The following is a 54,498-nucleotide window of genomic DNA, read 5'->3' as shown; positions in this document are numbered from 1 at the left end:
AACGTGCGCTGCCTGGGTGAGGAAACCGCGGCTGGCGAGCGTCTGATCGACGCCGGCAAGCGTCTGCGCCCGCAGGAGCTCGGCCTGCTGGCGACCTTCGGCGTGGCGCGGGTGAAGGTGTACCGGCGTCTGCGTGTGGCGCTGCTGTCCAGCGGCAACGAACTGCGCGAGCCGGGCGAGCCGCTGGACGCCGGGCAGATCTACAACTCCAACCGCTACAGCCTGCTCGGCGTGTTGCAGAGCCTCGGCTGCGAGGTGCACGACTACCCGATCCTGATCGACGATCTGGGCGCCAGCCGTGACGCGCTGGCCGATGCGGCGAGCCGCTTCGACCTGATCATCACCTCGGGCGGTGTTTCGGTGGGTGAGGAGGATCACCTCAAGCAGGCGATTCGCGAATTGGGCGAGCTGCACCTGTGGCGTCTGGCGATCCAGCCGGGCAAGCCGCTGGCCTTCGGCGAAGTCAACGGCACGCCGTGGATCGGCCTGCCCGGCAACCCGGCGGCGGCGCTGGTCACCTCGCTGGTGGTGGCTCGGCCGTTCCTGCTGCGCGCCCAGGGCTGCACGCAGGTGCAGGTCACGCCGCTGCGCCTGCCTGCCGGCTTCGCCTGGCGCAAGGCCAACGTGCGCCAGCAGTTCCTGCGCGCGCGGCTCGAAGCGGTCGATGGCCGGCTCGAGGTGCGTCTGTTCCCGCGCCAGGGCTCGGCCATGCTGACCTCGGCGACCTGGGCGGATGGCCTGGCCGTCGTCGAGTGCCAGCGCACCTTCGCCGAAGGCGAGCTGGTGCAGTACCTGCCGTTCAGCGAACTGCTCGGCTGAAACGCCACGACGCCCGGCCGATGCGAATCGGCCGGGCGTTGTCGCGTCTGAGCCTCAGGCCTGGTGGCGCTGCGGCAGCATGCGCAACAGGGTGCCGTCGCGGCGCACGTACTGGTGGAACAGCGCGGCTGCGGCATGCAGGCCGATCAGCCAGTAGCCGGCCACCGCCAGCGTTTCATGCAGCTCCTTGAAATCGCCGGCCAGCGCCTTGTCCGCGCCGACCAGCGCCGGCAGCTCGAGGCCGAAGAAGGGGATCGGCTTGCCCGCCGCGCTCAGGGTCAGCCAGCCGAGCAGCGGCAGACCGATCATCAGCGCGTACAGCGCCAGGTGCATCAGCTTGGCCAGCGCCTGTTCCCATCCCGCGCCGGCAAGCGAGCGCGGCGCCGGGTGCAACCAGCGGGCGATCAGTCGCAGCCAGACCAGCGCGAACACTGTTATGCCCAGCATGAAATGCCAGTGCTTGAGCAGCTCGCGTGGCTCGCTGCCCTTGGCGAAGTTGCCCTTGAGTTCGATGGTGGCGTAGACGGCGGCAATCAGCAGCAGCATCAGCCAGTGCAGGGCGATGCTCAGCCGGCCGTAACGCGGCAGGGGGGTGGTCACAGACATTTCACGCACTCCGTGTGGGGGAATGGCGGCAGTCTAGGGCGCCAGGCTTAAGCGAACCTTAGCGAATGCCCGTTGCGCCTGTGGCGTGCGGTCGCGGCTGCGCGCCGGTGGTCGTGCTGAGAGGCTGGCGGGGCAGGTGCACGGCGACCTGCAGCCCGCCGAGCGGCGAGTCGGCCAGCTCGATGCTGGCGCCGTGCAGCTCGGCAATGCGCGCGACGATGGCCAGGCCGAGGCCCGCACCCTGGCCGTCACCCTGTCGATAGAAGCGCTCGAACAGCTTGTCACGTTGCGTCGCCGGCACCCCGGGGCCGCTGTCGTCCACCTGTAGCGTGATCGCGGCAGCGGTGGCCTGCAGGCCGACCTGGATCTGGCCGCCGTCGGGGGTGTACTGCAGGGCGTTGCCGACCAGATTCTGCAGCAGCGTGGCGAGGCTCGCCGCATCGCCGCTGAGGTGGAAATCGGCCAGCTCGTCGACATCCAGCGTCAGCTCCTGGCCGCGGGCCAGCGCCAGGGGCGTCAGCTCGGCGAGGGTTTCACGACACAGCGGCAGCAGATCGAGGTCGGTCAGGCCCAGGCGCTGGGCACTCGGTTCCAGGCGCGCCAGGGTCAGCAGCTGGGTGACCACGCGGGTGGTGCGGTCGACGCCGGCGATCAGCTGTTCGAGAGCCCGTTCGCGCTCCTCCTCGCTGGCGGCCTGTAGCGCGTTCTGTGCATGGATGCGCAGCACCGCCAGCGGTGTGCGCAGTTCGTGGGCAGCGTCGGCGATGAAGCGCTTCTCCCGTTCGATCAGCTGATTGACCTGTTGCAGCAGGCGATTGAGCGAGGCCGCCACCGGTTCCAGCTCTTGCGGCAGCGGTGCCAGCAACAGCGGCGCGAGGTTGTCCGGGTCGCGGCTCTTGAGCAACTGAGCCATGCGTGCCAGCGGGCGCAGGCCCCAGCCCACCGCCAGCCAGATCAGCAACGCCAGCAGTGGCAGGCCGACGAGGTCGGGCAACAGGCTGCGCCGGGCGATCTTGCCCACCAGCTCGCCCCGCACATCGCCGCGCTCGCTGAGCAGAATCCACAGATCGTCCTCGCGGTCGTGCAGCAGGAACAGCCGCCAGGCATGGCCGTCGAGCAGCACCTCGTGATAGCCGCCGGCCAGGTGGCTGAACGGCGACGCCGAACCCGCGGCCAGCTGCTGCAGGGCGCCGTTCGGTGCGCCGGCCGACTGCAGCACGCTGCTGCCGTCCTCGGCGTAGACCTGAAAACCCAGCTTGGTCTCGTAGTCGTGCCCCGGCACGCCCTGATCGCGGCGAGCGTTCACCGCCGCATCCAGCGCGGTTTGCAGGGCCTGACGGGCCTGCGGCTCCATCTCGCGCATCACCAGGCCCTGCACCAGCCGCGCGCTTTGCGCCAGCTGGGCGTCGAACAGTTCCTCGATCTCGTGGCGCGCGTCGCGGTAGCTGCGCCAGGAGATCAGGCTCAGCGAGACCAGCAGGGTGCCGAGCAGCAGCGCCAGGGTGCGCTGGCGGATCGAGCGCTTCAGCATTTGTCCACCAGATAGCCGACGCCGCGCACGGTGCGGATCAGCTCGGGAAAGAACTTCTTGCGCAGGTGGTGGATGTGCACCTCCAGCGCATTGCTCTCTACGTCCTCGTCCCAGCCGTAGAGCACCTGCTGCAGCCGATCGCGGGTCAGCACGCGACCGGGCTGGGCGAGCAGCTCGTGGAGCAGGACGAACTCCTTGCGCGGCAGGTTGATCGGCGTGCCCTGGTAACTGACCTGCTGGTTGACCGGGTCGAGCAGGATGCCGCGGTATTCCAGCACCGGTTCCGGTCGATTGAAGCTGCGCCGGAGCAGGGCACGCAGGCGGGCCTTGAGTTCGGCGACGTCGAACGGCTTGACCAGGTAGTCGTCGGCGCCGGCGTCCAGCCCGGCGATGCGGTCGCTGGTGGCATCGCGCGCGGTGAGTACCAGCACCGGCACCGGATTGCCGGCAGCGCGCAGGCGCTTGAGAAGCTCCAGCCCGTCCAGGCGCGGCAGGCCGAGGTCGAGGATGACCAGCTCGAAGCTTTCATGGTTCAGCGCATGCAGCGCACTGGCGCCGTCCTGCAGCCAGTCCACCGTATAACCCTCCGGCTTGAGCGCGGTGCGGATGCCCTCGCCAAGGGCGCGATCGTCTTCCACCAGCAGAATGCGCATGTCGTTCCTGTCGTTCTCGGCCGCTGGGCGTTGCTGTGCATTCAACGCCGCCGTCTCGGTTTATTCCAGCTTTTCCTGGACCCTGGCCAGCAGCGCGCGGGCTTCCTCGCGGCGGCCGGCATCGGCCACTTCACGGCCGGGGCGATCGGGTGCGGCGAGGGCCTTCTGCAGCGCGGCCTGCGCCTCGCCATAGCGCTTCTGGCGCAGCAGAAAGTCACCGTGGAAGTAGTTGGGGTCGATGCCGTCCGGGTTCAGCGCCAGCGCCTGTTTGAACAGCGCCTCGGCCTTGTCTTCGTCGCCGAAGCCGATTGGCCAGCCGGGCACCTGGTAGTAGAGACTGGCGAGGCTGGTGTAGGCCGAACCGTTGAGTGCCGCGGGGTCGAGTTCGATGGCCTTTTCCAGTTCGGCCTTGGCCTGCTTGACCAGCCCCAGCGCGCCGAGTCCGCCCTTGGCGCCAGCCCAGGTGCTGAGCACGATGCCGTGCCAGATATGCAGTTCGGCGGCCTGCGGTTCGCCGATCACAGCGCTTTCGACCTCCGAAGCGAGCCTGGCGAAGGCGGTTTCGCGCTGAGCCTCGGGCGTCTGGTAGTTGATCTCGGCCCAGCGCGTCTGGATCTGACGCAGCGACGACTCGCCGGCCGGGCTGAGAGCGAAGGAGGGCAGGCTGACCAGGGCCAGCATCAGGGCGCAAAGGCCTAACAGAGGCTTCATGGGTGTTCTCCGGGAGAGGTGGGTTGCGGTGCGGGTGGCTGTTCGGCACGGGCAAAGCGCTTGATCACCGGCAATTGCTTGCGCAGCGCCTGGTCGACCAGCCGCGGCAGCACGCCGTTGAGGCGCACGAAGAGTTTTTCCGGCCAGCCGAGATAGAACTCCTCTCGCTCGGCGCTGATGGCATGGACGATCTGCCGGGCGACCTCTTGCGGATCATCCATCTCCACCTTCAGCTCGTCGTTCATCGCTACCACGTCGGCGCTGTTCATCGCCGTACGGGTGGCGCGCGGCGCGATATAGAGCACCTTGATCTGGCTGTCGGCCAGCTCGCGGCGCAGCGCCTCGGAGAAGCCGCGCAAGGCGAACTTGCTGGCGCAGTAGGCGGTGAAGCCGGGGTAGCCGATGGAGCCGAAAGTCGAGCCGAGATTGACCAGCAGCGCTCGCGGCTGCTGGCGCAGCAAGGGCAGCAGCAGGTGGGTCAACTGCAGGGTGGCGGTGACGTTGACGCCGATCAGCCGGGCGATGGCGTCCTCGTCCTGCTGTTCGAGCAGGCTGAACTGATTGACCCCGGCGGCGTTGATCACACCGTTGAGCCCGCCAAAGCGGCGCGCGGCCTCCAGCACCAGCTGTCGCCCGCTGCGTTGGGTGAGGTCTGCCACAACCAGACTGATCTGCCCAGGGTAACGGCGGGCCAGGCTTTCCAGCGCAATGCTGTCGCGCCCCACCAGCAGCAGCCGGGCACCGCCGGCGCAGAGCCGTTCCACCAGCAGCTGGCCGATACCGCCGCTGGCACCGGTGAGCAGGAGGCGCGCGTCAGGCAAGTGCATGGTCGTGCTCCGCCGCGGGAAGGCTGCGGAAAATGTCGCCATAGAGGCGGTAGACCACCCGCGCGGTGTGCACCACGGCGGCCTTGTCGTCCTCGTTATCGAGGCGGTTCATCAGGCGCTTGAAGAACTCGATGTGCTCCAGGTCCAGGCTGCCGTGGGAGGTCAGGTAGCTGAACGCCTTGGCCGGCAGGTCGAGCTTGTCCTGCAGCACGCCGGCGGCCTGGGTGGCCAGGGCGATGCTGGTACCTTCGAGCACGTTGACCATGCCGAAAAAGCTCGCCGGGTTGTGCCGGGCGATGCGGTCGTAGACGTAGGCGACCATCAGCTCGGTGGGCAGCGCCGGCTGGCCATGGCGCACCGCCTCGGCATCGCCGCCGCAAGCGCGGATGTCGTTGAGGATCCATTCCTGGTGGCCGATCTCTTCCTCGATGTATTCGGCGATGGCCTCGCGCAGCCATTCCAGCCGCTCCGGCAGGCGCGCACCGCAGGCCATCAGCAGCGGCACGGTGTGTTTGACGTGGTGGTAGGCCTGGGTAAGGAAGGCGATGTATTGCGCGCGGGTCGCGGTGCCGGCGAGCGCCGAATGGATGATCGGCGCGGCCAACAGGTAGTCGCGCTCGGCGCTGGTCTGCTGTTGCAGCTGGTCGAAGAATTCCATGGTGAACCTCGAAAGTCAGGGCTGAATGGCGTTGATCGCCGATTGGTAATGGTTGAACAGCGCATTGCGGCGCAGCCGGCCGTTGGCAGTGGCCAGGCCGTTGCTGGCGCCGAACGGCGCGTCGGCACGCAGCCAGCGGTGTACGCGGGCGTAGTCCGGCAGGCCGGCGTTGACCCGGTCGATTGCCGCCTGCAGTCCGGCATCGCTGAGCTCGGGATACCGCGGCACCAGCACCGCGACGTTCTGCGCCAGCGCCTCGCCATGCAGCCAGGCCTGGGCGATCGGCGCCTGCTGGACCAGCTCGGCCTCCACCCATTCCGGGTTGACGTTGCGCCCGTAGGCGGTGACGAACTGGTGCTTCTTGCGCCCGTGCAGGACCAGAAAACCGTCCTCGAAATGGCCGAGGTCGCCGGTGGCTAGCCACTCGCGGGCCGGCGGCGGCTCGCCGACGTAGCCGAGCATGTGCGGGCCCCGGACCAGAACCTCGCCGTCGTCGGCCAGGCGCAGTTCGACATGCGGCAGCGCCCGGCCGACCGTGCCGATGCGCCGCGCTTCGGGTGTGTTCAGACAGACCACCGAGGCGCATTCGGACAGCCCGTAGCCTTCGAACACCGGCAGGCCGAGTCGCTCGGCGCGTTCAAGCAGTTGCGGCGCCACGCGGCCGCCACCCACGGCGATAAAGCGCAGCGACGCGGGCAGCGGTACGCCCTGTTCCGCGGCGCTGACCAGCGCCAGCAACAGCTGCGGCAGCAGGATCAGGCTTTGCGGCCGGCTTTCGTTCAGCGTGGCGAGAAAGCGCGGCAGGTCGAAGCCGGCACTGCCGGAGAAGCCGATCTGCGTCAGCGGCCGCAACTCGATCCGGGCACCGGCCAGCAGCGGCGCATAGAGCCCGGCGATGTTTTCCAGCAGGGTGGCCAGCGGCAGCACGCACAGGTGCTGCCGGACATCACACGGCAGGCTGACCTGCCACAGGCTCCCGGCCACCGCCAGCTGCGCCTCGGCATCCAGGCAGACGCCCTTGGGCTGGCCGGTGGTGCCGGAGGTGTAGGTGATCTTGCTGGTGCCGGCCGGCACCGGCGTGACTGTCTGCGGCTGGAGCAGCAGCAGGCCGGCTTCAGCGGATTGGAAGTCGCAGCGCTCGGCGAGCGCGCCTGGCGTGCCGATCAGGCAGTCAATGCCGGCGTGATTCAGCACATGCTCCTGCTGTGCCGGGGAAAAAAAGCCCGGCAGCGGCACGCAGATCAGCCCGGCGCGCAGCAGGGCGAGATCCCACAGCGCCCACTCCAGGCCGTTGTCCAGCGCCAGGGCGACGCGCTGCACGCCGAGCTGTTGCAGCTGACTGGCGCGTGCGGCCACCTCGTGGCGCAATTCTGCGTAGCTCAGTTGGCGCGGCCCTTCGCCCAGGGCGATGCCGCTGTGCTGTTCCAGGACTGTCCAGAAGCGTTCAGCTGCAGGCTGCATGCGGCACCTCCGAGGCGTCGAACAACGGTTGGTAGCCAAGTCGGGCGTAGATGCCCAGCTGCAGCAGGCGCTGGTGGCCGGGCAGGATCTCGCCGGCCATCAGCTGCGGGCGGCTGGCGTAGTAGCTGCCCCAGTCGGCCAGGTCCTCGCCCATGCGCGCCGGGTCGGCCGGGGCCAGCGCCAGTGGCTCCAGGGCCAGGCGCTGGAAGCTGTTGAGCAGGGCCGGCGTGCCGGTGAACACCACCCAGCGAAAGCCCTGGGCGACCAGCAGATCGGTCAGCGCGACGATCAGGAGCCGCGCTGAGGCGCTGCCGAAGGCCGCCAGGTTGCCGACCTCGACGATCTCCTCGCGCGGCACCGGGCGGCCGCTGCGGCGGGCAACGGCCAGCTCGATGGGTTCGTCCAGGTACCGTTCGAGAAACAGCGGGCGACGCTGCGCGCTGCGCAGGCCGACCGCGCCCTGCACCTGGCCGTTGTCGCCATGCAGGCCGAGCAGGCAGGGCATGAAGTGACGCACCCGCGCGCCGTAATGCTCGGCGAAGCGCTGGCGAATGAAGTCTTCAAGGGCCACGCGCCGCGGGTCCTCGCCGGCCTGTGTCAGTTGCAGGCAGAGCGAGGGCTCGCGGCCGATGCGGGCCAGTATGTCGGTGTGATCAACCCAGGGCAGTTCCATTGGGGAACCTCGGTTAGAAACCTGGGCCGATTGTTGGTGGGCAAACTTAAGGCAGTCTTAAGTCGCCTAAGCCGTCAGAACGCTGACATTTTCTTCACATTCGCTGGGCTATGGTCGCCGCGCTCGGGGTCGAGCCACCGGTGCTCCAGCTGCGCCAGAGGCCCATCGAACGCTGGCCGGCCGACCACCGAAGCAGCTATCGCAAGCAGAGCGAGCCGCGAAGAGGAAGGCCAGCAGATGCAGATTCATCCATACCCCGTGCCACGCCCGGCCACAGGCTCGGGCCGCCAGTACCGGCTGTTCGGCCTGCTCGCATTGCTGCTGATCGGCCTGGGCGCGAGCATCGCGCTGCATTGGAACGAGCGGCTGTATTTCCACCTGACCCATCAGTGGAACGTCAGCGCGCACGATCCGGCGCTGCGTTGGCTGCCGGGCTATCGGGTAGCCATCGACGCCCGACCGATCGAGGGCATCAGCCGCAACCTCTCGGCGATCACCTACGACAGCGATCTCGACCGGCTGCTTGGCGTGATCAATGGCGGGCCGACGGAAATCGTCGCGTTGAGCAAGCGCGGCGAGCTGCTCGAGCGCTACCCGCTGGAAGGCTTCGGCGATATCGAGGGGCTGACCTATATGGGTGGCGGCCGGGTTGCGGTGTCCGACGAGCGTGCCCAGCGGATCAGCATCTTCCAGCTGCCGACACTGGCGCGCAGCATCAATGTGTCCGAGGCCAGGTTCTTCTCCCTGGGCATCGGCCTCAACGGCAACAAGGGCTTCGAGGGGGTGACCTACGATGCCGTGGGCGACCGCCTGTTCATCGTCAAGGAGCGCGACCCGCGCCAGCTCTACGAGGTCCGGGGCGTCGCCGCCAGCCTCGACGGCCAGCTGCAACTGGCCGTTCACGATCGCAGTGACTGGATCGCCAGTCAGGTGTTCGCCACCGACCTCTCCGACATCCACTTCGATGCCGAGACCGGCCACCTGATTCTGCTCAGCGACGAGTCGCGGCTGGTGATGGAGCTCGGCGCCGACGGCCGCATGCTCAGCTACCGCAGCCTCAACGGCCTGTTCAGCGACCTCGGCCGCTCGGCACCGCAGCCTGAAGGCGTGACCCTGGACAATGACGGCACGCTGTACGTGGTCAGCGAGCCGAACCTGTTCTACAGCTTCCGCCGCGAGGAGGGTCAACCGGAATACCACGAGCCAGAGGAGCAGCAGGACGAGATAACGAAGCTGAGCATGACGGAGAAAAGGCATCGTATGATCCACGGCTGAGGACGAACGCGGCGCAGTCTGCGTTGACGTCCCTGAGCCCTTCGTCAAGAAGCCGTGAAAAGATCGTCATAGCCGCGAACCGATATGCGCATCCTGGTCATTGAAGACAACCGTGACATCCTGGCCAACGTGCTCGACTACCTCGAGCTCAAGGGCTACCTGGTGGACTGTGCGCAGGACGGGCTGAGTGGCCTGCATCTGGCCGCGACCCAGGAATACGACCTCATCGTGCTGGACATCATGCTGCCCGGCATCGATGGCTATCAGGTGTGCAAGCGCCTGCGCGAAGACGCACGGCGCGACACGCCGATCATCATGCTCACCGCGCGCGACGCCCTGCCGGATCGCATCAAGGGATTGGAAGCCGGCGCCGACGACTATCTGATCAAGCCCTTCGCGCTGTCCGAACTGGTCGCCCGTATCGAGGCGGTGTTGCGTCGCAGCCAGGGTTCGCGGCGTCGCCAGCTGCAGGTCGGTGACCTGGTCTATGACCTCGATACCCTGGCCGTCAGCCGCGGCGGCGTGCCGATACGGCTCAACCCCATCGGCCACAAGCTGCTGGCCATCCTCATGCAGCGCAGCCCGGCGGTGGTGCGCCGCGAGGCGCTGGAGGAAGCGCTGTGGGGCGACAACGTACCGGACAGCGACAGCCTGCGCAGCCACATCCACCAGCTGCGCCAGGCACTGGACAAGCCCTTCGACCGGCCGCTGCTGCACACCGTGCACGGTGTGGGTTTCCGTCTGGCGGAGGACGGCGATGCTCACTAAGCAACCCTTCGCCCGCCGCATCGTCATCGCCTTCACGCTGATGACCCTGGTGGTCAGCGGCGTGTTCTCGCTGGGGATCGTCGCGGTGGTCTACTTCGTCGAGTCACAGCTGGTGACCGGGGAGCTGAGTCGCGAGCTGGATATCGTGCTGCACGAGGACCTGCCCAGCGGACGTCCACCGCGCCTCGACGCCCAGACACGCTTCTTCAGCACCGCGCTGCCGGACTATCCGCTGCCCGAAGGCTTCGCCACGCTGCCCGAGGGCTTCACCGAGGTGGTCCGCGGCGACGAGGCCTACTACGTCTACGTACGCGATCTGGACGGCGAGCGCTACGTGCTGATGGAAGACCAGAACGAGTTCGAGGAGCGCGAGAACGCTCTGTTCAAGACAGTGCTCGCCGGCTTCCTGCTGAGCGTGCTGGGCGCCTGGCTGCTCGGCCGGCTGATGGCGCACAAGGTGATGGCCCCGGTCAGCCGGCTGGCCAATCAGGTACGCCACCGCGACCAGCTGCATCCGCTGGCACCGCCGCTGGCGCTGCAGTATGTGGATGACGAGGTGGGCCATCTGGCGGCTGCGTTCGACAGCACCCTCGGCCAGCTGCGCCAGACGCTGGAGCGCGAGCGGCTGTTCACCGCCGACGTCAGCCACGAGCTGCGCACGCCGCTGATGGTGGTGCTCGGCGTCTGCGAGCTGCTGCTCGCCGGCGACCTGCCCGAGCGCTCGCGGCGCCAGGCCGAGCGCATCCAGCGCGCGGCCGAGGAGATGCAGGCGCTGGTCGACACCTTCCTGTTGCTGGCGCGGGCCAGACCCGATCAGCAGGAGGTCTTCGGTGGTAGCGCCGGCCTGGCTGACGTGGCCCGCGAGCAGAGCGATCGCTGGGGGCCACCGATGCGGGAAAAGGGACTGGCGTTCGAGGTGGTGCGCGAAGGCGATGACCAGCAGACCTATAACCACACGCTGCTCGGCACGGTGATGTCCAACCTGCTGCGCAACGCCTTGCACTACACCGAGCACGGGCAGGTGCGGCTGGTGCTCGAGCACGGCGGCTTCCGCGTCGAAGACACCGGCGTGGGGATTCCGGTAGATCAGCAGGAGCGCATGTTCCAGCCCTTCGTGCGGGGTGCCGAGGGGCGCGGCGAAGGGCTCGGCCTGGGGCTGTCGCTGGTGCGGCGAATCTGTGCGCACCAGGGCTGGGCGGTCGAAGTGCATGGCCGCGAACCCTGCGGCAGCTGCTTTGCCGTCCGCCTGGCGTCTTGACGTTTTTTTCACATCTCTTTGACAACCCGTTGATGTCCGGCCGGTTAGTTTGGCGCTCCGTCTTCCCCCGGAGTGCCCGACATGCCGACATCGAGCCCCATCGAACTTGAGTTCTCGCGCAAGTACGACCGCCAGCACGCCTACGAATACCTGCACAAGCACCAGGACGGCCTCGCCCGACGGCTGTCGCATTGGCGTGACGAGCAGATGGCGCGACGCGCGCTGAAAATCGCCGGCGAGCCCGATCTGGTCCTCGATCTGCCCTGTGGGGCCGGGCGCTTCTGGCCCCTTTTGGCCGAGCACCCGAGCCGGATGATCTTCGCCGCGGACAATTCCGCCGACATGCTGGCCATCGCCGAGGCCGCGCAGCCGCTGGAGGTGGTCAAGCGGGTGGAGACCTTCCAGACCTCGGCCTTCGCCATCGACATGGGCGACAACGCGGTGGACAGCATCTTCTGCATGCGCCTGCTGCATCACATCGCCGACCCGGCGCATCGCCTGGCGATGCTGCGCGAATTCCACCGCGTCACGCGCGACACGCTGATCGTCTCGCTGTGGGTGGACGGCAACTACAAGGCCTGGAAGCGCAGGCGCCTGGAGCGTCGGCGGCCGGCCAAGGACAACCAGAACCGCTTCGTGGTCGCCCGTTCGGTGATCGAGGCGGAGTTCGCCGAGGCCGGTTTCGACATCCTCGACCGCAGCGATTTCCTCCCGGGCTACGCTATGTGGCGGGTCTACGTACTGCGCAAGCGGGGTTGGGCATGAGCCGAGCCCTCGTACTGCCGGCCCGCGAGGCGCGGACCAGCACCTTTCAGCGTTGGTGGGACATGCGTGGCGAGTGGGTCGAGGAGCCCAACCGGCGACGCGCCGGCGAAAGCGGCGTGCAGCGGATTCGCCCGCGCGATCTGCAGCAGCCGCTGCTCTACTGCAAGCGCCAGATCGGCCATCTGTACCGCTCGCCGCTGCATCCGTTCGGCCGGCCCACGGTGCTGCGCGAGTGCCACGCGCTGCAGGCCCTGCGTGATCTCGGGGTGCGCGTGCCGGAGCTGATCTACTGCGGTACGCGGCAGCAGGCAGGGCAGTGGCAGGCCCTGCTGGTAACGGCCGAACTGCAGGGCTTCGTCAGCCTGGAGGACTGGTACGGCGAGGGCATGCCGGGCTACTACGGCAGCGTCGTGCAGGCACGCATGCTGGATGCGGTCGGCCGCACCCTCGGGCGTCTCCACCACGCGCGTTGGCAGCATGGTTGCTGTTACCCCAAGCACATCTTCCTCAGGGTCCATGGCCAAGACGATGGAGCGCAGGTCGAGGTGGCCCTGCTCGATCTGGAAAAGAGCCGGCGTCGGCTGCGCCGTCACGCCGCCGCCCGGCATGACCTGCGCCAGCTCAGGCGTCATTGCACGGCCATTAGCGACCCGGACTGGCAACGGCTGCTGACCGCCCATGCCGGCTATCGCGAGGTGCGCTGCGATGTCGCCTGAATGCTCATCCGAAAGCGGCAGCACAGTGGCCGATGGCGCGGCGCTCAAGGGGCGCAGCGGCCTGATGCGGCTGTGGCTCGCCGGGGGCTATTCGCTGGCCGGCCTGCGGGCCGCCTACCGCGGTGAAGCGGCGTTCCGCCAGGTGGTGCTGCTCTGCCTGCTGCTGATGCCGCTGGCATTCCTGCTCGAGGTCAGTCGGGTCGAGCGCGCCGTGCTGATCGCCGTGGTGCTGTTGGCGCCCATCGTCGAGCTGCTCAATTCGGCCATCGAGGCCACCGTCGACCGCATTTCGCTGGAGCTGCACCCGCTGTCCAAGCGCGCCAAGGACATGGGCAGCGCGGCGCAGATGCTGACCATGCTGCTGATCGCGCTGATCTGGGCGGTGATCCTCCTCTGAATTTCTTCCATTTACCCAGGACTTTCCCATGACCGACGCAACCGCCCGCGCGCAGGCTGTCCAGCCCGGACTACGCCACCACCTGCTGTTCATGGCTGGCAGTGCGCTCGCACTGCTGACGCTGTTGGCCCTGCTGCGCCTGGCACTGCTGCTGTTCAACCGCGAGCTGCTTGGTGATGCCTCGCTGGCGATCCTGCTCGAAGGCTTCGGCAACGGCCTGCGTTTCGACCTGCGCGTGCTGGTCTATATCTTCGTGCCGCTGTCGTTGGCGGTGCTTAGCCCACACGCAATGGCCGCGCGCGGGCTGCAGCGAATCTGGCTTACCACCTGCGCCAGTCTGGCGATCCTGCTCGGCGTGATCGAGCTGAACTTCTATCAGGAGTTTCATCAGCGGCTGAATGCGCTGGTCTTCCAATACCTCGGCGAGGACCCGGCCACGGTGTTGAGCATGCTCTGGCACGGCTTTCCGGTGGTCACGTTGTTGAGCGTCTGGGGCGGGCTGACGCTGGTCTGGGCGCTGCTGCTCCGCTGGCTCGACGGTCGCTGCCGGCCGCGCGGCGTCAGCCAAATGCGCCGCTCGCCAACTCGTCCGCCGCTGGCCTGGCACTGGCGTGGCGCCACGCTGCTGGTGCTGGTCCTAATCAGCGTGGTCGCCGCTCGCGGCACCCTGCGTCAGGGCCCGCCGCTACGCTGGGGCGATGCCTTCACCACCGACTCGGTGTTCATCAACCAGCTCGGCCTGAACCCGGCACTGACCCTCTACGAGGCGGCGAAGAACCGCTATTCCGATCATCGCGACAACGCCTGGAAAGCCGTGCTGCCCGAGGACGAGGCCCTGGCGGTCACCCGCGAGCTGCTGTTGACCGGCAACGACCAGCTGGCCGACCCGGAGCTGGCCGCTGTGCGCCGCGACTACCGGGCGCCGGAGGCCGGTCGATTGCCGGTGCGTAACGTGGTGGTCATCCTGATGGAGAGTTTCGCCGGGCGCTATGTCGGCGCCCTGGGCAGCCGCGATGGCATCACACCCCACTTCGACCGCCTGGCCGGTGAGGGCCTGCTGTTCGAGCGCTTCTTCGCCAACGGCACCCACACCCACCAGGGCATGTTCGCCAGCATGGCGTGCTTTCCCAATCTGCCGGGATTCGAGTACCTGATGCAGTCACCGGAGGGCGGCAACCGCTTCTCCGGGCTACCGCAGCTGCTCAGCGCCCGGGCGTTCAATGACGTCTACGTCTACAACGGCGATTTCGCCTGGGACAACCAGGCCGGCTTCTTCGGCAACCAGGGCATGACCCGTTTCGTCGGGCGCAACGACTACGTCGACCCGGTGGTGGCTGACCCGACCTGGGGCGTCTCCGACCAGGACATGTTCGACCGCGCCGTGCAGGAGCTCGGCGCGCTGGCACCGGACGAGCCCTTCTATGCACTGCTGCAGACGCTCTCCAACCACACACCCTATGCGCTGCCGGACCCGCTGCCGGTGCCGGCGGTCACCGGCCATGGCTCGCAGGATGCGCACCTGACCGCCATGCGCTATTCCGACTGGGCGCTGGGCCGCTTCTTCGAGCAGGCCAAGCGCCAGCCCTGGTACAAGGACACCCTGTTCGTGGTGGTCGGCGACCATGGCTTCGGCGCGCCGGAACAGCTCACCGAGATGGATCTGTTCCGCTTCCACGTGCCGCTGCTGCTGATCGCCCCGGGCGTCACCGAAGAGTTCGGCAGCCGGCGCGAAGTGGTGGGTACCCAGGTCGACGTGGTGCCGACCATCATGGGCCGCCTCGGGGGCGAGGTGCGCCATCAGTGCTGGGGTCGCGACCTGCTGGCACTGGATGAACGTGACCCGGGCTTCGGCATCATCAAGCCCTCGGGCAGCGACCAGACCGTGGCGATGATCCGCGGCGAGCAGATCCTGGTACAGCCCAAGGACCTCGAGCCGCGCCTGTACCGCTATCGCCTCGGTGCCGATGCCAGCGCCCAGCGGATCGAGGATGCCGACAACGCGGCGTCGATGCTGCGCCAGCTGCAGGCCTATCTGCAGGTGGCCACCGGCAGCCTGCTGGCCAACACCGCGGGCGACCGCGAGCGGGAAGAGCCAGAGACCGGGCAGAAACTGGCGCGTGCCGGCGGCGGGCAGCAGGTTGTGCTGCCGGCGCCGGGCGCTCGTCAGCCGCGTGAGGGGTGAGTTGCGGCGTGGTTCAGCGGCTTCGGCCCGGGTGTTCTGGCGTGAGTAAAGCGGGCGCACGGGCCGTCGCTCAGCGCGGAATCTTCACCCGGTCATCGTCGAAGTCTCCACGCTCGGCATCGCGGTGGCAGGCCACGCAGTTGAAGCGGCCACCGACCGATTCGCGGGCGAACTTGGCATTGCTGACTTCGTCGTGCTTGCGTTCGAACCATCGCGTCTGGCTGATGCGCGGCGGCTCGCCAGTGGTCGGCGATGGCTCCACCGGCAGGCGGTTGGCGGCCGAGGCGCGGACCAGAAAGTCGAGGATTTCCTTTTCCTGCGCTGGGTCCAGCGAGGCGTTGCTGCCGTAGTGATCACTCAGAGTGCGCATCTGCTCGCGCCAGGCATCGGCAGGCAGCAAGCCCGGGGAATAGAGCATGTGGCAGGCAGCGCATTCTTCTTTCCACACCAGCGGCGCGTCGCTCGGTATCGACAGGCGCTTGGGCCGTTTGTAGCCCTTGCGTTCGTGGTGATCGTCATCGGCCAAGCTGAAACCGGCCAGGGTCAGTGCCAGGGTCAGGCCGGCGACGGTAGATAGCGCAACGATGGGTTTCATGGCCGTACTCCTACTTCAAGCCAGTGATCCAGGTGATGAAGTCGCCCTTTTCCTGGGCGGTGCATTCGCGGGCGAAGACGTCGTCGCAGTTGCGACGGAACCACTTCTCGACCTTCTTCAGGTTGGTGAAGCGCTCGGGGTTGGCCACGGGTGCTAGCGGGTCGACCTTGCGGTGTGCGGGTGTCTTGCCCGCTTGGCGCGGGTCGGCGGTATGGCAGGTAGTGCAGCTCATGGTCTTGCCGTTGCGCTGCTCCTCGGCGACGTACAGCGCCTCGCCGCGCTCGGCGGAAAAGCCGGCGAAGGCCGGGTCCTTCTGACGGGCCTGGGCGGCGTAGCCAGCCAGCAGCGGGTGCTCGGTTTCGGCCAGCGCCGGTAGGCTCAGGCAGCAGGCCAGGACGATCCAGTGGGCTTTCATGAGATGCTCTCCAAAGGGGGGATGAGCGCAGCCTAGGCCTGATGCCTTACGCGAAGCTGAATATGGCAGTTCGATGGCATTCAGCTTCGCTTCAGCTGGTGGGTTTACAAAAGTGGCACTTCCTATCCAGAGGATTGCCATCGTGGCTGCCTTCAAGCGTTTTCGCCTGTTTCACTGGCTGCTCGCCGGATTCTTCGTCGCCGTCTACCTCAGTGGCGACGATGCCGAGCTGCTGCACGTCTGGCTGGGCTACGGCCTGGTCGCCCTGTTGGTGCTGCGCCTGCTGATTGCGCCACTGCGTCCGCGCGGTTTTCCGCGGCTGCTGCCAGCCAGGCAGCAGCCGCGCAAACCGAGCCTGACCACGTTCGGTAGTTGGCTGACCTTTGGCACGCTGCTCAGCCTTGCCCTGGCCAGCCTGCTCGGCCTGGGCATGGTGGACAACGGCGATGTACTGGCGGCGCTGCCGGGTGTTGGCCCGGACCTGTTCGGTGCTGCCAGCGACCTCGATTTCGTCGGCTGGCTGGACGATGCCGAGGAGTTGCACGAGTTCTTTGCTAATCTGGCGCTGACCCTGGTCGCGCTGCATATCGGCTATGTCTTGCTGTTCCGTCGCACTGCCGCCTGGGCGATGCTGCGCGGCCCGCGCCAGCCGGCCGAACCGGCCGCGCCGGTGTCGGTCGCGGTTTCCGAAACGCCGGTATTCGCCGCGCTGACGGTGATCTCGCGCCGGGCCGAGACGGCCGATACCGGCTCGTTCAGCCTGCAAGTGCCGGCGGAACTACGCGAGCGTTTCGCCGCGCAGCCGGGGCAGTTCGTCACCCTGCGCGTGCCCTGCGCCGAGCGGCCGTTGCTGCGCTGCTATTCGCTGTCGAAACCGCTCGGCAGCGACGGCGTGCTGCGCATCACCGTGCGCCGCGTACCCGGCGGGCGAGCTTCGAACTGGCTGCTGGATAACCTGCAAGTGGGGCAGCGTATCGAGCTGTTGCCGCCAGCCGGCCGCCTGGTGCCGGATGATCTGGACGGCGACCTGCTGTTGCTGGGCGCCGGCAGCGGTATCACACCGCTGCGTGCAATCCTCGAGGCGGCGCTCGAGCGCGGCCGCGGGCGCGTGTTCCTGTTCTATGCCAGCCGCGATGCCGCCTCGCTGATCTTCGCCGAGGAGCTGGCCGATCTTGCAGCACGCCATCCCGAGCGCCTGCAGCTGCGTATCTGGCTGGATGCCGAGCAGGGCGTGCCCAGTGGGCCGGCGATCGCCGCGAAGATCGCCGACTGGCCGCAGGGCGAGGCGTTCGTCTGCGGGCCGCAGCCGTTCATGGATGGTGCTTCGGCGGCGCTGGCCGAGCTTGGCGTGAAGAGCGACTCCATTCATGTCGAGCGATTCGATGCGCCCGTTCCCGCAGTGCCGCTCGGCGAACCGCGCCAGCCGCTGCGCAGCCGCCTGCAGGTGGCACTGGACGGCCGCCGGCATGCGCTGGATGTGCCGCAAGGCGAGGTGCTGCTGGACGCCATGGAGCAGGCCGGGCTGCAGCCGCCCAGCGCCTGCCGCTCCGGTGTCTGTGCGGCCTGCCGCTGCCGGGTGGTGGAGGGCAGCGTGAGCATGCGCAGCAACCAGGTGCTCAGCGACCAGCAGGTCCGCCAGGGCTGGGCGCTCGCCTGCCAGGCGGTGCCGACCAGCGCGCGGCTGGCGGTGGAGTACTGACGGCCGCGGAAGGAGGGCGGCCGGCTACTGCGCGAAACCGGCCTAGCGTGAATCAGCGTGCCCGAGCTATGCAGTGGGAACGCCTGGAGGACGTCGCCTTATCCGTCGGAGCGGCTTTTCTTCACCGGCAGATCATGCCGCTGCCAGGCCATCCAGGAGCCGGGAATATTCACCACGTCGCGGAAGCCTTCGCGCTTGAGGATGCTCGCGGCGATCGATGCGCGGTAGCCGCTGCCGCAGTAGGTCGCCACGGTCCTGCTGCGGTCCAGCTGCCCCAACCCGTCGGGCAGGTGGGCGACGAAGGCGTGCTCGGCACCAGGCACACGGCCCTGCGCGACTTCCTCGGGGGAGCGTACGTCGAGCACCTGCACCTGCGGATCGTCGCGGCGTGCTTCCAGTTCGTGCACCGTCCACTGTTCGACGCGCGCCAGCGGCAGGCCGGCGTTCTGCCAGTCGGTCATGCCGTTGCGTAGGTAGCCTTCCACACGATCCAGCCCGATGCGGTAGAGCTGCAGCGTGGCCTGCTGAACCTGCTGGCTGTCTTCGCCGATCAGGTAGATCGGCCGCTGGTCGTCGAGCATCCAGCCGGCCCAGCTGACGAATTCGTTCTGCAGGGCGATGTTCAGCGCGCCGGGTACGGCTGACCTGGCCGAGCTCCAGCACCTCGCCATCGGCAGCCTGGCGCAGCTCGAACCCGTAGTCCGGCGAGCAGCCACCGATGATCTCGGCACCACTGCGTTCGGCCAGCGCCTGGGCGCCGGAGACGAAGTCGGCATGGATGTGGGTTTCGATGGTGTAGGCGATGCGCAGGCCCTTCTCACGGGCCAGGTCGAGGTAGACATCGGCGTCGCGGCGTGGGTCGATCACCGCGGCGACCGCGGCCTCGCTGTCGCCCACCAGGTAGGAAATCTGTGCCAGACCGTCGGTATAGATCGGCTCGAACACCAGCATGGTTGCACCTCCGTAACGGCTGAATGGTTACGGATGTGGAACGTCGACGGGTTGCCGACGTTCACTCGCCGATCACCTGCGAACCAGCAGCACCCCGGCTTCCACGTGGTGGGTGTAGGGGAACTGGTCGAACAGCGCGCAGCGCTCGATGCGATGGGTGTCGGCGAGCTGGGCGATGTTCTGCGCCAGGGTCTCCGGATTGCAGGAGATGTAGAGGATGCGCTCGAAGCGACGGGTCAGTTCGCAGGTGTCCGGGTCCATGCCGGCGCGTGGCGGGTCGACGAAGACGCTGCCGAAGTCGTAGCTCTTCAGGTCGATCCCGGCCAGGCGGCGGAACGGGCGCACCTCGTTCAGTGCCTGCGTCAGCTCCTCGGCGGAGAGCCGCACCAGCTCGATGTTGTCGATGCCGTTGTCTTCGATGTTGGCCAGCGCGGCGTTGACCGAGGTCTTGCTGATCTCGGTGGCCAGCACGCGGCGCACGCGGGTGGCCAGCGGCAGGGTGAAGTTGCCGTTGCCGCAGTACAGCTCCAGCAGGTCGTCATCGCGTTCGCCGAGCGCTTCGAAGGCCCAGTTCAGCATCTTCTGGCAGACCTCGCCGTTGGGCTGGGTGAAGGCGCCTTCCGGCTGGCGGTAGCGGAAGCGGCGGCCGGCGACCACCAGCTGTTCTTCCACGTAATCGCGGCCGATGACGATGCGCTTGCCCTTGGAACGGCCGACCAGGCTGACGCCGAGGTCGGCGGCAAGCTGCTCGGCTTCGGCCTGCCAGGCCTCGTCCAATGGGCGGTGGTAGGCGAGGGTGATCAGCGCATCGCCGCTCAGGGTGGTGAGAAATTCGACCTGGAACAGCTTGAAGCTGAGCACTTCCGACGCCTGCCAGGCGGCCTTCAGTTGCGGCATCAGCTCGTTGATGCGGCGGCTGGCGATAGGGAAGTCGTCGATCAGGATCGCCTTGTGCTTGTCGCCCTGCTCGAACATCGCGTAATGGCGCTGGCCGTCTTCGCGCCACAGGCGGAACTCGGCACGCAGGCGGTAATGCTCGCGGGGCGAGTCGAAGACCTCCGCTGCCGGTGCATCGAACGGTGCCAGCAGCTCCTCCAGCCGGGCGGCTTTTTCGGCGAGTTGGGCGGCGTAGGTGGCGGGGTCGAATTGCGGAGCGCTCATGAAGACTCTTGGAAAGGTAGGTAATCGTAGGGTGGATCGGGGTGCGCAGCTGGCGCTTCATCCATCCACCGTCGCCGGGTGAAAGGTGGATGAAAAGCGCCATCCACCCTACGGAGCGTCAGCCGGCGAACCAGCCCAGCTTGACCACGAACAGTGCCGAGAGTACCCACATCGCCGGGCTCAGCTCGCGCCAGCGGCCGGCCAGCAGCTTGATGGCGGTCCAGGCGATGAAGCCGAAGGCAATGCCGTTGGCGATGGAGAAGGTCAGCGGCATGGCCAGCGCGGCGATGGCCACCGGCGCGGCGACGGTGAGGTCGTCCCAGTCGATGCCGGCCAGGCTGCTCATCATCAGCACGGCGACGAACAGCAGCGCCGGGGCGGTGGCATAGGCCGGCACGGCGCCGGCCAGCGGGGCGAAGAACAGGCTGAGCAGGAACAGCAGGGCGACCACGCAGGCGGTCAGGCCGGTGCGGCCACCGGCAGCGGTACCGGCGGCGGATTCGATGTAGCTGGTGGTGGTCGAGGTACCCAGCGCCGCGCCGGCCATGGTGGCGGTGCTGTCGGCGAGCAGGGCGCGGCCCAGGCGCGGCATCTTGCCGTCTTTGTCCAGCAGCTCGGCTTTCTGCGCCACGCCGATCAGGGTGCCGGACGTGTCGAACAGGTCGACGAAGAGGAAGGCGAAGATCACGCTAATCAGGCCGATATCCAGCGCGCCCATGATGTCCAGCTGCATGAAGGTCGGCGCCAGCGACGGCGGCATCGACACCACGCCATCGAGCTTCGATAGACCCAGCGCGATCGATAGCACGGTTACTAAGATGATTCCAATCATCACTGCACCGGTCACCCGGAGATAGGCGAGCGCAACAATGATGAAAAAGCCAAGGCATGCCAGCAACGGGCCGCCGGCGCTCACGTCTCCAAGCGTTAGCATCGTAGCTGGGTGGGAAACAACGATCCCTGACTTCTGAAGAGCGATGATCGCCAGGAACAGGCCGATACCGGCGGCAATGCCGGCGCGCAGGGCCAGCGGAATGCTGTGGATGATCCATTCACGGATCTTGAAGATCGACAGCCCGAAGAAGATCAGGCCGGAAAGGAACACCGCACCCAGCGCGGTCTGCCAGGTGTAACCCATGGTCAGCACCACGGTGTAGGTGAAGAAGGCGTTCAGGCCCATGCCCGGTGCCAGCGCGATCGGGTAGTTGGCGACCAGGCCCATGATCGCCGAGCCGATGGCTGCCGCCAGGCAGGTGGCGACGAACACCGCGCCGTGGTCCATGCCGGTCTCGGCGAGGATGCTCGGGTTGACGAAGAGGATGTAGGCCATCGTCAGGAAGGTGGTGATGCCGGCCAGGATCTCGGTGCGCAGCGTGGTGTTGTGCGCCTTGAGTTGAAACAGCTTTTCCAGCATGGTCGATCCTCTTGTGCCGGTTAAGTGTGGGGCCGTCGCCTCTGGCGGGCGGCTGGCCTGTCGTCGCAAAAGCCGGGCATCTTACACCGGCCGGCAGCGCGGTTGAATTTCCATTGAGCAGGTGAACGCCATGAGCAAACGTGTCCTGATTCCGATCGCCGACGGTTCCGAAGACCTGGAGGCCGTCACCCTGATCGACGTGCTGCGCCGTGCCGAGTTCGATGTGGTGGTGGCCAGCGTCGAGGAACGGCGCATGCTGACCTGTGCGCGCGGCACACGGATCACCGCCGACACCATGCTGCTCGACGTGCTGGCGCAGGACTTCGACCTCATCGTGCTGCCCGGCGGCATGCCCGGCGCGAAGACCCTCGGCGAGCTGGAGCCACTGGCCGAGCGCGTACGCCAGCAGGCCCGCGCCGGACTGGACTACGCGGCGATCTGCGCCGCGCCGGCGGTGGCGCTGCACCCCTACGGCGTGCTCAAGGGCCGCCAGGTGACCTGCTACCCAGGCATGAGCGACAACCTCACCGGCACGCATTTCCTCGACCAGCCGGTGGTGGTGGACGGCAACTGCATCACCAGCCAGGGCCCAGCGACCGCCCTGGAATTCGCCCTGACCCTGGTGGAGCGCCTGGCCGGACGGGGCAAGCGGCGCGAGGTGGCCGACGCCATGCTGGTGCCGGCGACGAACTAACCACGCAGCCCATCGGTCACTGCTTGCATGCCGGCCAGCCGGTGCAAACAGTGAATTCGAGGAGAACGATGGACAGTGTCGATCTGGCAGTGCTGCGGCGTGCCCGCGACTGGTTGCGTGACGGTCACGCGGTGGTGCTCTACACGGTGATCGAAACCTGGGGCAGCGCGCCGCGCCCGGTGGGCTCGCTGCTGGCGCTGCGCGGCGACGGCCGTGTCGAGGGCTCGGTGTCCGGTGGCTGCGTCGAGGACGACCTGCTCGCCCGGGTCATGGCCGATGAGCCACCGTCGACCTGCCAGCTGATCACCTATGGCGTGAGCAAGGAAGAATCCGCGCGTTTCGGCCTGCCCTGCGGTGGCACCCTGCGCCTGCTACAGGAGCCATTGCGCGATGCCGGCTGGATCGACGAGCTGCTGTCTCGCTGTGCCGCACACGAGCGGCTGCTGCGCCGGCTGGACATGGCCAGCGGCGCGGTCGTCCTGCAGCCCGCCGGGCGTGAGGCTGTGCTGCAGTTCGACGGGCATACCCTGCGCGCCCCATTTGGCCCCGCCTGGCGCCTGCTGATGATCGGCGCCGGGCAGCTGTCGCGCTATGTCGCCGACCTGGCTCACGGCCTCGGCTTCGAGGTGCTGATCTGTGACCCACGCGAAGGCTATGCCCACGACTGGAATCCGGCCGCCGTGCGCTTCGTGCCCGGCATGCCGGACGACGCCGTGCTGGCCATCGAGCCGGATGCGCACACCGCCATCGTCGCGCTGACCCACGACCCGCGGCTGGACGACATGGCGCTGCTCACCGCGCTGCAGTCCGAAGCCTTCTACGTCGGCGCCCTGGGCTCGCGGGTCAATAGCGAGAAGCGCAAGGCGCGCCTGCTCTCGCTGGGTCTTGGCGAGCGCCAGGTGCAGCGCCTGCACGGCCCCATCGGGCTGCCCATCGGCAGCCGCACGCCGGCGGAAATTGCCCTGTCGCTGATGGCCGAGGTGGTGGCGCTGAAGAATGGCGCCCTGGCGCCGAGCCTGTCGGCGCAGCAGCGCTGTGCCTGAGCGCAGGGTGCCTGGTGCCGGTGTCTGCGCCATCGTGCTCGCCGCCGGGCAGGGCAGCCGTTACCGCGCGGCCAGTGGTGCGGACAAGCTGCTGGCGCCGAGCCTCAGCGATGCGCCGGTGCCGCCGGTGCTCGCCGCCACGCTGGCGAACCTGCGCGGCGTCGCCGAGCGGCTGCTGGTGGTGACCCGCGCCGACAATGGTCCGCTGCACGACTGGCTTGCCGCCCATGCCGGGGACTGCGAGCGGCTGCTGGTGGAGACCCGTGGCCTCGGTCATAGCCTGGCCCAGGCGGTCGCCCATGCACCGGCGGCCCGCGGCTGGCTGGTGGCGCTGGGCGACATGCCCTATGTCCAGCCAGCGACCCTGCGGGCCATCGTCGCGGCGATCGACCACGACAATCTGGTGGTGCCTGTCCATCAGGGGCGGCCCGGCCATCCGCGCGGGATTGGTGGCGCTTATCGCGAACTGTTGCTGCAGCTCGATGGCGATCGCGGTGCCCAGGCGCTGTTCGCCCGGCATGCCGTGCAGCAGCTGGAGGTGGACGACCCCGGCGTGTTGCAGGACATCGACCACCCGGACGATCGCCGGCGGTGCTGATCCGATAAGCCTGCACGGCGATGCTCCGGCCCCTGCTCAGGGAGCTGAACGATTTCGGCGCCACGCCAGTCGTACCCCAAGACGCACGGACAGCGCACACCAATGCCCAAACCGTGAGGCTGCCATGAGCGAACATTCTTCAGCTGCAGGCCAGACCTGCACCATCAGCCTGGAGCTGAACGGCGAACGCCGTGAGCTCCAGGTGCAACCCTGGACCACCTTGCTCGACCTGCTGCGCGACCAGCTCGGCCTGACCGGCACCAAGAAAGGCTGCGATCACGGCCAGTGCGGCGCCTGCACGGTGCTGCTCGACGGGCGGCGCATCAACAGTTGCCTGACCCTGGCGGTGATGCACGACGGCGCGCGTCTGACCACCATCGAGGGCCTGGCCAGCACCGAGGCGCTGCACCCGCTGCAGGCCGCCTTCGTCAAGCACGATGCCTTCCAGTGTGGTTATTGCACGCCGGGGCAGATCTGCTCGGCGGCCGGGCTCGCGGCCGAGCACCGCGCCAGTAGCCGCGACGAGATCCGCGAACACATGAGCGGCAACCTCTGCCGCTGCGGCGCCTATCCGAACATCCTCGCCGCCATCGAGGAGGCACTGCCGGTGCTACGTGGCCAGGAGGGTGCGCAATGACGCCGTTCAGCTACCAGCGCCCCGAACGTATCGACCAGGCCATCGCCCTGCACGGGCCGGACTGCCGCTATATCGCCGGTGGCACCAACCTGCTCGACCTGATGAAGGAAAACGTGCTGCATCCGGGCCAGCTCATCGACATCAACGGCCTGCCGCTGCGCGAGATCGAGCAGACCGCCGAGGGTGGCCTGCGCATCGGTGCGCTGGTGAGCAACGCCGACCTGGCCTGGCACCCGCAGATCGAGCAGCGCTACCCGCTGCTGAGCAAGGCCATTCTTGCCGGGGCATCGCCGCAGCTGCGCAACATGGCCAGCACCGGCGGTAATCTGCTGCAGCGCACCCGCTGCTACTACTTCTATGACACCGCTACCCCGTGCAACAAGCGCGAGCCGGGGTCCGGCTGCGGCGCACGCGACGGGCGCAACCGCATCCACGCCATCCTCGGTGCCAGCGAGGCGTGCGTCGCCGTGCATCCCTCGGACATGTGCGTCGCGCTGGCGGCCCTGGACGCGCGGGTGCACATCGAAGGGCCACATGGCCAGCGGCGCGTCGACCTGGTGGACTTTCACCGCCTGCCCGGCGACCAGCCGCAGCTGGACAACGTGCTCACCGAGGGCGAGCTGATCACCGCCGTCGAACTGCCGGTGGAGGGCTTCGCCAGCCACTGCGCCTACCTCAAGGTGCGTGACCGCGCGTCCTACGCTTTCGCGCTGGTCTCCGTTGCCGCCGCGCTGGAGGTCGATGGCGACGTCATCCGTCGCGCACGCATCGCCCTGGGCGGCGTGGCCCACAAACCCTGGCGCCTGGAGGAAGCCGAAGACCTGCTCAGTGGTCAGCGCGCCGAGCCGGCGAGGTTCGCTGCGGCGGCCGATCGCCTGCTGCAAGGTGCGCAACCGCTTGCCGACAATGCCTTCAAGATCGACCTGGCCCATCGCGCTATCGTGCGCGCGCTCACCGAAGCCGCCGGAGGAACCGTCCGATGAACAGCGCCAACTCTCCACTCGGCAAGCCGCTGGACCGCGTCGACGGCCCGCTCAAGGTCACCGGCAAGGCCTGCTATGCCGCCGAAGCCGAGGTGCCGGGGCTGCTCTACGGCGCGGTGGTCTCGAGCAGCATCGCCCGTGGCCGAGTCACGCGCATCAATGCCGCCGCGGCCGAGGCATTGCCCGGCGTGCGCCTGGTGCTGACCCATCAGAACCGACCGCCGGTGGCCAGCTACGACAAGCCCTACGAGGACGACGATGCCGCCGAAGGCTCGCCGTTCCGCCCGCTGTACAACGACCGCGTGCTCTACAGCGGCCAGCCTCTGGCGCTGGTGGTGGCCGAGACCCAGGCCCTGGCGCGCCATGCGGCGAGCCTGGTGCGAGTCGAATACGAAGTCGAGGCGCACCAGACCGATCTGCAGGCCGTGCGCGACCAGGCCCACGATGCGCCTGCCGAGCTGCCCGAGCCGCGCGGTGATTTCGACTCGGCGTTCGCGGCGGCGGCAAATCGCATCGACCGTGAGTACGAGACCCCGGTGGAACACCACAACCCCATGGAGCCGCATGCTTCCATCGTCCAGTACCAGCCGGGCGGGGAGCTGCTGATCCACGACAAGACCCAGGGCGTGCAGAACTGCCAGCGCTACCTGGAGCAGGTGTTCGACATGGAGGGCAAGATCCGCGTGCTGTCGCCCTTCGTCGGCGGTGCCTTCGGCTCCGGCCTGCGCCCGCAGTACCAGCTGCCGCTGGCGGTGATGGCCGCGCTCAAGCTCAAGGCTTCGGTGCGCGTCGAGCTGACCCGCCAGCAGATGTTCACCTTCGGCTATCGCCCACGCACCGTCCAGCAGCTCAAGCTGGCGGCCGATGGTGACGGGCGGCTGCAGGCCATCGAGCACAGGGCCATCGGCCAGACCTCGCGCTTCGAGGACTTCACCGAACACGAGGTGGAGTGGTCCGGCATGCTCTACGCCTGCGACAACGTGCGCCTCGGCTACCGTCTGGCGCCGCTGGACGTCTATACCCCGCTGGACATGCGCGCCCCGGGGGCGACCATTGGCGTCTATGCGCTGGAGTGCGCGATGGACGAGCTGGCTTATGAAGTCGGTATCGATCCGCTGGAGCTGCGCTTGCGCAACTACACCGAGACCAACGGCAACGAGGGCAAGCGCTATTCCAGCAAGGAACTGCGTGCCTGCTACCAGCAGGGTGCCGAGCGTTTCGGCTGGTCGCGGCGCCCGGCGCAGCCACGCAGTCTGCGCGACGGCCATCAACTGGTCGGCATGGGCATGGCCACCGGTGTCTGGGAGGCGATGCAGATGCCTGCCTCCGCTCGCGCCTGTCTCGACGCGGACGGAAGGCTGCTGGTAACCAGCGCCACCGCCGACATCGGCACCGGCACCTACACCGCGATGACCCAGATCGCCGCCGACGCCATGGGCCTGCCGATGAGCGAAGTGGAATTCCGTCTCGGCGACTCCAGCCTGCCGCAGGCGCCGCTGGAAGGCGGGTCGGCCACCGTGTCCTCGGTCGGTAGTGCGGTGCAGCGCGCCTGCGCCGGCCTGCGGCAGAAGCTGCTGGATGCCGTGCAGCAGTCGCCGGCTTCTCCCTTTACCGGGGCGAATCTGGAGACGGTGGAGTTCGTCGATGGCGAGCTGCGGCTGAAAACCGGCGAGCATGCCGTGGCGCTGCGCGACATCGTCCAGGTCAGTGGGGCGCTGGACGCCGAAGCCAGCGTCAAGCCCGACGAGAAGCGCGACGCCTGGGCGACCGCGACCCATTCGGCGGTGTTCGTCGAAGTGCGCGTCGACGAGGACCTTGGCACCATCAAGGTCAGCCGCGTGGTCAGTGCGATCGCCGCCGGACGAATCGTCAACCCGAAGACGGCCGGCAACCAGATCGTCGGCGGCGTGGTCTGGGGCATCGGCCAGGCGCTGCACGAGGAGACGCTGATCGACCACCGGCTCGGCCGCTACATGAACCACAACCTCGCCGAGTACCACATCCCGGTGAACGCGGACATTCCGGAGGTCGAGGTGATCTTCGTCGAGGAACACGACGAGGTGGTCAACGAGCTCGGGTCGAAGGGAGTAGGGGAGATCGGTATCGTCGGTGTGGCGGCGGCGGTGGCCAATGCGATCTACAACGCGACCGGCAGGCGGGTAAGGGACCTGCCGATTACCCTGGATAAACTGCTGTAGTCGCCGGCGCGCTGGGTGGGCTTCGGCCCGCCGGTGCGGCAAAAGGTTGCTGGGTCGTCACGAGGATAACGAGTTGCCTGACGGCTTGGTTTTCGCCCTGCTGGGCGAGTTACTTTTTCTTGTCTGGCCAAGAAAAAGTAACCAAAAAGAAGGCCACCCGGCATCCGGGTTTTGCTTCGCAAAACTTCCCTCCCTCCGGCGTTGCTCCGGGGGCCTACGCTCGGCCTCCTGACGGGGAATGGGGTCCGAGTGTGCCTGTAGGTTTTCGGTCGCGATCTTTCTTCGCTTTTTCTGGCGCGCGTGGGCATGCGACTTCACGCGCCCCTGCATCAAACCTTCAATACCCGCCTCAGCAGGAACTGCCTCACCGGCACCACCGCTCGCTCCTGCGCCAGCACGCACACCACGATGCACAATCCCAGATACAGCGGATAGAAGGCTGGCGTCAGCGCCAGTTCCCCCGCCTGAGCCACGCAATCGGCCCAGTCCTCGAGGCATTCGGCCGACACCGCCCCGAGCAGCTTCTCCGAGCGCGAGAAGAGGATGAACACCGGCACATGCAGCACGAACAGCGGCAACGAGGCCGCGCCCAGGCGCTGTGACCAGCCGACCACTGCGGCACTGCGTGGCGTGGCGATCAGCGCGCAGAGCCAGACCAGCGCCAGTTGCGCCGGCAGCAGCAGGCCGTTGTGCAACAGGAAATACCAATAGCGTTCGCCCTTGAGCAGCCACACCGTGGCCAGAAAGCTCGCCAGCACGAAGGCCCCCAGTGCCAGCCGCGCTGCGATGCCGAGTTGCCCGCCGGCCGCTCGCCATTCGCGGAACAGCCCGCAGAGCAGAATGCCGGCGAGAAATTCCGGCAGCCGCAGCAGCGGCATGCGGTGCAGCATGCCGGTGACGGGAATGCCGTAGGCATCCTGCTGGATCGCCCACAGCGGCGGCAGCAGGTAGAGCGCGGCGATTGCCAGCAGCCACCAGCCCTTGTGGCGCAGGCGCATCAGGCGCGGTGCCAGCAGCGGGAAGCACAGGTAGAAGAAGAACAGCGTGGAGATCGACCACAGCGGCGGGTTGAACGTCAGGTACAGTGGGTTCCAGGCATGCAGCATCAGCAGCTGCAGAATGAAGTTGAACGCCAGCTCGCGGTTGTTCATGAAGTACTCGAGGGCGTCGCGGGCCTCGCCGCTGAGCTCCTCGTTGGTGTCGTAGACCACGTAGCGCAGGCTCGCCTTGGCGTCGTCCGGCGGAATGCCTAGCTTGGCGATGATGGTCAGCACGATGGCCGTCAGCAGCAGCGAGAACAGGTGCAGCGGGTAGAGGTTGGCCAGGCGTTTGCCGAGGAAATGCCGCGCCGGCTCGCGCAGTTCGCCCTGCCGGCAATAGACGTGCGCCAGCAGAAAGCCGGAGAGGACGAAGAAGCTGCTGGTGGCGAAGAAGCCGACGCCGGCCAGCTCCGAGAGCCAGGTTGGCTCGTCTTCGACGTAGGCGTGCACGGTATGGAACAGCACGACGTAGATGGCCAGCAGAAAGCGCAGCCACTCCAGTCCGATGAAATGTTCGGTGCGCGCCACTGCTCCACTCCTGCGTCGGTTGATAGTCATCGGACTCGCATCGACGCCAGCGGTTGCGCTGCACCGGTAATCGGGACCCGGCGCACGCCCGCCAGCGCCGGTGGTCGATAGGTGGGGAATGCACCATTCGATCCGGAGGCCCATGTTGTTGCCCGCCCAGCTTCGTTCACCGTTCGCCGCTCTGTGTCTGCTGCTGATCACGCTGTCGCTCGCCCAGCGCGCCGTGGCGCAGGACAGCATCGAATGGAGCGGCCCGTTCCTGGCGCGCCTGGCGCAGGTGGACAGGCAGACACCAGGGCAACTGGGCGTCTACGTCAAGGACATGCAGACCGGCATCTCGGTCTCCTACCACGGCGAAGACGCCTGGTACCTGGCCTCGACGGTCAAGGTGCCGATTGCCATCGCGGTGATGCGCCGTGTCGAGCAGGACGACTTGACGCTGGACAGCCCGGTGACCCTGCTTGCCAGCGACTATGTCGACGGTGCCGGCCCGACCAATAGCCATGCGCCGGGCAAGGCGCTGAGCGTGCGCTATCTGCTGGACCAGATGCTGATCCACAGCGACAACACCGCCAGCGACATGCTGATCAGGCTGGTCGGCATCGAGCAGGTCAATGCGGTCACCCGCGAGCTGGTGCCCGAGGGCTTCGGGCCGATCACCACCCTGGCCGATGTGCGACGGCTGATCTACGGCGAACTGCATCCGGCGGCGCGCACCCTGTCCGGTAAGGATTTTCTCGCCCTCAAGCGGCAGCCGAACGACGCCGGCCGCCTGGCCTTGCTGCCGCGGCTGATCGGCGTGGAGCGCAGCGCGCTGGTGCCCATCAGCCTCGGCGAGGCCTACGAGCGTTACTACGCTACGCCGTTCAACTCCGGCACGCTGAAGGCCTATGGCGATCTGCTCTCGGCACTCGATGCCGGCACCGCGCTGGGGCCGGCGAGCACCGAGTACCTGCTGAGCGTGATGCGCCGGGTCGAGACTGGCGGGCGGCGAATCAAGGCTGGCCTGCCGTCCGGCACCGGGTTCGCGCACAAGACCGGCACCCAGCGCGCGCGCATCTGCGATGCCGGGCTGGTGGACCAGCCAGGCGCGGCGGACTCGACGTCCCAGCGCCTGATCATTGTCGCCTGCGTGCGCGGGGTGGCCTCCACCACCCAGGCCGAGCGGGCATTGCGTGGCACCGGCGAGGCCGTCGCCGCAGCGGGGTTAATTCGAAGATGAGCAGATTGATCGCGTTGGGCGCACTGCTGTTGCCACTGGCCGGCCTGACGGCCTGCACCGAACAGGCCGAGGCGACCTGGAAGGATGGGCTGGAGCAGGAGCTGCGCCGCGTCGACGAGGCGTCGCCAGGCAAGCTCGGCGTGTACATCAAGCATCTGGGCGAGGACGCCGAGCTGCGCTACGACGCCGAGCGCTTCTGGTACCTCGGCTCGGCAGTGAAGGTGCCGATCGCTCTGGCCGTGCTGCAGGGCGTCGACGATGACGAGTTTCGCCTCGATCAGCGGCTGACGCTGGAGGCGGACGACAAGGTGGACGGCTCCGGCGATCTGGTCTGGCAGGACAACGGCGTCGATTACTCGCTGCGCGATCTGCTCAAGGAAATGCTCATCGAAAGCGACAACACGGCCGCCAACATGCTGATCCGCCTGGTCGGCGAGGATGCGCTCAACCAGCGCACCCGCAAGAGCATGGGCGGCGACTTCGAGGCCATCACCAGCTTTACCCAGGTGCGGCGCGACGTATACGGCGAGGTACATCCCGATGCCGCCCAGCTGGACAACATGCAGCTGGTGGAGCTGGCCTCAGCGCCGTTCAGCAAGCCGCGTTATGAGGCGCTGGCGCGGGTACTCAATCTGCAGCAGGACGAGTTGAAGGCGGCAAGCATGGAGCAGGCCTACGAGCGCTACTACGCCCGCCAGCTCAACTCCAGCAGCCTGGTGGCCTACGGCACGATGCTGGAAAAACTGGTGCGCGGGGAGTTGCTGTCGGCCGAGAGCCGCGATCTGCTGTACGGCTTCATGAAGCTCGATTCCTATGACAACTACCGGCTCGAGGCCGGGCTGCCGGAGGACGTGCCCTTCATCCAGAAGACCGGCACGCAGCTGGAGCGCGCCTGCCATGTGGGCGTGATCGAGCCGCAGGACGAGCGCCGTGCGATCGTCGTGGTGGCCTGCGCCGAAGGCCTGGACGAAGGCAAGGAAGCCGGCAGCCTGTTCGAACAGGTCGGCCAGGCGATCAGCAAGGCGTTGCTGAGCGAGGCGCGTCGGCCCTGATCCGCTCGTGAATTAGCGACGGGTCGCCTTGATTATCACGAATTTCGGCGTGGCGGCGACCTGCTCGGCATTGCCGAACAGACGCTTGAGCTTGAGGTGATAGCCGAGGTGGCGATTGCCGACGATCCACAGCTCGCCGCCCTTGGTCAGTGCCGCCTTGGCCTGGGTGAACATGCGCCAGGCGAGGAAATCGCCGACCACCTGCTGCTGGTGGAACGGCGGATTGCACAGCACCAGATCCAGCGAGCCGGGCGGCTGCTCGGCCAGGCCGTCGCCGGCGCGGATATCGGCCGGGCGCTCGCCGAGGATCGCCTGCCAGTTCTCGCGCGCCGACTGCACCGCCATGTAGCTCTCGTCCACCAGGGTCAGCTCCGCCTGCGGGTTACCCAGCGCGTAGACGATGCCGAGCACGCCGTTGCCGCAGCCGAGGTCGGCGACACGTAGCGCGCCGAGCGCCTTGGGCAGATGCGGCAGAAAGGCGCGCGTGCCGATGTCCAGCCCTTCGCGACAGAACAGGTTGGCGTGGTTTAGCAGTTCCAGTTTTGGCTGGTCGAGCTGATAGCGGGTCGGGTAGGGCGACCGCGGTACCGGTTTCGCGCTTGGCGTGGCGCTGAGCAGGCGGGCCTTCTTTACCGCCAGCGAAGCCTGCACCGGGCCGATGTACTGCTCCAGCAGATCACCGGCGGCACGCGGCAGGTGCTTGATCATCGCCGCCGCGATCACCTGCGCGCCGGGCGCCAGCTGGCCGTGCAGACGGATCAACTGTTCTTCCAGCAGGGCAAGGGTCTTCGGTACGCGAATCAGCACCCGGTCGAACGGGCCCTCGGAGACCTCGCTGGCGGGAACGAAACGCACGCGTTCGGCCGGCAGGTCGTTGCGTGCCAGGTTTTTCTGCAGGGCCAGATGGGCCAGATGCGAATCGCCGCTGCTGGTCACTTCGACATGCGCGGCCAGCGCGCAGGCCAGCGCACCGAAGCTGTCATTGAGAATCAGCACCCGCGTGGCGGCCGGCAGACGCTGTTCATGCAACGTGGCGAGCAGGTATTCGTCGGCGGCGTCGAAGGCCTGCAACGGCTCGTTGGGCTGCTCCGGCTGGCGGATCAGGTCGAGGCTGGCGTACGGGGTGTCGAGAATAGGCATGAGAACTGGCGGTGTTTGTGGGCGTCGGAAAGGAGTATCAAGAGTTCACGGGGCGCCACGTAAGTGTCCACTGATGCTCGGAGGGAGCGAAGTATGACCGCCAGCGAAGAGAAGTTCACCCGCCAGCGCCTGCTCGAGGTGCAGACGCTGACGCCCAACCTGTTCACCCTGCGCACCAGCCGCGACCCCGGCTTTCGTTTCACCGCCGGGCAGTTCGCCCGCCTCGGCGTGCGCAAGCCCAGCGGCTGTATTGTCTGGCGTGCCTACTCCATGGTATCGGCGCCGCACGACGAGTTTCTCGATTTCTTCTCCATCGTGGTGCCGGACGGCGAATTCACCAGTGAGCTGAGCCGGCTCGAGGTGGGCGACGAGTTGCTGGTGGACAAGCAGGCCTTCGGCTTCCTGACGCTGGATCGCTTTCCCGATGGTCGTGACCTCTGGCTGCTGGCCACCGGCACCGGGATCGCCCCGTTTCTGTCGATCCTGCAGGACTTCGAGGCCTGGCAGCGCTTCGAGCGCATCATTCTCGTCTACAGCGTGCGCGAAGCCCGCGAACTGGCCTATCAGCAGCTGATCGCCGAACTGCCTCAGCGCGACTACCTGGAGGGTCTCGGCGCGAAGCTGCTGTACCTGCCGGTAGTCACGCGCGAACGGGTGTCCGGCGCGCTGCATGGGCGCATCACCACGCTGATCGAGAACGGCGAACTGGAGCGCGCCGCCGATCTGCAGCTGACGCCGGAGCATTCGCGGATCATGCTCTGCGGCAACCCGCAGATGATCGAGGACTCCCGTGCGGTACTGAAAGCCCGTGATCTGAACCTGGCGATGACCCGCAGGCCCGGTCAGGTGGCAGTGGAGAACTACTGGTAGTCGATTGCTGCGGGAAGCCCCGCAAAGCAAAAGCCCCCGCCGGACGATCCGACGGGGGCTTTGTCTTTCTGGCCGAGGCTTGCCGGTCGGCGCAGCCGTTACACGACGCCCTGGGCCAGCATGGCATCGGCAACCTTGACGAAGCCGGCGATGTTGGCGCCCTTGACGTAGTTGATCCGGCCGTTTTCCTCGCCGTGGGCGACGCAGGCGTGGTGGATTGACTGCATGATGCCGTGCAGCTTGGTGTCCACCTCACCGGCGGTCCAGTGCAGGCGCATGGCGTTCTGGCTCATCTCCAGGCCGCTACAGGCCACACCACCGGCGTTGGAGGCCTTGCCCGGGGCATAGAGGATGCCGGCCTCGAGGAACAGGTCCACGGCTTCCAGGGTCGACGGCATGTTGGCGCCCTCGGCCACGCAGATGCAGCCGTTCTTCAGCAGCGCGCGGGCGTCTTCGCCGTCCAGCTCGTTCTGCGTGGCGCAGGGCAGGGCGATATCGCACGGCAGGCTCCAGGGACGCTGGTCGGCCATGAAGGTCACGCCGAACTGCGTGCCCATCTCTTCCAGACGACCGCGACGGACGTTCTTCAGATCCATCAGATAGGCCCACTGCTCGTCGGTCATGCCGTCCGGGAAGTGCAGCGTGCCGCCGGAGTCCGACAGCGAGACGACGCGGCCGCCCAGCTCCATGACTTTCTGCGCGGCGTACTGCGCGACGTTGCCGGAGCCGGAGATCGCCACGCGCTTGCCATCGAAGCTGCTGTGGGTGCTCTTGAGCATTTCCTCGGCGAAATACACGCAGCCGTAGCCGGTGGCTTCCGGGCGGATCAGGCTGCCGCCGTAGGGCAGGCCCTTGCCGGTCAGTACCGAGGTGAACTGGTTGGACAGGCGCTTGTACTGGCCGAACAGGAAACCGATCTCGCGGCCGCCAACGCCGATGTCACCGGCTGGCACGTCGAGGTCGGCGCCGATGTGGCGGTACAGCTCGCTCATGAAGGACTGGCAGAAGCGCATCACTTCGTTGTCGCTCTTGCCCTTCGGGTTGAAGTCCGAACCGCCCTTGCCGCCGCCCATGGGCAGCGAGGTGAGGGAGTTCTTGAAGACCTGCTCGAAGGCGAGAAACTTGAGTACGCCGATGTTTACCGACGGGTGGAAGCGCAGGCCGCCCTTGTATGGGCCGATGGCGCTGTTCATCTGGATGCGGAAACCGCGGTTGACCTGGACGCGGCCCTGATCGTCGACCCACGGCACGCGGAAGATGATGGCGCGCTCCGGCTCCACCATGCGTTCGATGATGCCGGCCTGCATGTAGTGCGGGTGGGCTTCGAGGAATGGCCAGAGGCTGCGAACCACTTCTTCCACCGCCTGGTGGAATTCGGGTTGGTGGGGGTCGCGTTGCTTCAGTCGGGCGAGAAAGGCATCAACGGTTTCGATCATCAGTAGGCCCTCGGCGACCGCTTGTTGGCAGTCATTGATAATTTTTTTGGCGGGCGACTGTAACAAACCTGATTTGCACCGCGGAAGTGCGATGTGGATGGAGGGTGCCTTTATGTGGTGCGCGGCGTGCGGCGCCAACGGATGGTGATGCTTTGTGCGTATCGCTTGTCTGGTGCGCCTTTCAAGGGAGGTCGAGAAGGATTTCCCCGTCGCTGTCCTGCTTTGCGCTGAAATGTCGCATCGAATGCATCGTTTTTGTGCAGGTGGCGGGCGAAGCGGTCAGTCCGCCAGCTCGCACCGGTTGCGACCGCTGCGCTTGGCCCGCAGCAGGGCGAGATCGGCACGGTTGATGGTGTTCGAATAGGTTTCCTCGGGGCGCAGTTCGGCGATGCCCATACTGGCGGTGACCCCGAGCAGATCCTCGTTCACCCGTACGCCCAGCGCCGCGATGCTGGCGCCCAGGCGGCCCATGACGGTCTGCGCCATCTGTGCGGTGCACTCGGGCATCAGGATCAGGAACTCCTCGCCGCCCCAACGGCCGCACAGGTCGTGCTCGCGGATTTCCGACTCCATCACCCGTACCACCTCGATCAGCACCCGGTCGCCGACATCGTGGCCGTAGTCATCGTTGATGATCTTGAAGCGGTCGATGTCGAGCATGACCAGCGCCAGCGGGCGTCCGTAGCGCTTGGCCCGCTCGCTTTCCTCGCGCAGGCGTTCGGTGAGCAGGCGGCGGTTGGCGATGCCGGTCAGTGAGTCCAGCATCGAGGCTTCGCGTAGCGAGGCGTTGAGATCCTGCATCATCGCCTGGTAGCGATCGGAGATGCGCGCAACCTTCTCCAGCTGGCGCAGCTGCTTGTCGAAGCGCGCCGCCAGGCTCAGTTCACGCTCGCGGGCAATGCTCTGGTAGCCGTCGGAGACGCGGGCGATTCGCTCGATGCGCCCGAGCAGATCGTGGTGGGCGCTCCACAGCTGGCTCAGGGCTTCCTTGAGTGGATGCCCTTCGAACTGTGGATCGGCGAGAAGGCTGGCTACTTCTTGCTCTAACGGTGATGGCCCGCGCATATCGACCTTCTGTCAGTCGTGACTCAGGATGGAGAACGGAAAGGTGCAGTCCTCCTTGAACTCTTCGGCCAGCTCGACCACGCGCTCGTTGCGGACGTCGTAGTACCAGTTGACCGCCACCTGGCGGCCATCCTGGAAGGCGGCCTCGAGCAGGTCGAAGATATCCATCATCGCCTTGATGCTGCTGGTGTTGAGGTACAGCAGGCGCAGTTCGAGGCTGAGCGGGTGGCTGGCCTGGCCCAGGAAGCGTTCGATCCACTCGTAGACCTGATGGAACAGTTCGTAGGAATTCTCCGGGTAGGAATCGCCCTGCATCGAAACGATGCCTTTTTCCCAGTCGGACTGGATAGCGGGAGTGGACTGGCTGCCGGGGATGGAAAAGTCGTTCATGGGGATGCTCTTGGGATTCAGATGACGGCGCTCAGGCTGATGAAGGAAAGTTCGCCGGAGACCGGCTGCAGCGAAGCCTTGAGGGGTTCGCTGGACTTGCGGGCGATATCGATCAGGCCCAGCCCTGCGCCGGTGGCCACGTGTTCGTCGCGTGGCTTGCGCAGTTGCTCCTTGTACAGAGCCTTCAGTTCGGCTTTGTCTTTCTTCGCCAGTTCCGCGACAGCGTTGAGCAATACCTGACCGTCGGCGGTTTCGATGAGATTGCCTGCCGAGACGACATAGCGGCCCTGGTCATCACGGGAAACCACCACGGTGGCGCCGGCCTGCTGATCGGACCAGTTCTTCTCGCGGGTGTAGTGGCGGATGTTCTGCGTCATTTCGATGTACACGGCGAACACGTCCATCGCCGAAGATGGATGTGCCTGCTCTTCGGCCATGTAGTTGCGCAGCGCGTTGCCGATTTCTTCGATCAGGCTGCGTGAGATGGGGCCGTTGAAGCACAGCATGATCTGTTGCTGGTTGTAGCATTCGCGCATCGCGAACATATCAATGGGGGCCATGGCCAACTCCCTGTCTCAATCGAAACGGAAACATAACATCGTGATGTCGTCGCGCTGCGGAAATTCTCCCTGATAGCGCGCCAGTGCGAGGCTGAAGGCTTCGCCCTGTTCAGCCAGCGGACGCCTTGCATGCTCGCGGATCATGCTGGCGAAGCGGCTGTTGCCGAAGCCGTAGCCCTGGTCGCCGCCGGCCTGGTCGAGGAATCCGTCGGTGGTCATGTAGAAGGTCCGGCCTGACCGCAGGTCGATACTGGTGTTGTGGTACTCGCCGACGCGCTTGTCGCCGATCGCCCGGCGTGCCGCCTTGACCTCGTGAACGTCCTCGCCGTCACAGTAGTACAGCGCGATCTTCGCGCCGGAATAATGCACCTTGCGCCGCTTGAGATCGACATAGGCCAGGCCGATGTCCATGTTGGTGGCCAGCGCGTGGGCATCATCCTCTTCCTTGAGCATGCTGCGCACGATGGCGTCGGTACGCGCCAGCGCCGCGGCCGGATCGGCCAGGCCGGTGCTGCCGAGTGCCTGATCGATCGCGGCATGGGCCAGCATGGTCATCAGGGCGCCGGGTACGCCATGGCCGGCGCAGTCGACCACGCCGAACAGACAGCCGTGGTCGTCGGCGCGATAGACATAGAAGTCGCCACCGACGACATCGCGCGGCCGCCACAGCACCGCATGGCGATCGCCCATGGCGCTGACCAGCTGCCGGTTCGGCAGGATCGAGCGCTGGATGAGGCTGGCGTAATCGATGGAGTCGTCGATCTTCTTGTGTGCCGCGGCCATGTCCCGGTTGGCCTGTTCCAGGTCGCGGGTGCGCTCGCGTACGCGGTTCTCCAGCTCGCTGGTGTGGCTGCGCACCTTCTGTGCCATGGCGCCGAAGGCTGCACTGAGCTCGCCGATCTCATCCTGGCGATGCAGCGGCAGCGGCGCGTCGTACTGCCCGGCCGCCAGCGCCTGGGCGCTGCGGCGTAGCTGTCGCAGCGGCTTGAGCACGCGCTTCTCCACCAGCCAGGCGCCACCGCCGATCAGCAGCAGGAACAGCACGAGGAACAGTCCGATGGCCGGCAGCAGCGGACGCACCTCGACCACCTGCGCGGTGCTCAGGTCGACGGCGCTGGCGACGAACCACTGCAGCTCCGGAATCCAGCTCAGCGCCAGCAACCGCGGGGCGCCATCCAGCGTGACCCGAACGGTCGCCACGCTGCCGGGACTGTCGCGGCTTTCGGCCATGGCCTGGCGTACCGCCGACGCTGCGCTGAGGTCGTCGAGCAGGCCGAGGATATTGGTGGACAGCGAGCGCCCCCGTGCCGTCTCGGCATTCAGCGTGACGAGGTTCTGGTTGGGGTGGACCAGGATGGAGCCGAAGGCGTCGAGCACCATCGACTCGACACCGACCTTGTTGGACTCGATGAAGTCGTCGAGGAAAGCCTGCAGACCGATGCCCGAGCCGACCAGCCCGAGGCGCCGATCGCCATCTCGTACCTGCACGTTGAACCAGACCTTGAGTTCGCCGGTGACCACCGAACGATCGACGTTGAGTGCGTAGGGTGCATTGGCCTGGAGCGTCTGGAAGAACCACTCGTCGCGCGGATTGTCCGGGCTCATTTCATAGCGCGGCGTCTCGCTGGGCGCCTGGTCGGGCCCGTTGGAATAGTAGCTGTTGCTGCGTGCCGACGCGGCAAAGTAGGCGTGATCGCCCAGCGCTTGCTGGTAACCGGCAGCTTCCTTGAAAAAGGTCTCGCGCTTGGTCGGATTGCGCTCGTCGTTGAGCCAGGCGAGGGTCAACTGCGTCGCGGCGAGGCGCTGGGCGAGTGCGAGCTCGCGAGACACCGGCGCGAACAGGCGTTCGCGGTTGAGTTGCACCACGTTGCGTGCATAGGCTTCGCCGAAGCGGTTCTGCACGCCGAGCAGCGCCTCGCGGCCGATGAAGCCTGCGAACACGAAGGCCAGCAGGCAGGTAAGCAACAAGGCCAGCAGTGATTTGCCGCGCAATCCCAGGGCTGCCATGCGAAATTCCTTCCTGTCACGAAGTCGTGGCGCGGTAGACGATTGCCGGCCGTGGGTCAGAGTGGGCGGCAATTATCCGGCATAAGGCGTTTTGCTACTAGTCGATTGTCGTGTTTCTGACGCAGGAACGGAGCCGATTGGCTCCGTTCCTGTGTGCATGCCGACTTACTGCGCCAGTTTCTTGTACTTGACGCGGTGGGGCTGGGACGCGGCATCGCCGAGGCGCTTCTTGCGATCGGCCTCGTACTCGGTGTAGTTGCCCTCGAAGAACACCACGCTGCCATCGTCCTCGTAGGAGAGGATATGAGTGGCGACCCGATCGAGGAACCAGCGGTCGTGGGAGATCACGATGGCGGCGCCGGGGAAGTCCAGCAGTGCCTCTTCCAGCGAGCGCAGGGTTTCCACGTCGAGGTCGTTGGACGGTTCGTCGAGCAGCAGCACGTTGGCACCCTGCTTGAGGGTCAGCGCCAGGTGCAGGCGGCCACGCTCACCACCGGACAGATCCTTGACGAACTTCTGCTGGTCGCCGCCCTTGAAGTTGAAGCGGCCGACGTAGCCGCGCGACGGCACCTCGTAGTTGCCGATCTTGATCATGTCGAGTCCGTCGGACACCGCTTCCCACACGGTCTTGCTGCCGTCCAGGTCGTCGCGGCTCTGATCCACGCAGGCCAGCTGCACGGTATCGCCGATCTCGATGCTGCCCGAATCCGGGGTTTCCTTGCCCATGATCATCCGGAACAGGGTCGACTTACCGGCGCCGTTACCACCGATCACGCCGACGATGGCGCCCTTGGGCATGCTGAAGCTCAAGTCGTCGATCAGCACGCGGTCGCCGTAGCCCTTGGTCACGTTCTTGAACTCGATGACCTTGTCGCCCAGGCGCGGGCCGGCCGGGATGTAGATCTCGTTGGTCTCGGCGCGCTTCTGGAATTCCTGCGACTGCATCTCCTCGAAGCGCTGCAGGCGGGCCTTGGACTTGGCCTGGCGGGCCTTGGCGCCCTTGCGCACCCACTCCAGCTCTTCCTTCATGGCTTTTTCGTGGGCCGACTGCTGCTTGGACTCCTGGGCCAGACGCTCGGACTTGGCTTCCAGCCAGCCGGAGTAGTTGCCCTCGTACGGGATGCCGGCGCCGCGGTCGAGCTCGAGAATCCAGCCGGCGACGTTGTCGAGGAAGTAGCGGTCGTGGGTGATGGCCACCACGGTGCCCGGGAAGTCATGGAGGAACCGCTCCAGCCAGGCGACCGAGTCGGCGTCCAGGTGGTTGGTCGGTTCGTCCAGCAGCAGCATGTCGGGAGCCGACAGCAGCAGACGACACAGCGCCACGCGACGCTTCTCGCCGCCGGAGAGGTGCTCGACCTTGGCGTCCCACGGCGGCAGGCGCAGGGCGTCGGCGGCGACTTCCAGCTGGCGCTCCAGGTTGTGACCGTCGGAAGCTTGCAGGATGGCCTCCAGCTTGGCCTGCTCGGCAGCCAGGGCGTCGAAATCGGCGTCCGGCTCGGCGTAGGCGGCGTACACCTGATCCAGGCGCGCCTGGGCGTCCTTGATCTGGCTGACGGCTTCTTCCACCACATCGCGAACGGTCTTGCTCGGGTCGAGCTGCGGCTCCTGTGGCAGGTAGCCGACATTGATCCCCGGCATGGCGCGGGCTTCGCCGTCGAACTCGGTGTCGACGCCGGCCATGATGCGCAGCAGGGTGGACTTACCGGCGCCGTTCAGGCCGAGCACGCCGATCTTGGCGCCAGGGAAGAACGACAGGGAAATGTTCTTGAGGATCTCACGCTTCGGCGGAACGACCTTGCTCAGCCGGTGCATGGTGTAGACGTATTGAGCCATGGAAACAGATGCCCGTGACAGTGGTGATGGATGCCGCCCCGGAGCCCGCGAGGGCCAGGAAAAAGGGAGGCATGTAAAGGGCGCAAAGCTACCCGAATGCACCGGTCAGGGCAAACCGCCGCAGCGCCGCGGCGGCGGCTCCGGGGCGCCTGCTGCTCATCTTGTACATGACTTTCGCTCATACCCGCCGCCGGCCGGATGAGGTAGAATCCGCGCCTCTCTTTTTATACCGCCAGCTGATCTCAGAGGACTGCCATGTTCAGCCGTGATTTGACCCTCGCCCGTTTCGACGCCGATCTCTTCGCTGCCATGCAGCAGGAAGCCAAGCGTCAGGAAGACCACATCGAGCTGATCGCCTCGGAGAACTACACCAGCCCGGCGGTGATGGAAGCCCAGGGTTCGGTGCTGACCAACAAGTACGCCGAAGGCTACCCGGGCAAGCGCTACTACGGCGGTTGCGAGTACGTCGACGTGGTCGAGCAGCTGGCCATCGATCGCGCCAAGCAGCTGTTCGGCGCCGACTACGCCAACGTCCAGCCGCACGCCGGCTCCCAGGCCAATGCCGCGGTCTACCTGGCCCTGCTCAGTGCGGGCGACACCATCCTCGGCATGAGCCTGGCCCACGGTGGTCACCTGACCCACGGTGCCAGCGTGTCCTCCTCCGGCAAGCTGTACAACGCCGTGCAGTACGGCATCAATGATCAAGGCCTGATCGACTACGACGAAGTCGAGCGCCTGGCCGTCGAGCACAAGCCGAAGATGATCGTCGCCGGTTTCTCGGCCTATTCCCAGAAGCTGGACTTTGCCCGCTTCCGCGAGATCGCCGACAAGGTCGGTGCCTATCTCTTCGTCGACATGGCTCACGTGGCCGGTCTGGTCGCCGCCGGCGTCTACCCGAACCCGGTGCCCTTCGCCGACGTGGTCACCACCACTACCCACAAGACCCTGCGCGGCCCTCGCGGCGGCCTGATCCTGGCCAAGAAGAACGAGGAGATCGAGAAGAAACTCAACTCCGCAGTCTTCCCGGGCGCCCAGGGCGGCCCGCTGGAGCACGTGATCGCGGCCAAGGCGGTGTGCTTCAAGGAAGCCCTGCAGCCCGAGTTCAAGGCTTACCAGCAGCAGGTAGTGAAAAACGCCCAGGCCATGGCGGAAGTATTCATCCAGCGCGGTTTCGACGTGGTTTCCGGCGGCACCCAGAACCACCTGTTCCTGCTCTCGCTGATCAAGCAGGACATCACTGGCAAGGACGCGGACGCCGCCCTGGGTCGCGCCCACATCACCGTGAACAAGAACAGCGTGCCGAACGATCCGCGCTCGCCGTTCGTCACTTCAGGTCTGCGTATCGGTACGCCGGCCGTCACCACCCGCGGTTTCGGCGAGACCGAGTGCCGCGAGCTGGCCGGCTGGATCTGCGACATCCTCGATAACATGGGCGACGAGTCGGTGATCGACGCGGTCCGCGGCAAGGTCGAGGCGGTCTGCGCCAAGTTCCCGGTGTACGGCAACTAAGCGCGTCCAGACGCAAACGGAAAGCCCGCGCAAGCGGGCTTTCTGCTTTCTGGCGCCAGCAACAGCAGATGGTTTGATCCCGATCGTCGCTGCGGGCTTGTGCCGCGCTAGACTCCGCTTACCGCTCATCGGAGTTCTAGCATGTTCAAAAACGCCACTGGCGTGATCCTCCCGCCACCGCTTATCTACCTGTTGTTCCTGGCTGCCGCCTGGTTGCTCGACGCGATGCTGCCCATCGCGCTGCCGCAGACGCTCTGGACGCGCTACATCGGTTGGGGATTGATCGATGCCGGCGTGCTGTTGATGCTCTGGGCCGGGTTGTTGATGCTCTGGCGCAAGACCACGGTCAATCCCTACGGCAAGCCCGCGAAATTGCTGGAGGAGGGGCCGTTCCGCTTTTCGCGCAATCCCATCTACCTGGCCGACAGCCTGATCTACGGCGGCATCGCCTTGCTCTGGGGCTCGCTGTGGCCATGGCTGCTGCTGCCCCTGGTGATCCTGACCATGCAGCGCGGGGTGATCGTGCACGAAGAGCGATTGCTAGGGCAGCTGTTCGGCGAGGACTATCGGGCCTACTGCACGCGCGTCCGCCGCTGGTTGTGACGACGACTTCAGCTGGCGCTGTCCTATAGTGAACCCAGACCTAGCGGAGTAATGCCATGAGTGATTCGTCCAGTGAGCGCCGGCGCTTTCAGCGCATCGAGTTCGACGCTGCCACCGAGCTGGTTCAGGGCGAGCGCCGCTGGCCGGCCGAACTGCATGACCTGTCGCTCAAAGGTCTGCTGGTCCGCCGGCCGGCGGGCTGGAGCGCCGACGCCGGGCAGCCGTTCGAGGCGCGGGTTCGGCTGTCCGACGATGCCGAGGTGCGCATGGAGGTGACGATGAGCCACGAGGAGGGCGAGCTGATCGGTTTCGCCTGCCAGCACATCGACCTCGACTCCATTGCCCACCTGCGCCGTCTGGTGGAGCTCAATCTCGGCGACGAAGCGCTGCTGGAGCGCGAGTTGGCCGCGCTCGGCGAGGCCTGACGGCTATTCGAAGAGCGCGTCGAGCGCCTGTTCCAAACGCGTCACCGCGATGATCTGCAGGCCCGCCGGCGCCTCTTTCGGCGCGTTGCCCTTGGGCACGATGGCGCGCTTGAAGCCATGCTTGGCGGCCTCCTTCAGCCGCTCCTGACCGCTCGGTACCGGGCGGATCTCTCCGGACAGTCCCACTTCGCCGAACACCAGGAGGTCGGTATCCAGCGGCCGGTTGCGCAGGCTGGAGATCACCGCAGCCATCAGCGCCAGATCCGCCGCGGTTTCCAGCACTTTCACGCCGCCCACCACGTTGATGAACACGTCCTGGTCATAGGTCGGGATGCTGCCATGGCGATGCAGCACGGCCAGCAGCATGGCCAGGCGGTTCTGGTCCAGGCCCAGGGTGACGCGCCGCGGGTTGGCCAGGTGGCTGGTATCGACCAGCGCCTGCACTTCCACCAGCATCGGCCGGGTGCCTTCCCAGGTGGCCATCACCACGCTACCGGGCACCGCCTCCTGAGCACGGGTGAGAAAGATCGCCGAGGGGTTGGTGACCTCCTTGAGGCCCTTGTCGGTCATGCCGAACACGCCCAGCTCGTTGACCGCGCCGAAGCGGTTCTTCACCGCCCGCAGCAGGCGCAGACGGCCATCGGACTCGCCCTCGAAATAGAGCACCGTGTCGACCATATGCTCGAGCACGCGCGGCCCGGCCAGGGCGCCTTCCTTGGTGACGTGGCCGACGAGGAAGATCGCCGTGCCGCTCTGCTTGGCAAAGCGCACCAGCAGCGCCGCGCTCTCGCGGACCTGGGCCACGCCGCCAGGTGCCGACTGCAGCTGCTCGGTAAAGATGGTCTGGATCGAGTCGATGACCATGACCTTGGGCTTCTCGGCGCGGGCGGTGGCGATGATCGATTCGATGCAGGTCTCGGTCATCACCTTGAGCCGGTCCTGCGGCAGGTCCAGGCGGCGGGCGCGCATGGCAACCTGTTGCTGCGATTCCTCGCCGGTGACATACAGCGCTGGGAAGCGCTGAGCGATAGCGCAGAGCGTCTGCAGGAGGATCGTGGACTTGCCGATGCCCGGGTCGCCGCCGATCAGCACCACCGAGCCGTCCACCAGGCCACCGCCGAGCACGCGGTCCAGTTCGCCGGAGGCGGTGGAGAAGCGCGGCACTTCCTCGACGCTGACTTCGGCCAGGGTCTTGATGTTGGCCTGGTCACCAGCCCAGCCGGCGCGTCCCGAGGCGGCTGGGGTGGCCTCGACGACGGTTTCCACCAGCGTATTCCACGCGCCGCAATCGCCGCACTGGCCGGCCCACTTGGGGAAGGTCGAGCCGCATTCGGTGCAGCCATACATGCGCTTGGCCTTGGCCATGGGAAACTCCGGGTCGGAAAAGGGGTGTCGCATGATAACGGCTGACTTGATTGGCATCAGCCACAAGCGGAAGCGGAGCAGCCAGACTGTAAACAAATCGAGCAGGAGTGCGTGCCATGCGACATCTGTTGTTTCTGCATCTGCTGGGTGCGACCGTCTGGGTTGGCGGCCATCTAGTGCTATTGCTGGGCGTGCTGCCCAGGGCCATGCGCCAGCGCGATCCGCAGCCGGTACGCCAGTTCGAGCAGCTTTACGAACGCATCGGCATTCCGGCGCTGCTGATCCAGATCATCACCGGCTTCTGGCTGGCGAGCCTCTGGCTACCCCACGGGCAGTGGTTCGACACCACACCGATCGCTCGGCTAGTGCAGGCCAAGCTGGTGCTGCTCGGCTTGACCGCACTGCTCGGCGCCCATGCGCGGCTGGCGTTGATTCCGAAGCTGGACGGGCAGCGCCTGCCGCAACTGGGCCTGCACATCGTGCTGATCACGCTGACCGCGGTGGCGTTCGTCTGGGTCGGCTCGGGCTTTCGTTTCGGCGGCCTGTTCTAGCCGACGGTGAAAATAGAAAGCCCGCCGAATGGCGGGCTTTTTCCGTTTCGCTGGCTCTTAGCCGCAGCAACCGCCGCAGCAGCTGCCGGAGGCGCGCCGGAGGTCGCGGGCGATGTCGTCCTTGAGGGTCACGCGTTCCAGCTTGAGGGCGGTGAGCGCGGCGTCGTCGAGGGTTTCGACGCCGTCCTCGATGCGGCAGATGCGCTTGTCCAGCGCTTCGTACTCCTCGGCCTTGCGGGCGAAGAGAGGGTCTTCCTGGCGCAGGCGCTGCAGTTGTTCGCGCTTTTCAGGGAAATCCTTGATCAGGGGATGGTGTTCGACGTGCATGGAAATCGCTCCGGGTGTCAGGAAGGGCTCTACCTTATTCGCCCGCCCGGCAGAACCGGTTGACGGCGATCAAGCGAACCTCACTGGCAATCCTCGGTCGATGAAAGGCGCATCGGCGTGGTCAGTCGTGGCCGGCCCGCCTATGCTCTACGACGGTGCTCCGCGAGGTAGCGCACCGTTGCAGGCCAGCCCGCCACTACCAGAAGGATGAAGCGAATTATGAGTCTGATCAGCGAATTCAAAGCGTTCGCCGTGCGCGGTAACGTCGTCGACATGGCGGTGGGGATCATCATCGGCGCCGCGTTCGGCAAGATCGTGTCGTCGTTCGTGGATGGCGTCGTGATGCCGCCGCTGGGGTTGCTGATCGGAGGTGTGGATTTCTCCGATCTGGCGATCGTGCTCAAGGAGGCGGCAGGGGATGCTCCGGCCGTGCTGCTGCGCTACGGCGCGTTCATTCAGACGGTGGTGGATTTTCTGATCATCGCCTTCGCCATCTTCATGGCGATCAAGGCCATCAATCACCTCAAGCGCAAGGAGGCCGAAGCGCCATCCGCACCGCCGGCTCCCAGCAAGGAAGAACTCTTGCTGAGCGAGATTCGGGACCTGCTCAAGGAGCAGCGGCGCGGTTGAGCGCCGCCGAGGTCCGCTCCCGGCGCAGGCGTCGGGAGCGGTTTTCGGTTACTGCGGTTTCGGTGTGTCGGCGGTGCTCGCCGGAAGAACCGGGTAGGCTACCTGAGGCTGATCGCCGGTCACGCTGCGCAGGAAGGCGGTGATGGCGCTGACCTCGTCCTGATTGAGCTGACGGCCCAGCTGGCTGTCGCCCATGATGGCCACCGCCTGCTCCAGCTCCCAGACCTCGCCGCTGTGGAAGTACGGCGGCGTCAGGGCGACGTTGCGCAGCGGCGCGGCGCGGAAGACGTATTCGTCGCTGGCGGTGTTGGTCACCGTGAAGCGGCCCTTGTCGCCGGCCGGCAGCACTTCGGCACCCGGCTTCTTGACGACGCCGAAGGGGAAGTAGCCCTGGCCGCCGAGGTTCACGCCGTTGTGGCAGGCGGAACAGCCCACGTCCATGAACAGCGCGAGGCCTTGCTTCTGCTTGTCATCCAGGGCCTTGTCCTCGCCCTTGAGGAAGCGGTCGAACGGTGAGTTCGGCGTGGTCAGGCTCACTTCGAAGGCTTCCAGCGCATAGGCCATGTTGTCGAAGCTGACCGGGTCCTTGTCTTTCGGGAAGGCCTTCTTGAACTCGGCGGCGTACTCCGGAATGCTCTTGAGCGTGGCGACGACGCGTTCGGGCGTGCTGTTCATTTCCACGCTCGCCTGGACCGGGCCCTTGGCCTGTTCCTGGAGATCCTTGGCGCGGCCATCCCAGAACTGGGCGGCGTTGAACACGGCATTCAGCACGGTGGGCGAGTTGCGCGGGCCTTTCTGCCAGCCATGGCCGATGGACGTCGGCACGTTGTCGCTGCCGCCGATGCTCAGGTTGTGGCAGGTGTTGCAGCTGATCACATGGCTGCTGGACAGGCGCGGGTCGAACCACAGCTTGTGCCCGAGCATGGCCTGATCCTCGCTGACCTTCTGGCCACGCACCTCGGTGACTTTGTCCGGAATCGGCTTGAAGATGGCATTGGCACGTTCGCGAAGATCGTCAGCGCTCGCGGCGCCGGTGACCAATAGGCTGCTAAGCAATAGGGGAAGGGCGCATCACGGAAGCTCCTTTTTGTGTTGGCTGGCTTTAGGAAGCGCTTTTCCGTCAAGCGACCGTTTGATCTGCATCAAGCCCCGGGGCGGTGTCCGCTGCGGCCAAATGTATCCACTTGTGTCATTACAGCCGCCGCTCGGGTTTTATCGCCGAAACCGGACCGTCGCCCGCTGGATGCCCGGGCCGGCTGCCAGCCTTGCGGCGCGCCCGAGGCAACGCCAGAATGACGCCATCAATCGTGGCCGCATGCGCCACTCCAGCAAGGATTCCCGATGCCTGAAACTGTCGCTGCCGGCTTGCGCCTGGCACCCGATGCGCTGACCCGTCCCTTCGAGCCCAGCCAATTCAACTTCAAGACCACCGCCGAGCTTGAGCCCTTTCTCGGCGTGCTCGGTCAGGAGCGCGCCGTCGAGGCGCTGCAATTCGGCGTTGCCATGCCGCGACCCGGTTACAACGTCTATGTGATGGGCGAGCCGGGCACCGGGCGTTTCTCTTTCGTACGGCGTTACCTGAAGGCCGAAGGCAAGCGACTGCAGACACCGTCGGACTGGGTCTACGTCAACAACTTCGACGAGCCCCGTGAGCCGCGGGTGCTCGAGTTGCCCCATGGTGGCGCGGCGGGGTTCATCGCCGACATCAACCAGCTGATCGACAACCTGCTGGCGACCTTTCCGGCGGTGTTCGAGCATCCGAGTTTCCAGCAGAAGAAGAGCGCCATCGACCGCGCCTTCAACCAGCGCTACGACAAGGCGTTGGACGTCATCGAGAAGCTTGCGCTCGAGAAGGAAATCGCCCTCTACCGCGACAGCACCAATATCGCCTTCACCCCGATGAAGGACGGCAAGGCGCTGGACGAGACCGAATTCGCTCAGCTGCCGGAAGCCGAGCGCGAGCGTTACCACGAAGATATTTCCGCGCTGGAAGTGCGGCTGAACGAAGAGCTGGCCAGCCTCCCGCAGTGGAAGCGCGAGTCCACCAACCAGTTGCGCCAGCTCAATGACGAGACCATCAGTCAGGCACTGCAGCCGCTGCTGGCGCCCCTTTCGGAAAAGTATGCCGAGAACGCCGGCATTGAGGCTTATCTGCAGGCGGTGCAGGTCAACTTGCTGAAGACCGTGGTCGAGCAGCTGGTCGACGAGAACCGCCCGGAGGCACAGAACCGCGTGCTGCTCGAGGAGCAGTACAGCCCGAGCCTGGTGGTCGGCCACCCGGTCGATGGCGGCGCGCCGGTGGTGTTCGAGCCGCACCCGACCTTCGACAACCTGTTCGGCCGTATCGAATACGGCACCGACCAGGGCGCGCTTTATACCAGCTACCGCCAGCTGCGCCCCGGCGCCCTGCATCGCGCCAATGGCGGCTTTCTCATGCTGGAGGCCGAGAAGCTGCTCAGCGAGCCCTTCGTCTGGGAGGCGCTCAAGCGCGCCCTGCAATCGCGCAAGCTGAAGATGGAGTCACCGTTGGCCGAGCTGGGTCGCCTGGCCACGGTGACGCTGACGCCGCAGGTCATCCCGCTGAACGTCAAGGTGATCATCATCGGCTCGCGCCAGCTCTATTACACGCTGCAGGACCTGGATCCGGACTTCCAGGAGATGTTCCGCGTGCTGGTGGACTTCGACGAGGACATCCCGCTGGCCGAGGACAGCCTCGAGCAGTTCGCCCAGCTGATGAAAACCCGTACATCGGAAGAGGGCATGGCCCCTCTCACCTCGGCAGCGGTGGCGCGCCTGGCAACCTACAGCGCACGTCTGGCCGAGCATCAGGGGCGGTTGTCGGCGCGCATTGGCGACCTGTTCCAGCTGGTCAGCGAGGCCGACTTCATTCGCCAGCTGGCCAAGGACGAGGTGACGGACGTCGGCCATATCGAGCGTGCACTGAAGGCCAAGGCCACGCGCACGGGCCGCGTTTCGGCGCGGATTCTCGAGGACATCCTCGCCGGCGTGATCCTGATCGACAGTGAGGGTGCGGCGATCGGCAAGTGCAACGGCCTGACCGTGCTGGAAGTCGGTGATTCGGCATTCGGTATGCCGGCACGCATCTCCGCCACCGTCTATCCGGGTGGTTCAGGCATCGTCGACATCGAACGTGAGGTCAACCTCGGCCAGCCGATCCACTCCAAGGGAGTGATGATCCTCACTGGCTACCTGGGCAGCCGCTACGCCCAGGAGTTTCCCCTGGAGATTTCCGCGAGCATCGCGCTGGAACAGTCCTACGGTTACGTCGACGGCGACAGCGCCTCGCTGGGCGAGTGCTGTGCGCTGATCTCGGCGCTGTCGCGCACACCGCTCAAGCAGTGCTTCGCCATCACCGGCTCGATCAACCAGTTCGGTGAAGTGCAGGCGGTCGGCGGGGTCAACGAGAAGATCGAAGGCTTCTTCCGCCTCTGCGAGGCACGCGGCCTGACCGGCGAGCAGGGGGTGATCATCCCGTTCGCCAACGTCACCACCCTCATGCTCGATGAGCGCGTGCTGGAGGCCGTACGCCAGCAACGCTTCCACGTCTATGCTGTAAGACAGGTGGATGAGGCGTTGTCGCTGCTGGTGGGCGAGGATGTGGGCGCGGCCAATGAGCAGGGCCACTTTCCCAAGGGCAGCGTGAACGCCAGGGTAGTCGAACGGCTGCGCGACATCGCCGAGATCGAACTGGAAGAGGAAGGCAAGGGCGAGACGGCGGTGGCGCCGGAGCAAGAGGCTGCCAAATCCGAAGGGAGCAGCTGAACGTCGCCATTGTGCGGTTTTTGAACGGAACGATAGGGCGCGCGGCGGGTCTGCAGTGGAGAAGGGCATGCACCCTTCATTCACAGGATTATCCACAGCTTCAGGGGATAAACAGGCTCTCGCGCTACATCCGTGCAGGATGTTCCCGCGTCAGCCCGACGCGAGGATTGCCGTCATGCCGCACAACCTTTGTCTCAACCGCCAGTGCCTGGGCCTGGTTACCCGTATCGAATGCGTTATCCGCCCCCTCGCTGGCGGCAATGGCCTATGGACGCTGCTCTGCGCCGCAGGGCTGGCCGATGGTCAGCCCACCGCGATCAAGGTTCAGGGGCCCTTCCATGGGCCGGCCATGGCTGAGTCGGTGCTGCAGGCCATCGCCGACAATCTCGTCGGGCAGGGCTACCGCGAATCGGACGATCCCTCCATCTGGCAGCTGCACATGCAGGCCGAGCTGCGGCGGGTCAACGCCAACCAGGGGCGCTTCCTCAGCGGCTGGGAATGATCGTCACAGCGTCATCGATGTGCGGCCTTCTGGCGCTGACCTGCCGGTGACGGCCCGGTTCTGTCCTGGCGCCACGATGACCCTTTGCCCGCCTTGGTCCGCTCGACCCTGCTGCGTATACTCGCGCCTCGTTCAATTACCGCTGTGAGACCTCATGGAACGCATTCTCGAGAACGCCATGTATGCCGCTCGCTGGCTGCTGGCGCCCATCTATTTCGGTCTGGCATTTGCGCTGCTGGCCCTGGCGATCAAGTTCTTTCAGGAGATCTTCCATATCCTGCCGATGATCCTCTCCATCAGCGAGGCGGATCTGGTGCTGACCCTGCTGTCGCTGATCGACATGGCGCTGGTCGGCGGGCTGCTGGTGATGGTGATGATCTCCGGCTACGAGAATTTCGTTTCGCAACTGGACGTGGACGAGGGCAAGGAAAAGCTCGACTGGCTCGGCAAGATGGATTCCAGCTCGCTGAAGCTCAAGGTCGCCGCCTCCATCGTGGCGATTTCCTCTATCCACCTGCTGCGTATGTTCATGGACGTACAGCAGATCGATAGCGAAAAGCTGATGTGGTACGTGATCATCCACCTCACCTTCGTGGTGTCGGCCTTTGCCATGGGTTACATGGACAAGATCACCAAGCACTGACACCTCGCCTGCGGCAGTCATCGGAAAAGCTGTACAGAATTATTGTTTTGTTCAATATTCTGTATCGTTATTTCCTGAGTACTTGCCATGAACCTGAGCGACCTCGCCCGGCATGCCAATGCGGGGCGTATCGATGCCCTCGAGCTGATTTCCCTTGAGGGCGGCATCTATATTCTCGACATCTATCTGCAGGGCCAGCGACACGCGCTGGTCGACGAGCGCGGCAGCGTTTGCCATCTGCGTTCGGTCGAGCACGCGCGCGACCTGCTGCGCGACCTTCCCGAGCTGCCGTTCCATCTGGTGCAGCAGTCCCCTTATGACGAGATGTGCGGCCTGGCGGATGGCGTTCGCGAGCCGCTGCGTGTACCCATCGGCATGCGTTCGCAGTGGTGAGACTCGCCAGGGCGTGTGCTGAAGGCGCTTCGCTGTGAGCGTAGCGGCGCTGCGGCTGGTGCTGGGGGACCAGCTGAGCTTCGAGCTGTCCGCCCTCGAAGGTCTTGATGTGGCGCGTGACCGGGTGCTGCTCGCGGAAGTGGCGGAGGAAGCAGGTCACGTTCCGCATCATCCACAGAAGATCGCCTTCATATTCAGCGCCATGCGCCACTTTGCCGAGGCACTGCGCCTGCTCGGCGTGGCGGTGGATTATGTACGACTCGACGATCCGGCCAACAGTGGCTCGCTGGCAGGCGAGCTGCTCCGTTTCGCGACGCTGCATCGGCCGCGATCGATTCATGTCACCGAGGCCGGCGACTGGCGCGTCGAGCAGACGCTCAACGGTTGCGGCCTGCCAATCACCTGGCATGCCGATCGGCGTTTCATCTGCTCGCGCAGCGAGTTCGCGCGTTGGGCACAGGGCAAGGCGCAGTTGCGCATGGAGTTCTTCTACCGCGAGATGCGGCGTCGAACCGGCTTGCTGCTGAATCCGGATGGCTCGCCGGAGGGTGGAGTCTGGAATCTCGATGCCGACAATCGCAAGGCGCTGCCGCGCGGGTTACATGGCCCGATCAGGCTGTCCTTTACGGCCGATGACATTACCCGTGAAGTGCTGACACTGGTGAGCTCACGCTTCGCCCATCACTACGGCGGCCTGGATGGCTTCGATTACCCGGTGACCCACGCCGAGGCCGAGCGGCTCTGGTTGAATTTCCTCGATTTCGGGCTGGCGGCCTTCGGCGACTACCAGGACGCCATGGCCAGCGGAGAGCCTTTCCTCTTTCATGCCCGCATCGGCGCGGCGCTCAACGTCGGACTGCTCGACCTGCGGCGACTGTGCGCCGATGTCGAGGCGGCCTATCGAAAGGGGCACGTGGCGCTGAATGCGGCCGAGGGCTTCATTCGTCAGCTGATCGGCTGGCGCGAGTACGTGCGCGGCATCTATTGGCTGCAGATGCCCGACTACGCGCGGCGCAACGCTTTCGGCAACGACCGGCCACTGCCGGAGTTCTACTGGACCGGCCGCACGCGGATGAACTGCATGCGCCAAGTAATCGGGCAGACGCTCGAACTCGCTTATGCGCATCATATTCAGCGGCTGATGGTGACGGGCAACTTCGCCCTGCTCGCGGGTATCGCGCCGCCGGCGCTGTGCGACTGGTACCTGGCCGTGTACATGGATGCCTTCGAGTGGGTGGAGCTGCCCAACGTGCTGGGCATGGTGCTGCACGCCGACGGTGGTTACCTGGGGTCCAAGCCTTACTGCGCGAGCGGCCAGTACATCAAGCGGATGTCCGATTACTGCCAGGGTTGCTCATACAGCGTGGCCGAGAGCACGACGGAGAATGCCTGTCCGTTCAACGCGCTGTACTGGCATTTCCTGATGCGCCACCGTGAGCGGCTGCAGGGCAATCCACGAATGACCATGGTCTATCGCAACTTGACCCGCATGGACGAGGCCAGGCAGCAAGCGCTCTGGCAGCGTGGCGAGGCGCTGCTGGCACGGCTGGATGCTGGGGATTCCTTGTGAGAAGGAAGGCCGACCTGCCATCGAAGGTTTGTGCCCGCTGCGGCCTGCCGTTCACCTGGCGCAGGAAGTGGGCGCGCTGCTGGGATGAAGTGCGTTACTGCTCGCAGCGCTGCCGGGGCAGGTGAGCCACGCTGCGACGACTCCGGCTGTCCGGCTGTGCTAGTCTGGCCGACCTTTTTTACCTGACCGGAGCCCGGCATGACCGAACTCAATCTCTCCACCGACGAAACCCGCGTCAGCTACGGCATCGGCCGTCAGCTGGGTGATCAGCTGCGTGACAACCCGCCGCCGGGTGTCAGCCTCGACGCGGTGATCGCCGGTATTCGTGACGCGTTCGCCGGTGGTGCCAGCCAGGTCAGCCCCGAGGCGCTGAATGCCAGCTTCGCGGTGATCCGCCAGCGCATGCAGGTCGAAGCTCAGCAGAAGGCCGAGGCCGCCGCTGCCGAAGGCCGTGCCTTCCTCGCCGAGAACGCCAAGCGCGACGGCGTGGTGGTGCTGGAATCCGGTCTGCAGTATGAAGTGCTGTCCGCAGGCGACGGCGCCAAGCCGACCCGCGAAGACAGCGTGCGGACCCACTACCACGGCACCCTGATCGACGGTAGCGTGTTTGACAGCTCCTACCAGCGCGGCCAGCCGGCCGAGTTCCCGGTCGGAGGCGTCATCGCCGGCTGGACCGAGGCGCTGCAGCTGATGAATGCCGGTAGCAAATGGCGCCTCTATGTGCCGAGCGAACTGGCCTATGGTGCCCAGGGCGTCGGTAGCATTCCGCCGCACAGTACGCTGGTGTTCGACGTCGAACTGCTGGACGTGCTCTGACGCAGTCGCGGTCTTTCGGTTGCTGTCGCGCGCTATGCGCGGCGGCTCCGACCACGGGACGCGCGTATTTCCTGCCTCGGTGCGCGCGTTCAGGTCCCTGTCAGCTCAGGGGCGCAATGCCCGGGCATAGCTGAACAGAAACAGATTGCGGATCTGCTCCTTGAGCACGCAAGGTTCGTTCGTACTGAGCTCCTGCAGGTCGAGATCGCCCTGCTCGCGCAGCTCCTCCAGCGCCTCTCCATCCAGTGAAACGCACACCGCGCCGGTATTGCGGTCGAGTATGCGAAGGTAGGGCTGCGGCCGGTCCAGCCAGGCGTCAATCAGATAAGTCATGCGGCATCTCCAATTCAATCTCTTAATGAGAATAATTGTTATTTGCAAAGATGCAAGCGCGAATTTCCACCTGCCGATCGGGTAACGGCGAGCCAGGTAGTTATGCGGTCATAGGTGGACAGCTGCGCCGCAGGTGACGCAGCGATGTAGCAGATCAGTGAGTGCGGGCCACTGCGAAACGGCAGAGATCGGCCAGCGCATCGCGATATTGGTTGGC

Annotated in this window: 56 protein-coding genes and 1 pseudogene (2 of these 57 only partly in view); 30 read left to right on the top strand and 27 right to left on the bottom strand. The window is 66.2% G+C overall.

The genetic code is table 11. The features are described from left to right. Positions 1–819: the 3' portion of a molybdopterin molybdotransferase MoeA gene (locus tag P5703_RS17680; RefSeq protein WP_285588529.1), read on the top strand. Its footprint begins 414 nt before the window's first position; the window shows 819 of its 1,233 coding nt (coding positions 415–1,233); its start codon lies beyond the left edge, outside the window; its stop codon occupies positions 817–819. A gap of 54 nt (positions 820–873) precedes the next feature. Here P5703_RS17680 and P5703_RS17675 read toward each other — a convergent pair whose 3' ends face one another. Genes P5703_RS17675 through P5703_RS17640 form a run of 8 tightly spaced genes read right to left on the bottom strand, consistent with a single transcriptional unit; the run spans position 874 to position 7,939 of the window. Continuing rightward, complete coding sequence (locus P5703_RS17675) at positions 874–1,425, bottom strand: cytochrome b (protein WP_020306605.1); 552 nt, start codon at positions 1,423–1,425, stop codon at positions 874–876. A 58-nt stretch (positions 1,426–1,483) separates the two neighbouring features. Further along, positions 1,484–2,956: an ATP-binding protein gene (locus P5703_RS17670; RefSeq protein WP_285588523.1), complete on the bottom strand. Its 1,473-nt coding sequence runs from the start codon at positions 2,954–2,956 to the stop codon at positions 1,484–1,486. Next, positions 2,950–3,609, bottom strand: a complete 660-nt coding sequence (locus P5703_RS17665) for a response regulator (protein WP_013981807.1) — start codon at positions 3,607–3,609, stop codon at positions 2,950–2,952. Before P5703_RS17665 ends, P5703_RS17670 begins: the two co-directional genes overlap by 7 nt. A gap of 60 nt (positions 3,610–3,669) precedes the next feature. Beyond that, positions 3,670–4,320 carry a tetratricopeptide repeat protein gene (locus tag P5703_RS17660; protein ID WP_125919586.1) on the bottom strand — a complete coding sequence of 217 codons (651 nt, stop codon included), beginning with the start codon at positions 4,318–4,320 and terminating at the stop codon, positions 3,670–3,672. Beyond that, entirely contained in the window at positions 4,317–5,147 is an 831-nt protein-coding gene (locus tag P5703_RS17655; RefSeq protein WP_125919585.1) for an SDR family oxidoreductase, read from the bottom strand. Before P5703_RS17655 ends, P5703_RS17660 begins: the two co-directional genes overlap by 4 nt. After that, positions 5,134–5,805 (bottom strand): iron-containing redox enzyme family protein, encoded by a 672-nt coding sequence (locus P5703_RS17650; protein ID WP_013981810.1) that lies wholly within the window; start codon positions 5,803–5,805, stop codon positions 5,134–5,136. The genes P5703_RS17655 and P5703_RS17650 overlap by 14 nt, the downstream gene beginning before the upstream one ends. Before the next feature lie 15 nt (positions 5,806–5,820). Continuing rightward, positions 5,821–7,266, bottom strand: coding sequence for an AMP-binding protein (locus P5703_RS17645; protein WP_285588516.1), 1,446 nt, complete (start codon positions 7,264–7,266; stop codon positions 5,821–5,823). Then, positions 7,250–7,939 (bottom strand): thermostable hemolysin, encoded by a 690-nt coding sequence (locus tag P5703_RS17640; protein ID WP_095460619.1) that lies wholly within the window; start codon positions 7,937–7,939, stop codon positions 7,250–7,252. The genes P5703_RS17645 and P5703_RS17640 overlap by 17 nt, the downstream gene beginning before the upstream one ends. Positions 7,940–8,176: 237 nt before the next feature. On the opposite strand from P5703_RS17640, the gene P5703_RS17635 reads away from it, so the two are divergent. From P5703_RS17635 to P5703_RS17605, 7 genes are all read left to right on the top strand, one after another. After that, positions 8,177–9,214 (top strand): SdiA-regulated domain-containing protein, encoded by a 1,038-nt coding sequence (locus P5703_RS17635; RefSeq protein ID WP_125459586.1) that lies wholly within the window; start codon positions 8,177–8,179, stop codon positions 9,212–9,214. A gap of 84 nt (positions 9,215–9,298) precedes the next feature. Beyond that, entirely contained in the window at positions 9,299–9,982 is a 684-nt protein-coding gene (locus tag P5703_RS17630) for a response regulator transcription factor (protein ID WP_013981815.1), read from the top strand. Beyond that, the gene (locus P5703_RS17625) at positions 9,972–11,240 is read left to right on the top strand and encodes a sensor histidine kinase (protein ID WP_285588509.1); all 1,269 of its coding nucleotides are present in this window, start codon (positions 9,972–9,974) and stop codon (positions 11,238–11,240) included. Before P5703_RS17630 ends, P5703_RS17625 begins: the two co-directional genes overlap by 11 nt. A gap of 81 nt (positions 11,241–11,321) precedes the next feature. Then, entirely contained in the window at positions 11,322–12,005 is a 684-nt protein-coding gene (locus tag P5703_RS17620) for a class I SAM-dependent methyltransferase (protein WP_108241490.1), read from the top strand. Further along, on the top strand, positions 12,002–12,721 hold the full coding sequence (locus P5703_RS17615) for a lipopolysaccharide kinase InaA family protein (protein WP_108241491.1): 720 nt from the start codon (positions 12,002–12,004) through the stop codon (positions 12,719–12,721). The genes P5703_RS17620 and P5703_RS17615 overlap by 4 nt, the downstream gene beginning before the upstream one ends. Next, positions 12,711–13,118: a diacylglycerol kinase gene (locus P5703_RS17610; RefSeq protein ID WP_108241492.1), complete on the top strand. Its 408-nt coding sequence runs from the start codon at positions 12,711–12,713 to the stop codon at positions 13,116–13,118. The genes P5703_RS17615 and P5703_RS17610 overlap by 11 nt, the downstream gene beginning before the upstream one ends. A 28-nt stretch (positions 13,119–13,146) precedes the next feature. Further along, on the top strand, positions 13,147–15,300 hold the full coding sequence (locus tag P5703_RS17605; RefSeq protein WP_285588503.1) for an LTA synthase family protein: 2,154 nt from the start codon (positions 13,147–13,149) through the stop codon (positions 15,298–15,300). A 70-nt stretch (positions 15,301–15,370) separates the two neighbouring features. On the opposite strand, the gene P5703_RS17600 is transcribed toward P5703_RS17605, so the two are convergent. Then, the gene (locus tag P5703_RS17600) at positions 15,371–15,895 is read right to left on the bottom strand and encodes a diheme cytochrome c (protein ID WP_045631814.1); all 525 of its coding nucleotides are present in this window, start codon (positions 15,893–15,895) and stop codon (positions 15,371–15,373) included. 10 nt (positions 15,896–15,905) lie between these two features. Next, positions 15,906–16,310 carry a DUF1924 domain-containing protein gene (locus P5703_RS17595; protein WP_045631815.1) on the bottom strand — a complete coding sequence of 135 codons (405 nt, stop codon included), beginning with the start codon at positions 16,308–16,310 and terminating at the stop codon, positions 15,906–15,908. Between the two features lie 142 nt (positions 16,311–16,452). Here P5703_RS17595 and P5703_RS17590 point away from each other — a divergent pair, with 142 nt between their 5' ends. Beyond that, positions 16,453–18,009, top strand: a complete 1,557-nt coding sequence (locus tag P5703_RS17590; RefSeq protein ID WP_045631816.1) for a 2Fe-2S iron-sulfur cluster-binding protein — start codon at positions 16,453–16,455, stop codon at positions 18,007–18,009. A 98-nt stretch (positions 18,010–18,107) separates the two neighbouring features. Here P5703_RS17590 and P5703_RS17585 read toward each other — a convergent pair whose 3' ends face one another. From P5703_RS17585 to P5703_RS17575, 4 genes and pseudogenes are all read right to left on the bottom strand, one after another. After that, positions 18,108–18,680 (bottom strand): rhodanese-like domain-containing protein, encoded by a 573-nt coding sequence (locus tag P5703_RS17585; RefSeq protein ID WP_236450855.1) that lies wholly within the window; start codon positions 18,678–18,680, stop codon positions 18,108–18,110. Between the two features lie 103 nt (positions 18,681–18,783). Next, positions 18,784–18,960 (bottom strand): annotated as a pseudogene (locus tag P5703_RS23965) (MBL fold metallo-hydrolase); the annotation flags it as partial. A 72-nt stretch (positions 18,961–19,032) separates the two neighbouring features. Continuing rightward, positions 19,033–20,121, bottom strand: a complete 1,089-nt coding sequence (trmA, locus tag P5703_RS17580) for a tRNA (uridine(54)-C5)-methyltransferase TrmA (RefSeq protein WP_045631817.1) — start codon at positions 20,119–20,121, stop codon at positions 19,033–19,035. A gap of 118 nt (positions 20,122–20,239) precedes the next feature. Further along, positions 20,240–21,535 carry an NCS2 family permease gene (locus P5703_RS17575; protein ID WP_045631818.1) on the bottom strand — a complete coding sequence of 432 codons (1,296 nt, stop codon included), beginning with the start codon at positions 21,533–21,535 and terminating at the stop codon, positions 20,240–20,242. 130 nt (positions 21,536–21,665) lie between these two features. Between P5703_RS17575 and P5703_RS17570 the strand changes: the two genes are divergently transcribed. From P5703_RS17570 to P5703_RS17545, 6 genes are all read left to right on the top strand, one after another. Then, a complete protein-coding gene (locus tag P5703_RS17570; RefSeq protein WP_017245379.1) occupies positions 21,666–22,229 on the top strand; it encodes a DJ-1 family glyoxalase III in 564 nt (187 codons plus the stop codon). A 68-nt stretch (positions 22,230–22,297) separates the two neighbouring features. Further along, entirely contained in the window at positions 22,298–23,272 is a 975-nt protein-coding gene (locus P5703_RS17565; RefSeq protein WP_011912112.1) for an XdhC family protein, read from the top strand. Between the two features lie 7 nt (positions 23,273–23,279). Then, positions 23,280–23,870, top strand: a complete 591-nt coding sequence (locus tag P5703_RS17560) for a nucleotidyltransferase family protein (protein ID WP_285590210.1) — start codon at positions 23,280–23,282, stop codon at positions 23,868–23,870. 124 nt (positions 23,871–23,994) lie between these two features. Next, the gene (locus P5703_RS17555; protein ID WP_013981825.1) at positions 23,995–24,507 is read left to right on the top strand and encodes a (2Fe-2S)-binding protein; all 513 of its coding nucleotides are present in this window, start codon (positions 23,995–23,997) and stop codon (positions 24,505–24,507) included. Further along, complete coding sequence (locus P5703_RS17550; protein WP_011912115.1) at positions 24,504–25,490, top strand: FAD binding domain-containing protein; 987 nt, start codon at positions 24,504–24,506, stop codon at positions 25,488–25,490. Before P5703_RS17555 ends, P5703_RS17550 begins: the two co-directional genes overlap by 4 nt. Next, entirely contained in the window at positions 25,487–27,688 is a 2,202-nt protein-coding gene (locus P5703_RS17545) for a xanthine dehydrogenase family protein molybdopterin-binding subunit (protein ID WP_285588483.1), read from the top strand. Before P5703_RS17550 ends, P5703_RS17545 begins: the two co-directional genes overlap by 4 nt. Before the next feature lie 329 nt (positions 27,689–28,017). On the opposite strand, the gene P5703_RS17540 is transcribed toward P5703_RS17545, so the two are convergent. Continuing rightward, a complete protein-coding gene (locus tag P5703_RS17540) occupies positions 28,018–29,256 on the bottom strand; it encodes an acyltransferase family protein (RefSeq protein WP_013981828.1) in 1,239 nt (412 codons plus the stop codon). A gap of 142 nt (positions 29,257–29,398) precedes the next feature. Here P5703_RS17540 and P5703_RS17535 point away from each other — a divergent pair, with 142 nt between their 5' ends. Then, the gene (locus P5703_RS17535; protein ID WP_014595867.1) at positions 29,399–30,478 is read left to right on the top strand and encodes a serine hydrolase; all 1,080 of its coding nucleotides are present in this window, start codon (positions 29,399–29,401) and stop codon (positions 30,476–30,478) included. Next, positions 30,475–31,530: a serine hydrolase gene (locus tag P5703_RS17530; RefSeq protein ID WP_279641301.1), complete on the top strand. Its 1,056-nt coding sequence runs from the start codon at positions 30,475–30,477 to the stop codon at positions 31,528–31,530. The genes P5703_RS17535 and P5703_RS17530 overlap by 4 nt, the downstream gene beginning before the upstream one ends. Before the next feature lie 12 nt (positions 31,531–31,542). On the opposite strand, the gene P5703_RS17525 is transcribed toward P5703_RS17530, so the two are convergent. Continuing rightward, positions 31,543–32,670, bottom strand: coding sequence for a methyltransferase (locus P5703_RS17525; protein ID WP_285588443.1), 1,128 nt, complete (start codon positions 32,668–32,670; stop codon positions 31,543–31,545). Positions 32,671–32,763: 93 nt separating this feature from the next. Between P5703_RS17525 and P5703_RS17520 the strand changes: the two genes are divergently transcribed. Then, positions 32,764–33,540: a ferredoxin--NADP reductase gene (locus P5703_RS17520; RefSeq protein WP_218422265.1), complete on the top strand. Its 777-nt coding sequence runs from the start codon at positions 32,764–32,766 to the stop codon at positions 33,538–33,540. Between the two features lie 98 nt (positions 33,541–33,638). Here P5703_RS17520 and gdhA read toward each other — a convergent pair whose 3' ends face one another. From gdhA to ettA, 6 genes are all read right to left on the bottom strand, one after another. Continuing rightward, a complete protein-coding gene (gene gdhA, locus P5703_RS17515; protein WP_017245366.1) occupies positions 33,639–34,976 on the bottom strand; it encodes an NADP-specific glutamate dehydrogenase in 1,338 nt (445 codons plus the stop codon). Positions 34,977–35,255: 279 nt separating this feature from the next. Continuing rightward, a complete protein-coding gene (gene siaD, locus P5703_RS17510; protein ID WP_017245365.1) occupies positions 35,256–36,041 on the bottom strand; it encodes a biofilm regulation diguanylate cyclase SiaD in 786 nt (261 codons plus the stop codon). 12 nt (positions 36,042–36,053) lie between these two features. Then, entirely contained in the window at positions 36,054–36,431 is a 378-nt protein-coding gene (gene siaC / locus P5703_RS17505) for a biofilm regulation phosphoprotein SiaC (protein ID WP_014595875.1), read from the bottom strand. A gap of 17 nt (positions 36,432–36,448) precedes the next feature. After that, on the bottom strand, positions 36,449–36,991 hold the full coding sequence (gene siaB / locus P5703_RS17500) for a biofilm regulation protein kinase SiaB (protein ID WP_014595876.1): 543 nt from the start codon (positions 36,989–36,991) through the stop codon (positions 36,449–36,451). A 15-nt stretch (positions 36,992–37,006) separates the two neighbouring features. Continuing rightward, positions 37,007–38,998 carry a biofilm regulation protein phosphatase SiaA gene (siaA, locus tag P5703_RS17495; RefSeq protein ID WP_279646931.1) on the bottom strand — a complete coding sequence of 664 codons (1,992 nt, stop codon included), beginning with the start codon at positions 38,996–38,998 and terminating at the stop codon, positions 37,007–37,009. 165 nt (positions 38,999–39,163) lie between these two features. Continuing rightward, positions 39,164–40,831, bottom strand: coding sequence for an energy-dependent translational throttle protein EttA (ettA, locus tag P5703_RS17490; RefSeq protein WP_017245363.1), 1,668 nt, complete (start codon positions 40,829–40,831; stop codon positions 39,164–39,166). Positions 40,832–41,086: 255 nt separating this feature from the next. Between ettA and glyA the strand changes: the two genes are divergently transcribed. The 3 genes from glyA (at position 41,087) to P5703_RS17475 (ending at position 43,368) form a co-directional block, all read left to right on the top strand. Beyond that, positions 41,087–42,340: a serine hydroxymethyltransferase gene (glyA, locus tag P5703_RS17485; RefSeq protein ID WP_013981842.1), complete on the top strand. Its 1,254-nt coding sequence runs from the start codon at positions 41,087–41,089 to the stop codon at positions 42,338–42,340. Between the two features lie 141 nt (positions 42,341–42,481). Beyond that, entirely contained in the window at positions 42,482–42,943 is a 462-nt protein-coding gene (locus P5703_RS17480) for a methyltransferase family protein (RefSeq protein WP_014595895.1), read from the top strand. A 56-nt stretch (positions 42,944–42,999) separates the two neighbouring features. Next, the gene (locus P5703_RS17475) at positions 43,000–43,368 is read left to right on the top strand and encodes a PilZ domain-containing protein (protein ID WP_285588433.1); all 369 of its coding nucleotides are present in this window, start codon (positions 43,000–43,002) and stop codon (positions 43,366–43,368) included. 3 nt (positions 43,369–43,371) lie between these two features. Here P5703_RS17475 and radA read toward each other — a convergent pair whose 3' ends face one another. Continuing rightward, positions 43,372–44,733: a DNA repair protein RadA gene (gene radA / locus P5703_RS17470; protein ID WP_011912133.1), complete on the bottom strand. Its 1,362-nt coding sequence runs from the start codon at positions 44,731–44,733 to the stop codon at positions 43,372–43,374. Between the two features lie 116 nt (positions 44,734–44,849). Between radA and P5703_RS17465 the strand changes: the two genes are divergently transcribed. Beyond that, entirely contained in the window at positions 44,850–45,284 is a 435-nt protein-coding gene (locus tag P5703_RS17465) for a CopD family protein (RefSeq protein ID WP_011912134.1), read from the top strand. Positions 45,285–45,341: 57 nt separating this feature from the next. Here the strand turns inward: P5703_RS17465 and P5703_RS17460 are convergent, their stop codons facing one another. Next, positions 45,342–45,611: an HP1242/YdcH family protein gene (locus P5703_RS17460; protein ID WP_108241504.1), complete on the bottom strand. Its 270-nt coding sequence runs from the start codon at positions 45,609–45,611 to the stop codon at positions 45,342–45,344. A 219-nt stretch (positions 45,612–45,830) separates the two neighbouring features. Between P5703_RS17460 and mscL the strand changes: the two genes are divergently transcribed. Beyond that, positions 45,831–46,241 (top strand): large-conductance mechanosensitive channel protein MscL, encoded by a 411-nt coding sequence (mscL, locus tag P5703_RS17455; protein ID WP_014595898.1) that lies wholly within the window; start codon positions 45,831–45,833, stop codon positions 46,239–46,241. A 48-nt stretch (positions 46,242–46,289) separates the two neighbouring features. Here the strand turns inward: mscL and P5703_RS17450 are convergent, their stop codons facing one another. Further along, positions 46,290–47,282: a cytochrome-c peroxidase gene (locus tag P5703_RS17450; protein WP_181453315.1), complete on the bottom strand. Its 993-nt coding sequence runs from the start codon at positions 47,280–47,282 to the stop codon at positions 46,290–46,292. A gap of 300 nt (positions 47,283–47,582) precedes the next feature. Between P5703_RS17450 and P5703_RS17445 the strand changes: the two genes are divergently transcribed. The 7 genes from P5703_RS17445 (at position 47,583) to bamJ (ending at position 53,948) form a co-directional block, all read left to right on the top strand. Next, positions 47,583–50,024: a Lon protease family protein gene (locus P5703_RS17445; RefSeq protein WP_049339016.1), complete on the top strand. Its 2,442-nt coding sequence runs from the start codon at positions 47,583–47,585 to the stop codon at positions 50,022–50,024. Positions 50,025–50,199: 175 nt separating this feature from the next. Further along, complete coding sequence (locus tag P5703_RS17440; protein ID WP_013981858.1) at positions 50,200–50,526, top strand: PA4575 family protein; 327 nt, start codon at positions 50,200–50,202, stop codon at positions 50,524–50,526. A gap of 154 nt (positions 50,527–50,680) precedes the next feature. Continuing rightward, positions 50,681–51,169, top strand: a complete 489-nt coding sequence (locus tag P5703_RS17435; protein WP_011912140.1) for a TIGR00645 family protein — start codon at positions 50,681–50,683, stop codon at positions 51,167–51,169. Positions 51,170–51,256: 87 nt separating this feature from the next. Next, positions 51,257–51,562, top strand: a complete 306-nt coding sequence (locus P5703_RS17430) for a DUF6482 family protein (protein WP_013981859.1) — start codon at positions 51,257–51,259, stop codon at positions 51,560–51,562. A 34-nt stretch (positions 51,563–51,596) separates the two neighbouring features. Beyond that, a complete protein-coding gene (locus P5703_RS17425) occupies positions 51,597–53,132 on the top strand; it encodes a cryptochrome/photolyase family protein (RefSeq protein ID WP_256068604.1) in 1,536 nt (511 codons plus the stop codon). Further along, positions 53,129–53,257 (top strand): DUF2256 domain-containing protein, encoded by a 129-nt coding sequence (locus tag P5703_RS17420; RefSeq protein ID WP_020306566.1) that lies wholly within the window; start codon positions 53,129–53,131, stop codon positions 53,255–53,257. The genes P5703_RS17425 and P5703_RS17420 overlap by 4 nt, the downstream gene beginning before the upstream one ends. A gap of 73 nt (positions 53,258–53,330) precedes the next feature. Beyond that, complete coding sequence (gene bamJ / locus P5703_RS17415; RefSeq protein ID WP_256068606.1) at positions 53,331–53,948, top strand: BamJ family beta-barrel-assembly machinery protein; 618 nt, start codon at positions 53,331–53,333, stop codon at positions 53,946–53,948. Between the two features lie 105 nt (positions 53,949–54,053). Here bamJ and P5703_RS17410 read toward each other — a convergent pair whose 3' ends face one another. Then, positions 54,054–54,281: a PA4570 family protein gene (locus tag P5703_RS17410; protein ID WP_049339019.1), complete on the bottom strand. Its 228-nt coding sequence runs from the start codon at positions 54,279–54,281 to the stop codon at positions 54,054–54,056. A gap of 154 nt (positions 54,282–54,435) precedes the next feature. Continuing rightward, positions 54,436–54,498: the final stretch of a polyprenyl synthetase family protein gene (locus tag P5703_RS17405; protein ID WP_049339020.1), read on the bottom strand. Its footprint extends 906 nt past the window's final position; the window shows 63 of its 969 coding nt (coding positions 907–969); its start codon lies off the right edge, out of view — the gene reads right to left on this strand; its stop codon occupies positions 54,436–54,438.

The sequence above is a fragment of the Stutzerimonas sp. FeSN7 genome (genome assembly GCF_030263795.1).
GTDB classification, from domain to species: Bacteria; Pseudomonadota; Gammaproteobacteria; order Pseudomonadales; family Pseudomonadaceae; genus Stutzerimonas; species Stutzerimonas stutzeri.
Note: the sequence above shows the minus strand (reverse complement) of the source record. Positions and strands in the feature narration are given on the sequence as shown.

What these genes read in the sequence shown, in the direction of transcription:
- P5703_RS17675 (WP_020306605.1), bottom strand. Translation starts at nt 1,425, where the DNA reads ATGTCTGTGACCACCCCCCTGCCGCGTTACGGCCGGCTGAGCATCGCC.
- P5703_RS17670 (WP_285588523.1), bottom strand. Translation starts at nt 2,956, where the DNA reads ATGCTGAAGCGCTCGATCCGCCAGCGCACCCTGGCGCTGCTGCTCGGC.
- P5703_RS17665 (WP_013981807.1), bottom strand. Translation starts at nt 3,609, where the DNA reads ATGCGCATTCTGCTGGTGGAAGACGATCGCGCCCTTGGCGAGGGCATC.
- P5703_RS17660 (WP_125919586.1), bottom strand. Translation starts at nt 4,320, where the DNA reads ATGAAGCCTCTGTTAGGCCTTTGCGCCCTGATGCTGGCCCTGGTCAGC.
- P5703_RS17655 (WP_125919585.1), bottom strand. Translation starts at nt 5,147, where the DNA reads ATGCACTTGCCTGACGCGCGCCTCCTGCTCACCGGTGCCAGCGGCGGT.
- P5703_RS17650 (WP_013981810.1), bottom strand. Translation starts at nt 5,805, where the DNA reads ATGGAATTCTTCGACCAGCTGCAACAGCAGACCAGCGCCGAGCGCGAC.
- P5703_RS17645 (WP_285588516.1), bottom strand. Translation starts at nt 7,266, where the DNA reads ATGCAGCCTGCAGCTGAACGCTTCTGGACAGTCCTGGAACAGCACAGC.
- P5703_RS17640 (WP_095460619.1), bottom strand. Translation starts at nt 7,939, where the DNA reads ATGGAACTGCCCTGGGTTGATCACACCGACATACTGGCCCGCATCGGC.
- P5703_RS17635 (WP_125459586.1), top strand. Translation starts at nt 8,177, where the DNA reads ATGCAGATTCATCCATACCCCGTGCCACGCCCGGCCACAGGCTCGGGC.
- P5703_RS17630 (WP_013981815.1), top strand. Translation starts at nt 9,299, where the DNA reads ATGCGCATCCTGGTCATTGAAGACAACCGTGACATCCTGGCCAACGTG.
- P5703_RS17625 (WP_285588509.1), top strand. Translation starts at nt 9,972, where the DNA reads ATGCTCACTAAGCAACCCTTCGCCCGCCGCATCGTCATCGCCTTCACG.
- P5703_RS17620 (WP_108241490.1), top strand. Translation starts at nt 11,322, where the DNA reads ATGCCGACATCGAGCCCCATCGAACTTGAGTTCTCGCGCAAGTACGAC.
- P5703_RS17615 (WP_108241491.1), top strand. Translation starts at nt 12,002, where the DNA reads ATGAGCCGAGCCCTCGTACTGCCGGCCCGCGAGGCGCGGACCAGCACC.
- P5703_RS17610 (WP_108241492.1), top strand. Translation starts at nt 12,711, where the DNA reads ATGTCGCCTGAATGCTCATCCGAAAGCGGCAGCACAGTGGCCGATGGC.
- P5703_RS17605 (WP_285588503.1), top strand. Translation starts at nt 13,147, where the DNA reads ATGACCGACGCAACCGCCCGCGCGCAGGCTGTCCAGCCCGGACTACGC.
- P5703_RS17600 (WP_045631814.1), bottom strand. Translation starts at nt 15,895, where the DNA reads ATGAAACCCATCGTTGCGCTATCTACCGTCGCCGGCCTGACCCTGGCA.
- P5703_RS17595 (WP_045631815.1), bottom strand. Translation starts at nt 16,310, where the DNA reads ATGAAAGCCCACTGGATCGTCCTGGCCTGCTGCCTGAGCCTACCGGCG.
- P5703_RS17585 (WP_236450855.1), bottom strand. Translation starts at nt 18,680, where the DNA reads ATGGCGAGGTGCTGGAGCTCGGCCAGGTCAGCCGTACCCGGCGCGCTG.
- trmA (WP_045631817.1), bottom strand. Translation starts at nt 20,121, where the DNA reads ATGAGCGCTCCGCAATTCGACCCCGCCACCTACGCCGCCCAACTCGCC.
- P5703_RS17575 (WP_045631818.1), bottom strand. Translation starts at nt 21,535, where the DNA reads ATGCTGGAAAAGCTGTTTCAACTCAAGGCGCACAACACCACGCTGCGC.
- P5703_RS17570 (WP_017245379.1), top strand. Translation starts at nt 21,666, where the DNA reads ATGAGCAAACGTGTCCTGATTCCGATCGCCGACGGTTCCGAAGACCTG.
- P5703_RS17565 (WP_011912112.1), top strand. Translation starts at nt 22,298, where the DNA reads ATGGACAGTGTCGATCTGGCAGTGCTGCGGCGTGCCCGCGACTGGTTG.
- P5703_RS17555 (WP_013981825.1), top strand. Translation starts at nt 23,995, where the DNA reads ATGAGCGAACATTCTTCAGCTGCAGGCCAGACCTGCACCATCAGCCTG.
- P5703_RS17550 (WP_011912115.1), top strand. Translation starts at nt 24,504, where the DNA reads ATGACGCCGTTCAGCTACCAGCGCCCCGAACGTATCGACCAGGCCATC.
- P5703_RS17545 (WP_285588483.1), top strand. Translation starts at nt 25,487, where the DNA reads ATGAACAGCGCCAACTCTCCACTCGGCAAGCCGCTGGACCGCGTCGAC.
- P5703_RS17535 (WP_014595867.1), top strand. Translation starts at nt 29,399, where the DNA reads ATGTTGTTGCCCGCCCAGCTTCGTTCACCGTTCGCCGCTCTGTGTCTG.
- P5703_RS17530 (WP_279641301.1), top strand. Translation starts at nt 30,475, where the DNA reads ATGAGCAGATTGATCGCGTTGGGCGCACTGCTGTTGCCACTGGCCGGC.
- P5703_RS17525 (WP_285588443.1), bottom strand. Translation starts at nt 32,670, where the DNA reads ATGCCTATTCTCGACACCCCGTACGCCAGCCTCGACCTGATCCGCCAG.
- P5703_RS17520 (WP_218422265.1), top strand. Translation starts at nt 32,764, where the DNA reads ATGACCGCCAGCGAAGAGAAGTTCACCCGCCAGCGCCTGCTCGAGGTG.
- gdhA (WP_017245366.1), bottom strand. Translation starts at nt 34,976, where the DNA reads ATGATCGAAACCGTTGATGCCTTTCTCGCCCGACTGAAGCAACGCGAC.
- siaD (WP_017245365.1), bottom strand. Translation starts at nt 36,041, where the DNA reads ATGCGCGGGCCATCACCGTTAGAGCAAGAAGTAGCCAGCCTTCTCGCC.
- siaC (WP_014595875.1), bottom strand. Translation starts at nt 36,431, where the DNA reads ATGAACGACTTTTCCATCCCCGGCAGCCAGTCCACTCCCGCTATCCAG.
- siaB (WP_014595876.1), bottom strand. Translation starts at nt 36,991, where the DNA reads ATGGCCCCCATTGATATGTTCGCGATGCGCGAATGCTACAACCAGCAA.
- siaA (WP_279646931.1), bottom strand. Translation starts at nt 38,998, where the DNA reads ATGGCAGCCCTGGGATTGCGCGGCAAATCACTGCTGGCCTTGTTGCTT.
- ettA (WP_017245363.1), bottom strand. Translation starts at nt 40,831, where the DNA reads ATGGCTCAATACGTCTACACCATGCACCGGCTGAGCAAGGTCGTTCCG.
- glyA (WP_013981842.1), top strand. Translation starts at nt 41,087, where the DNA reads ATGTTCAGCCGTGATTTGACCCTCGCCCGTTTCGACGCCGATCTCTTC.
- P5703_RS17480 (WP_014595895.1), top strand. Translation starts at nt 42,482, where the DNA reads ATGTTCAAAAACGCCACTGGCGTGATCCTCCCGCCACCGCTTATCTAC.
- P5703_RS17475 (WP_285588433.1), top strand. Translation starts at nt 43,000, where the DNA reads ATGAGTGATTCGTCCAGTGAGCGCCGGCGCTTTCAGCGCATCGAGTTC.
- radA (WP_011912133.1), bottom strand. Translation starts at nt 44,733, where the DNA reads ATGGCCAAGGCCAAGCGCATGTATGGCTGCACCGAATGCGGCTCGACC.
- P5703_RS17465 (WP_011912134.1), top strand. Translation starts at nt 44,850, where the DNA reads ATGCGACATCTGTTGTTTCTGCATCTGCTGGGTGCGACCGTCTGGGTT.
- P5703_RS17460 (WP_108241504.1), bottom strand. Translation starts at nt 45,611, where the DNA reads ATGCACGTCGAACACCATCCCCTGATCAAGGATTTCCCTGAAAAGCGC.
- mscL (WP_014595898.1), top strand. Translation starts at nt 45,831, where the DNA reads ATGAGTCTGATCAGCGAATTCAAAGCGTTCGCCGTGCGCGGTAACGTC.
- P5703_RS17445 (WP_049339016.1), top strand. Translation starts at nt 47,583, where the DNA reads ATGCCTGAAACTGTCGCTGCCGGCTTGCGCCTGGCACCCGATGCGCTG.
- P5703_RS17440 (WP_013981858.1), top strand. Translation starts at nt 50,200, where the DNA reads ATGCCGCACAACCTTTGTCTCAACCGCCAGTGCCTGGGCCTGGTTACC.
- P5703_RS17435 (WP_011912140.1), top strand. Translation starts at nt 50,681, where the DNA reads ATGGAACGCATTCTCGAGAACGCCATGTATGCCGCTCGCTGGCTGCTG.
- P5703_RS17430 (WP_013981859.1), top strand. Translation starts at nt 51,257, where the DNA reads ATGAACCTGAGCGACCTCGCCCGGCATGCCAATGCGGGGCGTATCGAT.
- bamJ (WP_256068606.1), top strand. Translation starts at nt 53,331, where the DNA reads ATGACCGAACTCAATCTCTCCACCGACGAAACCCGCGTCAGCTACGGC.
- P5703_RS17410 (WP_049339019.1), bottom strand. Translation starts at nt 54,281, where the DNA reads ATGACTTATCTGATTGACGCCTGGCTGGACCGGCCGCAGCCCTACCTT.